General features: G+C 48.3%; 42 protein-coding genes, 1 tRNA gene and 1 CRISPR repeat array (2 of these 44 only partly in view). Of the genes, 27 read left to right on the top strand and 16 right to left on the bottom strand.

The features are described 5' to 3' along the window. On the bottom strand, nt 1-170 hold the 5' end (the start) of the coding sequence (locus DCC81_RS07995) for a methionine-R-sulfoxide reductase (RefSeq protein WP_108686020.1). It extends 196 nt beyond the left edge of the window; 170 of the gene's 366 nt are visible here — the first part of the coding sequence; its start codon is at nt 168-170; the stop codon falls past the left edge of the window. A gap of 367 nt (nt 171-537) precedes the next feature. On the opposite strand from DCC81_RS07995, the gene DCC81_RS07990 reads away from it, so the two are divergent. Together DCC81_RS07990 and DCC81_RS07985 are read left to right on the top strand one after the other, a co-directional pair. Further along, nucleotides 538-2,814 carry a tetratricopeptide repeat-containing sensor histidine kinase gene (locus DCC81_RS07990; protein ID WP_108686019.1) on the top strand — a complete coding sequence of 759 codons (2,277 nt, stop codon included), beginning with the start codon at nt 538-540 and terminating at the stop codon, nt 2,812-2,814. Between the two features lies 1 nt (nt 2,815). After that, nucleotides 2,816-4,192 carry a sigma-54-dependent transcriptional regulator gene (locus DCC81_RS07985; RefSeq protein WP_317047835.1) on the top strand — a complete coding sequence of 459 codons (1,377 nt, stop codon included), beginning with the start codon at nt 2,816-2,818 and terminating at the stop codon, nt 4,190-4,192. On the opposite strand, the gene DCC81_RS07980 is transcribed toward DCC81_RS07985, so the two are convergent. Then, a complete protein-coding gene (locus tag DCC81_RS07980) occupies nt 4,193-5,713 on the bottom strand; it encodes a sigma-54 interaction domain-containing protein (protein ID WP_240612929.1) in 1,521 nt (506 codons plus the stop codon). Between the two features lie 273 nt (nt 5,714-5,986). Between DCC81_RS07980 and DCC81_RS07975 the strand changes: the two genes are divergently transcribed. The 8 genes from DCC81_RS07975 (at nt 5,987) to DCC81_RS07940 (ending at nt 19,232) form a co-directional block, all read left to right on the top strand. Further along, nucleotides 5,987-6,301: a phosphoribosylpyrophosphate synthetase gene (locus DCC81_RS07975; protein WP_108686018.1), complete on the top strand. Its 315-nt coding sequence runs from the start codon at nt 5,987-5,989 to the stop codon at nt 6,299-6,301. A 62-nt stretch (nt 6,302-6,363) separates the two neighbouring features. Next, nucleotides 6,364-6,750, top strand: a complete 387-nt coding sequence (locus DCC81_RS07970; RefSeq protein ID WP_108686017.1) for an HPF/RaiA family ribosome-associated protein — start codon at nt 6,364-6,366, stop codon at nt 6,748-6,750. Nucleotides 6,751-7,242: 492 nt separating this feature from the next. Then, nucleotides 7,243-11,409, top strand: coding sequence for a type II CRISPR RNA-guided endonuclease Cas9 (gene cas9, locus DCC81_RS07965; protein ID WP_108686016.1), 4,167 nt, complete (start codon nt 7,243-7,245; stop codon nt 11,407-11,409). Nucleotides 11,410-11,412: 3 nt separating this feature from the next. Then, nucleotides 11,413-12,306 carry a type II CRISPR-associated endonuclease Cas1 gene (gene cas1 / locus DCC81_RS07960; RefSeq protein WP_108686015.1) on the top strand — a complete coding sequence of 298 codons (894 nt, stop codon included), beginning with the start codon at nt 11,413-11,415 and terminating at the stop codon, nt 12,304-12,306. A 15-nt stretch (nt 12,307-12,321) separates the two neighbouring features. After that, nucleotides 12,322-12,657, top strand: a complete 336-nt coding sequence (gene cas2, locus DCC81_RS07955; protein ID WP_240612928.1) for a CRISPR-associated endonuclease Cas2 — start codon at nt 12,322-12,324, stop codon at nt 12,655-12,657. An 87-nt stretch (nt 12,658-12,744) separates the two neighbouring features. After that, nucleotides 12,745-16,706: direct repeats of the CRISPR family, unit length 47 nt; unit sequence GTTGTCTATTAGCTAAGCTAAGGAATAAATTGAAAGCAAATCACAAC. A 134-nt stretch (nt 16,707-16,840) separates the two neighbouring features. After that, complete coding sequence (locus tag DCC81_RS07950) at nt 16,841-17,734, top strand: glutamate--tRNA ligase family protein (RefSeq protein ID WP_108686013.1); 894 nt, start codon at nt 16,841-16,843, stop codon at nt 17,732-17,734. Between the two features lie 10 nt (nt 17,735-17,744). Further along, a complete protein-coding gene (locus DCC81_RS07945) occupies nt 17,745-18,335 on the top strand; it encodes a Crp/Fnr family transcriptional regulator (RefSeq protein ID WP_165806481.1) in 591 nt (196 codons plus the stop codon). 69 nt (nt 18,336-18,404) lie between these two features. Further along, nucleotides 18,405-19,232, top strand: coding sequence for a sterol desaturase family protein (locus tag DCC81_RS07940; protein WP_108686011.1), 828 nt, complete (start codon nt 18,405-18,407; stop codon nt 19,230-19,232). A 6-nt stretch (nt 19,233-19,238) separates the two neighbouring features. Here the strand turns inward: DCC81_RS07940 and DCC81_RS07935 are convergent, their stop codons facing one another. The 4 genes from DCC81_RS07935 to DCC81_RS07920 all read right to left on the bottom strand — a co-directional run bounded on the left by DCC81_RS07935 (nt 19,239) and on the right by DCC81_RS07920 (nt 21,695). After that, nucleotides 19,239-19,418, bottom strand: coding sequence for a hypothetical protein (locus DCC81_RS07935; protein ID WP_108686010.1), 180 nt, complete (start codon nt 19,416-19,418; stop codon nt 19,239-19,241). Between the two features lie 72 nt (nt 19,419-19,490). Further along, a complete protein-coding gene (locus tag DCC81_RS07930; RefSeq protein WP_108686009.1) occupies nt 19,491-19,901 on the bottom strand; it encodes a DUF4267 domain-containing protein in 411 nt (136 codons plus the stop codon). A 64-nt stretch (nt 19,902-19,965) separates the two neighbouring features. After that, entirely contained in the window at nt 19,966-20,538 is a 573-nt protein-coding gene (locus DCC81_RS07925; protein WP_108686008.1) for a Crp/Fnr family transcriptional regulator, read from the bottom strand. An 89-nt stretch (nt 20,539-20,627) separates the two neighbouring features. Next, complete coding sequence (locus DCC81_RS07920) at nt 20,628-21,695, bottom strand: oxidoreductase (RefSeq protein WP_108686007.1); 1,068 nt, start codon at nt 21,693-21,695, stop codon at nt 20,628-20,630. Nucleotides 21,696-21,783: 88 nt separating this feature from the next. Between DCC81_RS07920 and DCC81_RS07915 the strand changes: the two genes are divergently transcribed. Continuing rightward, the gene (locus DCC81_RS07915) at nt 21,784-22,122 is read left to right on the top strand and encodes a winged helix-turn-helix transcriptional regulator (RefSeq protein ID WP_108686006.1); all 339 of its coding nucleotides are present in this window, start codon (nt 21,784-21,786) and stop codon (nt 22,120-22,122) included. Between the two features lie 88 nt (nt 22,123-22,210). Here the strand turns inward: DCC81_RS07915 and DCC81_RS07910 are convergent, their stop codons facing one another. Next, nucleotides 22,211-24,574, bottom strand: coding sequence for an ABC transporter permease (locus DCC81_RS07910; RefSeq protein ID WP_108686515.1), 2,364 nt, complete (start codon nt 24,572-24,574; stop codon nt 22,211-22,213). A 259-nt stretch (nt 24,575-24,833) separates the two neighbouring features. Here DCC81_RS07910 and DCC81_RS07905 point away from each other — a divergent pair, with 259 nt between their 5' ends. Further along, entirely contained in the window at nt 24,834-27,212 is a 2,379-nt protein-coding gene (locus tag DCC81_RS07905; protein ID WP_108686514.1) for an ABC transporter permease, read from the top strand. Between the two features lie 95 nt (nt 27,213-27,307). Here DCC81_RS07905 and DCC81_RS07900 read toward each other — a convergent pair whose 3' ends face one another. After that, nucleotides 27,308-31,162 carry a TIM-barrel domain-containing protein gene (locus DCC81_RS07900; protein WP_108686005.1) on the bottom strand — a complete coding sequence of 1,285 codons (3,855 nt, stop codon included), beginning with the start codon at nt 31,160-31,162 and terminating at the stop codon, nt 27,308-27,310. 290 nt (nt 31,163-31,452) lie between these two features. On the opposite strand from DCC81_RS07900, the gene DCC81_RS07895 reads away from it, so the two are divergent. After that, a complete protein-coding gene (locus DCC81_RS07895) occupies nt 31,453-32,256 on the top strand; it encodes a hypothetical protein (RefSeq protein ID WP_108686004.1) in 804 nt (267 codons plus the stop codon). A 37-nt stretch (nt 32,257-32,293) separates the two neighbouring features. Here DCC81_RS07895 and DCC81_RS07890 read toward each other — a convergent pair whose 3' ends face one another. Then, complete coding sequence (locus DCC81_RS07890; protein ID WP_133177601.1) at nt 32,294-33,190, bottom strand: hypothetical protein; 897 nt, start codon at nt 33,188-33,190, stop codon at nt 32,294-32,296. Between the two features lie 1,042 nt (nt 33,191-34,232). On the opposite strand from DCC81_RS07890, the gene DCC81_RS07885 reads away from it, so the two are divergent. The 6 genes from DCC81_RS07885 (at nt 34,233) to DCC81_RS07860 (ending at nt 38,689) form a co-directional block, all read left to right on the top strand. Then, a complete protein-coding gene (locus DCC81_RS07885) occupies nt 34,233-35,825 on the top strand; it encodes a tetratricopeptide repeat-containing sensor histidine kinase (RefSeq protein ID WP_108686002.1) in 1,593 nt (530 codons plus the stop codon). A 4-nt stretch (nt 35,826-35,829) separates the two neighbouring features. After that, nucleotides 35,830-36,483, top strand: coding sequence for a DNA-binding transcriptional response regulator (locus DCC81_RS07880; protein ID WP_108686001.1), 654 nt, complete (start codon nt 35,830-35,832; stop codon nt 36,481-36,483). A gap of 72 nt (nt 36,484-36,555) precedes the next feature. Further along, complete coding sequence (locus tag DCC81_RS07875; protein WP_108686000.1) at nt 36,556-36,765, top strand: hypothetical protein; 210 nt, start codon at nt 36,556-36,558, stop codon at nt 36,763-36,765. Between the two features lie 286 nt (nt 36,766-37,051). Next, nucleotides 37,052-37,804, top strand: a complete 753-nt coding sequence (locus tag DCC81_RS07870; protein WP_108685999.1) for a DUF4236 domain-containing protein — start codon at nt 37,052-37,054, stop codon at nt 37,802-37,804. Beyond that, nucleotides 37,734-38,426 carry a hypothetical protein gene (locus DCC81_RS07865; protein ID WP_165806376.1) on the top strand — a complete coding sequence of 231 codons (693 nt, stop codon included), beginning with the start codon at nt 37,734-37,736 and terminating at the stop codon, nt 38,424-38,426. The genes DCC81_RS07870 and DCC81_RS07865 overlap by 71 nt, the downstream gene beginning before the upstream one ends. A gap of 23 nt (nt 38,427-38,449) precedes the next feature. Beyond that, the gene (locus tag DCC81_RS07860; RefSeq protein ID WP_108685997.1) at nt 38,450-38,689 is read left to right on the top strand and encodes a hypothetical protein; all 240 of its coding nucleotides are present in this window, start codon (nt 38,450-38,452) and stop codon (nt 38,687-38,689) included. 62 nt (nt 38,690-38,751) lie between these two features. Here the strand turns inward: DCC81_RS07860 and DCC81_RS07855 are convergent, their stop codons facing one another. Further along, nucleotides 38,752-39,870 (bottom strand): fatty acid desaturase family protein, encoded by a 1,119-nt coding sequence (locus DCC81_RS07855; RefSeq protein ID WP_205686270.1) that lies wholly within the window; start codon nt 39,868-39,870, stop codon nt 38,752-38,754. A 225-nt stretch (nt 39,871-40,095) separates the two neighbouring features. Between DCC81_RS07855 and DCC81_RS25685 the strand changes: the two genes are divergently transcribed. The 3 genes from DCC81_RS25685 (at nt 40,096) to DCC81_RS07840 (ending at nt 43,981) form a co-directional block, all read left to right on the top strand. Then, entirely contained in the window at nt 40,096-41,349 is a 1,254-nt protein-coding gene (locus DCC81_RS25685) for a chemotaxis protein CheB (RefSeq protein ID WP_108685996.1), read from the top strand. Then, nucleotides 41,306-42,235 carry a sensor histidine kinase gene (locus DCC81_RS25680; RefSeq protein ID WP_317047837.1) on the top strand — a complete coding sequence of 310 codons (930 nt, stop codon included), beginning with the start codon at nt 41,306-41,308 and terminating at the stop codon, nt 42,233-42,235. The genes DCC81_RS25685 and DCC81_RS25680 overlap by 44 nt, the downstream gene beginning before the upstream one ends. Before the next feature lie 96 nt (nt 42,236-42,331). After that, the gene (locus DCC81_RS07840) at nt 42,332-43,981 is read left to right on the top strand and encodes a Na+/H+ antiporter (RefSeq protein WP_108686512.1); all 1,650 of its coding nucleotides are present in this window, start codon (nt 42,332-42,334) and stop codon (nt 43,979-43,981) included. Between the two features lie 124 nt (nt 43,982-44,105). On the opposite strand, the gene DCC81_RS07835 is transcribed toward DCC81_RS07840, so the two are convergent. From DCC81_RS07835 to DCC81_RS07810, 6 genes are all read right to left on the bottom strand, one after another. Then, a complete protein-coding gene (locus DCC81_RS07835) occupies nt 44,106-44,654 on the bottom strand; it encodes a carboxymuconolactone decarboxylase family protein (RefSeq protein WP_108685994.1) in 549 nt (182 codons plus the stop codon). A gap of 558 nt (nt 44,655-45,212) precedes the next feature. Further along, on the bottom strand, nt 45,213-46,079 hold the full coding sequence (locus DCC81_RS07830) for a helix-turn-helix domain-containing protein (protein ID WP_108685993.1): 867 nt from the start codon (nt 46,077-46,079) through the stop codon (nt 45,213-45,215). Nucleotides 46,080-46,385: 306 nt separating this feature from the next. Next, nucleotides 46,386-47,204 (bottom strand): hypothetical protein, encoded by an 819-nt coding sequence (locus tag DCC81_RS07825; RefSeq protein WP_108685992.1) that lies wholly within the window; start codon nt 47,202-47,204, stop codon nt 46,386-46,388. A 618-nt stretch (nt 47,205-47,822) separates the two neighbouring features. After that, entirely contained in the window at nt 47,823-48,332 is a 510-nt protein-coding gene (locus DCC81_RS07820) for a hypothetical protein (RefSeq protein WP_133177599.1), read from the bottom strand. A gap of 3 nt (nt 48,333-48,335) precedes the next feature. After that, on the bottom strand, nt 48,336-50,567 hold the full coding sequence (locus DCC81_RS07815; protein ID WP_108685990.1) for an RHS repeat domain-containing protein: 2,232 nt from the start codon (nt 50,565-50,567) through the stop codon (nt 48,336-48,338). 151 nt (nt 50,568-50,718) lie between these two features. Further along, nucleotides 50,719-50,792: transfer RNA gene (locus DCC81_RS07810), tRNA-Asp, on the bottom strand. A 166-nt stretch (nt 50,793-50,958) separates the two neighbouring features. On the opposite strand from DCC81_RS07810, the gene DCC81_RS07805 reads away from it, so the two are divergent. From DCC81_RS07805 to DCC81_RS07785, 5 genes are all read left to right on the top strand, one after another. Continuing rightward, on the top strand, nt 50,959-51,912 hold the full coding sequence (locus DCC81_RS07805) for an acetyl-CoA carboxylase carboxyltransferase subunit alpha (protein WP_205686268.1): 954 nt from the start codon (nt 50,959-50,961) through the stop codon (nt 51,910-51,912). Between the two features lie 102 nt (nt 51,913-52,014). Continuing rightward, nucleotides 52,015-52,899 (top strand): 4-hydroxy-tetrahydrodipicolinate synthase, encoded by an 885-nt coding sequence (dapA, locus tag DCC81_RS07800; protein WP_108685988.1) that lies wholly within the window; start codon nt 52,015-52,017, stop codon nt 52,897-52,899. Between the two features lie 213 nt (nt 52,900-53,112). After that, a complete protein-coding gene (locus DCC81_RS07795) occupies nt 53,113-54,753 on the top strand; it encodes a UxaA family hydrolase (protein WP_108685987.1) in 1,641 nt (546 codons plus the stop codon). 191 nt (nt 54,754-54,944) lie between these two features. Further along, the gene (mnmA, locus tag DCC81_RS07790; protein ID WP_108685986.1) at nt 54,945-56,048 is read left to right on the top strand and encodes a tRNA 2-thiouridine(34) synthase MnmA; all 1,104 of its coding nucleotides are present in this window, start codon (nt 54,945-54,947) and stop codon (nt 56,046-56,048) included. 89 nt (nt 56,049-56,137) lie between these two features. Then, on the top strand, nt 56,138-57,671 hold the 5' portion of the coding sequence (locus DCC81_RS07785; protein ID WP_165806480.1) for a S8 family serine peptidase. The gene runs 149 nt beyond the window's last position; 1,534 of the gene's 1,683 nt are visible here — the first part of the coding sequence; it begins with the start codon at nt 56,138-56,140; its stop codon lies beyond the right edge, outside the window.

The following is a 57,671-nucleotide window of genomic DNA, read 5'->3' as shown; positions in this document are numbered from 1 at the left end:
CCGCAATGGGATTCGAATTTGTCTTTGGAATGATAGAGGGGTGCATTGCACTGGCGGCACACGTACGTACCGCTGGCTTTATTGTCGGTATACTCGCCGGTAAAAGCGCGTTCCGTGCCTTTGTGCAGGATCACCCTGGCTTCTTCGTTGGTGAGTTTGTTGTATGACATAGTGAGATTTTTCCTTCCCTGAATATACATAAAAACCATACCACTAAAATGCCCGCCAGAAGGACAGCCACGGCGCCCGGAAACACGTTGTTCCCGTCAGTAAAATACATGCTCCACCGCCAGGATGACACGGCCCGTAAATGGCCCCAACCACCTTCTTTATCGCCGCCATTGCCCCCTGGTGCATTCCGCGAAGTGGCAGATCTTTGAAGCACAGAATTGAACAGCCACTAATTCCCGCCCTCCTCCGCTCCGGCCATTTCGTTATTTTACGGGATTTCGTAATTACCTTTGGCGCCTTAATTCAGTAACACATTGACAGACAGCCCGTTTCACACCTGGCACTGTTATAGGAAAGGAAAGGCACATGTCTACAACACACCACTACATCTTACGCTGGGGCAGTGCATTGCTCCTATGCCTGAGCCTTGTAACAGGCAGGGCCCAGGAGCGGTACGACCCGGTTGTACTACAGCAACAACTGGCACATGGCCAGGCAGACACGAACCGGGCCATGCAGTACATCCACCTGGGCGACTATTACCTCCGTAAAATGGGGGAATTGCCGCACGACCTGGACAGCGCAGCCCTGCTGCAGGGCCAGGGCCTGGCGCTGGCGCAATACCTGCACTTCCCTGAAGGGGTGGCGGAAGCCGTATTCCTCCAGGCGCGCATCCTGCGGGAACGTGGCCAGAATGATGCTGCCGCCGCGAAAATGGATGACGCGCTACGCCTGGCGCAACAGGGACATTTCCGCAAGCTGGAAGGATACATCTACATGGACCGGGGATTCTGGTACGGCAATGACGGGGAGAACTTTGATAAAAAACTGGCCTGCATGCAGAAGGCGGAGGCTATTTTCCACGAAACCGGCAGCATCGCCGATGAAGCGGGTATGCTGAAGACCATCGCAGAGATCTACCAGTTCAAAGCCCGCCACGATACCGCCGCCATATTGCTGGACCGCGCGCTTACCCTGGCCCGCTCCATCCATTCCAAGGATGTAGCGGGCATTTATATTTTGATAGAAGAAAACTACCGCGAAGCCGGCGATTATCCGATGGCCCTGCGTTATGCACAACTGGCCGTGAACAGTGTGGAAGACCAGCATGACGAAACCCAGCAGCTGGTGGAAGTATACAACCGCATGGCCATCCTGTACAGTGCCATGCGCGATTTTGACCAGTCTTTGGTGTACCTGAAAAAAGCAGCGCAGGGAGCCATCCGGCAACAGGATACCGCTTCTGCCGCCATCCTCAATTGTAACATTGCCAGCATCTACAACACGCTGGGCAATACTGCCGCGGCATCCGCCCTGATGAAAGCCACCGTGCGGGACCTGATGCCGAAAGGCGTATTCAGCGGCAAATTGAGCGTGGCCATGACCTGTGTGAATGTATTTGTCGCTAACCGGGAAGTGAAAGCAGCCCAGCCCTATTATGAAATGCTGGTAAAGTACTATCACGAAGTAGCTACCCAAAAAGATGAACAGGTAGGCATACTGCTGCCCATGGTCCGGTACATGCAGGCCACCGGCCACTACCCGGATACCTATCGCATGCTGGATGAGTACATCGGCTACTACAGCAAATTTGGCAACAGCCCGCAGGTATCGCTGGCGGAAGAGCTCTACTTCCGCGCCGATTCTGCTATGGGCCACCTGGCCAGCGCCATCAGGCATTACCAGCGCTATAAAGCAGGCTATGATGCCCGTACCAATACCGCGCAAAGCCGCCTGATAGCCACCATGCGCGCGCAGTTTGACCTGGAGCGGAAAGACAAGGACATACAATTGCTCTCTAAACAGAACCAGTTGCAAACCACCTCGCTGCGCCAGGAGCAGGTGATCCGAAACGTAGTGCTGGCGGGCATTTGCATGTTGCTGGCCTTACTGGCATTGATCTATAACCGCTACCGCACCAAGCAACGCAGTCACCTGCAATTGCAGCAAAAGCAAAATGAGATCAATGCACAGAACGAGCTGCTGAAAAAACTGCTCACAGATAAAGAGTGGCTGCTGCGCGAGATCCATCACCGTGTGAAGAACAACCTGCAGATCGTTATCAGCCTGCTCAATTCCCAATCTGCCTATCTCAATAATGAAGATGCACTGAGCGCCATCCGCAACAGCCAGCACCGCATGTATGCCATGTCCCTCATCCACCAGAAGCTGTACCAGTCGGACAACCTGGCTAGTATAGACATGCAATGGTACATCTGCGAGCTGGCAGGGTACATGCAGGCATCGTTTGATACCGGCCAGCAGATCCGGTTTGTCATAGACACTGCACCATTGCAACTGGATGTAGCGCAGGCCGTGCCCCTGGGCCTTATCCTGAATGAAGCCATCAGCAACGCGATCAAATATGCATTCCCGGACAAACGCAGGGGACTGATCAACATAAGCCTGCAACCCTTGCACGATGGGCGTTTCCAGCTAAGCATTACAGATAATGGAGTAGGCCTGCCGGCCAATTTTAATGTGTATGAAAGCCAGTCACTGGGTATGTCTCTCATGCGGGGACTGGCAGAGCAGGTGGATGGCGCCCTTACCATAGTGGCCAGGGACGGGCTTTCCATCCATATCACTTTTAGCAAACGCGAAGAGATACAAACAGTTGAGGATACACAAACACGCGCGTGACATGCCAGTAATACCAGAAAAAATACTGATTGTAGAAGATGAATTTATCGTGGCTAATGACCTGCGCATTATCCTGCAAAAAGCGGGTTACCGGGTGCTGGGCGTGGCTTCTTCCGTGGCGCAGGCCCGCACCCTGCTGGCACTGGAAAGACCAGACTGGGTGCTGCTGGATATTATCCTCAAAGGCCCGCTGGCCGGCACCGTGCTGGCGCAGGAGCTCAATGAAGCAGGCATTCCTTTTCTTTATATCTCTGCCAACACAGACGCCGTAACCCTGGAAGCCGTGAAGATAACCACCCCTTACGGCTTCCTGATAAAACCATTCCGGGAGCGCGACCTGCTGGTGATGCTGGACATAGCCCGTTACCGCGTGAAAGTGGAAGCCAGTAACCTGGCTCCGGCAGCAACCACGCCGGCACCCGTGGAAGACATACGATCCATGCTGGGCCTTATTGGTGAAAGCCCGGCGCTGGCCAGGGTAATGGAAAAAATAGCGCTGGTAGCGCCTACAGCAACCTCCGTGCTCATTACCGGCGAAAGCGGCACCGGCAAAGAGAAAGTGGCGCAGGCCATCCACCAGTTATCCGCCCACCATCAAAAGCCCATGGTTACGGTGAATTGCGCCGCGTTGCCCGCTGCGCTGATTGAAAGTGAGCTGTTCGGCTATGAGAAAGGCGCATTCACCGGCGCGCAGCAACGCCGTGTCGGCAAGTTTGAGCAGGCGGACAACGGCACTATTTTCCTGGACGAGATCGGCGAACTTTCATTGGAAGCGCAAGCCAAGATCCTGCGGGTGCTCCAGGAAAAAGAAATTGAAAGGCTGGGAAGCGAATCGCCCATACAGATCCAGGTACGCATTATAGCCGCCACTAACCGCGACCTGGAGAAAGAGGTGGCCAATGGCAAATTCAGGCTGGACCTGTATTACCGCCTGAATGTATTTCCCCTGCCGCTACCCCCTTTGCGGGAACGCCGGGAAGACATTGCAGCACTGGCTATGCATTTCCTGCGCCGGTACGCCCACCAGGCCCGCAAAAAAGTGAACACCATTACGGAGCCGGTACTACAACAGCTACGGCAATACAACTGGCCCGGCAATGTGCGGGAACTGGAGCATGTAATAGAAAGACAAGTACTGATGACGGAAGGCACTATGCTTACGCAGGTAGAACTGCCGGAGCTGCACACTGCCGGCACTCCCGCGGCAGGCCGCCTGCAAACGCTCGAAGAAGTAGAGCGCCAGCACATCCTGCACGCACTGAAAACCTGCCATGGCAAAGTGTTTGGGCCGGGCGGCGCCGCGGAGGCATTGCACATTCCGGCCACTACGCTGTATTCAAAAATGAAGAAACTGGGTATAAAACAAGGCTACGCCTGATCAGGCAGTGGTTACAAAATGTTCTTTACGAATACCGAGTTTTTGCATGCGGGAGATCAACGTAGTAGCCGGCAGGCGCAGTTTCACGGCGGCGCCTTTGGGGCCGGATATACGGCCGTTACACTGCTTCACCACTTGCAGAATGTATTCCTTTTCCATTACGTGCAGGGGCTTTACCACCAGTTCTTCTGTAACCACCACCGTACGCTGTGGGCCCCTGGGCAGGAACAGCTTTTTCACCGTATCGCCGGAAGCCAGCAGCACACTGCGTTCTATGGTATGTTCGAGCTCCCGCACATTGCCGGGCCAGTGATAGGCCTGCAACTCCTCCATCGCTTTGGGCGCCATGTGCAGAATGGGCTTGCCTGCACTGCGGGCCACGCGCCGCACAAAATGCATGGCCAGGTCGGGGATATCTTCCCGCCTGTCGCGCAGGGGTGGTAAGGTGATGGGGAAAATATTAAGGCGGTAATACAGGTCGCTGCGGAAACGCCCTGCTTCTACTTCGCGCAGCAGATTACGATTGGTGGCGGCAATGATGCGCACATTCACTTTCATGGTGCCTTTACCGCCAATGCGTTCAATCTCCTTCTCCTGCAATGCCCGTAGCAGCTTTACTTGCAGCTCCAGTGGCAGCTCCCCGATCTCATCGAGGAATAATGTGCTGTTATTGGCCATCTCAAACTTGCCAATGCGTTTTTCCAACGCACCGGTAAAGGCGCCCTTTTCATGACCAAACAATTCACTTTCTATCAGCGCCGCAGGCAGGGCAGCACAGTTCACCTTGATCATGAGCCGGTCGCCCCGGGGAGATGCCCGGTGGATAGCACGTGCGATCAACTCTTTGCCCGTACCGGTTTCGCCCAGGAGCAGCACGCCCGTATCTGTAGGCCCTACCTGCGATACCATGTGGAACACGCGCTGCATGGCCATGCTGTTGCCTACCAGCTCCGTGAACTGGTGGCCCAGGTTGCGTTCCTCCTGCAGGTACAGCGTTTCTTCCAGGACCTGTTGTTTATAACGGGCAATTTCCGCGATGGCCAGGATGTTGGTCACGGTGATGCTAAGCTGCGGCGCAATAGCCTGTAATAGTCGCTGCTCGGGCATTTCCAGGGGTTGAGCCCCTTTGCGCAGCAGGAAAAAAATACCCATACCCGGTAATGGTAAAGCGGCAATATTAGGGTAATGCAGGAAAGCAGCCGGCACCGGCATTTCCAATGAGGACGGTGTAACACGACTGACAGCAGCTTCTTTGTAAAGCTGTACATACCAGGGAGCAGCGGCAACAGACATTTCATTCTCCAGCAGGTTGTGGTACGTACCAGCGGCTTCGTTGTAAACGGTGAGCACCATGGCATCATGCGCCGGAAGCCGCTTCTGCAGGACAGTTACCAGCTCTTTGCGATGGCGCACCACTGCCAGGGCCCCGCAAAAGGCCAGTTGCAGGGACTGCTCTTTTTCCTTTTGTTCCCAATGCGCGCGCATGCTGTCGGTCGTTGATAGGGTGTCCTTGTTTTTCATGCCTTACAAATTTAGGAGGTGCTGCTGGTATGGACGGAATGCGGGCGCAAGTTTGGTATAGTTTTGACAAGGCGGCCCAATCCGGCATAAATTTACGGTATTTCGTAAGTTTTATAAATGAAATATTACGCTGGAAATATGGTTTTCAATTACTTGTTTTAAATGGCCCACTCGGCAATTCACCGGCCGCCTTACCACAAATAAACGGGTAAATACAAGTGTGCCCCGTGGCGGGCACTTACCTTTGTTTTTGACCAAACAGCTTTCTTTACAATGACAACACAACCTACTTTTGATACGATGTCTGAAGCAGTGGCCGGCCTGCGCCAGCTGGGCTATAGTTATGACCTGAACCTGGAAGACACTTGCCTCCGTTACGCGGAGGGGCAGCTGGTACTTTATCCAGCAGACTTCCAGATCGATTATGTGTTCCGGTTTGAAGGCGAAACAGATCCCGGCGATGAGAACGTAGTGTATGCCATTGCGTCGCCTCTGTATGCCATAAAGGGTATACTGGTAAGTGCCTATGGGGTATATGCAGATGCCATGTGTGAGCAGATGCTGCGAAAATTACAGTTTCATCAATAATACCGTGCTGGCGGCCATGCTGGCACGGTGTTAGCGGCACCTTGTAGCAAAAGCGTTTTCATATGGAAATAGTTATTCAATCATTGGGTTTCACCGCCAGCGCCGCGCTGGAAGCGTTTGTCCGCGAAAAATTACAGACCCTGAAAAATGACCGCGTGATCAGTGCGACGGTGACCCTGTACAAAGAAGCGGCAGAAGGTGACCCTGCGTTTAATTATTGCGAGATCAAACTGGAGATGCCGGGTAAGGATCCATTTGTAAAAAAACACAGCGCTTATTTTGAAACGTCGGTGAGTGAGTGTGTGGACGTATTGTTTTCTGACCTGCAGAAACTGAAGGAGAAAAGTGTAGACCGGAGAAAGGGCAACCGGGATCAGATCCAGGATGCGATCATACAGGCGGAGGAGGATGCGGATGGAGATGTGGAGCTGGAAGATGTGGTGAAGTAGGAAAGACTTGTACTTTGTATATTTTTTGAGAAGCCTGGCTGCGGGAGCGGCCGGGCTTTTGTATTTGGTGGAATGGGAAGAATTGTCTTGATTTGTAAGACTAGATCGCTGTGGCGCACCCCTCCTATGACTGCAACCCCAAGATCTATAGTAATGATTGTTTGAAATTGATCCTTGCAAATACGCTATGAGAGAAACTGTATTAGCACCCGACTTTGCTTTTCAACTTGAAAGTTTGAAGCATAAAAAAGCCCCCGTCGAAGTCGAGGGCAACTTAATGTTTTCACAACGGAATAATCCTTATTGTGATTTGCTTTCAAGGCAAATATAGGGTTATTATCTAAAAAAAAAAGAAATCATCCAATGGTGAATACAGATTTTGGACCGCTTCACCGGATCACCACCCTTATGCTTTCAAAATACGGGAACCCGTAACAATATCCTAAAAAGACTTACGACATTTCCGATTCATCACCCTCAAACAATTACAAGTTGAAAAAAATTCTCGGTCTGGACGTCGGCATTACATCAATAGGCTGGGCCTTTGTCTTAGAAGGTACGCCTGATCAATCCCGCATTGTAAGATTAGGTGTCCGTGTTAATCCACTAACCACGGACGAAGCCGATAATTTTGAAAAAGGGAAGCCCATTACAGAAACCGCCGGCAGAACCTTAAAGCGTAGCATGAGAAGGAATCTGCAACGCTATAAGCAACGCAGGGCCAACCTGATCAGTATACTAAAGCAACATCACTTCATCAGTGCAGATACACCACTTTGGGAAGAGGGAAAAGGCACTACACATAGTACCCATGCATTACGTGCCAAAGCCGCAGAAGCTCCCATTTCATTGCAGGACCTCGCGCGGGTGTTGTTGATGCTGAATAAGAAAAGAGGATACCGCAGCAGCAGGAAAGTAAAATCGACAGAAGAAGGGCAAGCTATTGACGGTATGGCTATTGCCAGGCAACTCTATGAACAAGGCCTGACACCCGGGCAACTTGCCTACCAGCTACTCCAAAGTGGCAAGCGCCATCTCCCTGATTTCTACCGGTCTGATTTACGAACGGAATTTGACAAGGTTTGGAACTTCCAACGGACCATTCATCCCGAAATCTTAACGCCCGATTTTAAAAAAGCGATTGACGGGAAAGGGCTGCGGGCAACCAACGCTATTTTCTGGACGCAATATGGCTTTAATACCGCGGACGTTAAAGGCAGTCGCTCAGAGAAAAAAAATAAAACGTACGCCTGGAGAGCGGCGGCGATCAATACGCCATTGAGCCGGGAAGAAATGGCACTGGTCATCGCGGAGATCAATGGTAATATCGCCAACTCCAGCGGCTACCTGGGAGAAATAAGTGATCGCAGCAAAGCCCTCATTTTTTCAAAGCAAACCGTTGGCCAATACCAATACGCCCAACTACAACAGCATCCCCATACCAGTCTTGTGAACCAGGTCTTCTACCGCCAGGACTACATGGATGAGTTCGAAAAAATATGGGAAACCCAGGCGCAATACCACAAAGAACTTACGCCCCAATTGAAGAGAGATATCAGGGACGTTATAATATTTTACCAGCGTAAGCTACGCTCACAAAAAGGATTAATTAGTGTCTGCCAGTTTGAAAACCGGACTATTGAGTCACCCGGCGGCCATGAAAAAAATGTAGGCTATAAGGTAGCCCCCCGCTCCTCCCCCCTGGTTCAGGAATTTAAGATCTGGCAAAATCTTGGCCACCTTGACATATGGGACAAATCTAGCAAGATAAAGGTAGAATTAAATGACGCTGCCAGACAGATGTTATTTGATGAGTTAAATATAAAAGGAAAACTGCCTAAAGAAAAAGTCCTGAAACTACTGGGACTGCCAGCAAAAACCTACGAGGCCAACTTTACAAATATAGAGGGTAACACCACTCAAAAAGCACTTTATAACGCTTACCTAAAGATATTGGAGCAGGCAAGGCATGAGCCTTACAAACTACTAGGGCTCGATCCCGAAAAGGACGAGCTCTCCGTTGAAGACGCCACCACTTCAGTAACAGTTATAAAAAAAGGCATTGCCGAGGCATTTACTTCCCTTGGGATTAACACAGCTATATTGGAGTTTAATGCAGAATTGCCAGGCAAAGCATTTGAACAGCAGTTGTCATACCAACTCTGGCACCTGCTTTATTCCTATGAATCTGACAATTCCGCTTCCGGCAACGACACCTTACAGGCGCTGTTGAAAACCAAATTCGGCTTTTCGCCGTCACAGGCGTCCATACTGGCAGATGTTCCGTTGCTTAGTGACTATGCTAATTTGAGCGCCAAGGCTATCCGGAAAATATTTCCATACATTAAAGTGTTAAACTACAGCGAAGCGTGTGCAAAAGCCGGGTATAATCATTCTGCGTCCTTAACTAAAGAGGAGAATGAACAACGAGCACTGAAATCGCATTTAAGGTCATTACCTAAAAATAGCCTTCGGAACCCCGTTGTCGAAAAGATCCTGAACCAACTGATCAACGTGGTTAATGCCATTATAGACAATCCCGAGCTGGGCAAACCTGATGAGATCAGGATAGAATTGGCACGGGAACTAAAGAAAAATGCAGCGGAACGCCAGTTGATGACAGCAGATATGGCTGCCGCCACCAATGAAAATGCAAGGATATCCAGGCTGATTACAGAAAAGTTCGGATTTCCAAATCCAACACGCAGTGATGTAATAAAATATAAGCTGTACGAGGAGTTAAAAATGAATGGATACAAAACACTCTATTCAAATACTTTTATACCTGAACATGAGCTTTTCAGTAATAAATTTGACATTGAACATATCGTCCCCAAAGCATTGCTTTTTGATGACAGCTTCTCCAATAAAACCATCTGCCTGCGGAAGGAAAATATTGATAAAGCCAACAGGTGCGCCATTGACTACATACAGGAAGCCTTTGGCACGGAAGAAGTGGATGCATATAAACAGCGCGTGGAAATGTTGTATCAATGCCACCAGAAAAACAAAACAGAAGGAATCAGCAGAAGTAAATACAAAAAACTGCTCCAACTGCCTGATGATTTGGGGAAAGGATTTATTGACCGTGATCTTCGCGACAGTCAATACATCGCCAGGCAGGCAAAGCAAATGTTGGAGAAAATATGCAGAACAGTTACCGCCACCACGGGGAGCATTACAAAGCAGCTGAGGGAGGACTGGGGGCTGGTAAATATTATGCAGGAAATCAATATAGATAAATACCGCGCCCTGGGCCTTACTGAATTAATTGAAAAGAAGGATGGCAGTACAAAAGAACGCATCACCGAGTGGAGTAAACGAAATGACCACCGTCACCACGCCATGGACGCCCTTACTGTTGCATTTACGAAACCCAAGCACATCAAATTTTTTAACACAGTAAATGCGCGAAATTCAAATGATGGGAAAGAGGTCTACAGCAGCCAAACCCAGAAATTCATTGTACCCATGATCAATTTCCGGCAGGAGGCTACCTATCATCTTGAGCACCTGCTGATCTCCCACAAAGCCAAAAATAAGGTCGTCACAAAAAATAAGAACAGGTTTAAAACGGCAGCCGGCGCTATGGAAAAGATTGAATTGACACCGAGGGGCCAATTGCACAAAGAAACTATATACGGGCAAATAAAGGTACCCGTATCCCGTGAGGAAAAGGTAGGCGGCAAATTCACTGCTGATTATATTACCAGGGTGGCAAGCAAACCTTACCGGGATGCATTGCTACAGCGGCTATCAGAAAATGGGAATGACAGTAAAAAAGCCTTCACCGGGAAGAACAGCCTTGAAAAAAATCCGCTTTTTGCTGCGGATGGAACGCCGGTTCCGCTATCTGTAAAAATAGTTGAATGGGAAACAGATTATACCATCAGAAAAGATGTAACGCCTGAGAATTTAAAAGATGAGAAAGTCATTGCCAAAATAATAGACCCGGTGGCCAGGAAGGTATTGATGGAAAGGTTTGAGGCCTATAACAGAAATCCAAAGGAAGCGTTTTCCAACCTGGAAAAAAATCCGATCTGGCTTAACCAACAAAAAGGGATCTGTATTAAACGGGTCACGATCAGCGGCATTACAAATGCCGAAGCCCTACACTTTAAAAGGGACCACAGAGGGAAGTTTATCTTGAATGCGCAAGGCAATCCTATTCCGGTAGACTTTATCAGCACCGGCAATAATCATCACCTTGCCGTGTACCGCGACAAAGATGGCAATCTGCAGGACAATGTTGTGTCTTTCTATGAGGTGGTAGCACGCGCGCACCAGGGATTACCGGCCATTGACAAAACTTTCAACAGGGAAGAGGGATGGGAATTTCTGTTTTCCATGAAGCAGAACGAATGTTTTGTTTTTCCTGGCGACGGATTTGACCCAAGGGAAATTGATTTATTAAATCCAGCGAACAATAAAATAATTGCGCCTAACCTTTACCGGGTGCAGAAGTTGTCTAAAACTCAAAAGGGGAATAGCTTTGCCAGGGACTACACTTTTCGGCATATCTACGAAACAGAAGTCAAAGACCGGCCTGAGTTGAAAAACATTGCATATAAACGGATTCTTAGCCTATCTGCTTTGGAGGCCATTGTGAAAGTGCGCATTAACCATATCGGGCAGATTATTAATATAGGAAAAATTTAATATATGATAAAGCGAACACTCTATTTTGGAAGCCCGGCTTATCTGAAAACAACCAATGAACAAATGGTTATAGAAATAAAAGGCGAAGATCTGAAATCAGCGCCCATTGAAGACCTTGGCCTTTTAATTCTTGACAATGCGCAAATAACCATCACTCAGGCGTTGATGTCAAAGTTGTTAGCAAACAATGTGGCGTTGATTACCTGCAATGAGACGCATCACCCGGTTGGACTTTTTCTTAACCTGGACGGCCATACATTGCAAAGCCAAAAATTTCAGGCGCAGGTGGAAGCCTCTATTCCATTAAAAAAGCAGCTTTGGCAACAAACAGTTATTTCGAAGATCAGCAACCAAGCCGCACTGCTGGCAAAAGAGCGTTCTGACAACAAGTTGCTGTTGCGCCTTGCCAGGGAAGTAAAAAGCGGAGACAGTGAAAATCATGAGGGCCAGGCGGCGGTCTATTACTGGAAACACTTATTCCCGGATTTCCTGGAATTTACGCGGGACCGGGACGGCGTACCACCAAACAACCTCCTGAACTATGGCTATGCCGTATTGCGGGCGGTTGTTGCCCGCAGTATTGTAGGTTCGGGACTGCTTCCAACACTGGGCATTTTCCATCGCAATCAATATAACGCCTACTGCCTGGCAGACGATATTATGGAACCGTACCGGCCATACGTGGATATGATCGTTTGTTCGATTGTAACCATGAACGGCCGTTATCTTGAAATGACCCCAGCTATGAAAAAACAATTATTATCCATCCCCGCTATGGATGTTCTTATTGATGATCAAAAAAGTCCCTTGATGAACGCCGTTCAGCGAACTACCGCCAGCTTGGCTAAATGTTTTGAAGGCAAAGCACGCAAGATCCTATATCCAACGCTTTGTTAAAAATTATTCAACATAATGCACTCACGTTTAAATGCTTATCGTGTTATGTGGGTACTTGTTTTCTTTGACCTTCCTACTGACACCAAAGGACAACGGAGAGAATATGGAAAATTCAGGAAAAAGATCCTATCTGACGGGTTTGTTATGTTTCAGTTCAGCATGTATATCCGCCATTGCAACAGCAAGGAAAATGCTGACGTGCATGTAAAACGGGTAAAGTCAATATTACCAGCGGAAGGGCATATTGGCATAATGTGCGTGACAGACAAGCAATTTGGGATGATGGAAATATTCCAGGGGAAGTTTACGGTAATGCCACCAAGTACCGTACAACAACTGGAATTGTTCTGATAGAAAAGGAAAAATGGGCTTGCGGCCCATTTTTTTGTTTACAAAAACAACATAACTTGCTAATAAATAATTATTTATAACGATTATGTTGTCTATTAGCTAAGCTAAGGAATAAATTGAAAGCAAATCACAACTGCTCTCGCTCAATTTGCCGGTGGCAAGTCTGTTGTCTATTAGCTAAGCTAAGGAATAAATTGAAAGCAAATCACAACTTGAGTGCGATCCTGGTAAACGCATCTTTGGTTGTCTATTAGCTAAGCTAAGGAATAAATTGAAAGCAAATCACAACTGATACTTTTTGTGAACAGCAAAAATATCGGTTGTCTATTAGCTAAGCTAAGGAATAAATTGAAAGCAAATCACAACAATTCAACGGGTATATTTTCGTCTACCCAGGTTGTCTATTAGCTAAGCTAAGGAATAAATTGAAAGCAAATCACAACACCTACAGGCGCTGACACCACGCCTGTAAGGTTGTCTATTAGCTAAGCTAAGGAATAAATTGAAAGCAAATCACAACCGTGACAGTGTAGGCTGTTCAATATGGAATGTTGTCTATTAGCTAAGCTAAGGAATAAATTGAAAGCAAATCACAACCTTCGGTATCATACAACCACCAATACTCCAGTTGTCTATTAGCTAAGCTAAGGAATAAATTGAAAGCAAATCACAACGCAGGGAAATGTGGGAAAAGATCGCCGCGAGTTGTCTATTAGCTAAGCTAAGGAATAAATTGAAAGCAAATCACAACAGTGCCTGTTCCATGTATGCTTTCATCCATGTTGTCTATTAGCTAAGCTAAGGAATAAATTGAAAGCAAATCACAACGCCCTGCTGACTACAGCCATGGTCATTACGTTGTCTATTAGCTAAGCTAAGGAATAAATTGAAAGCAAATCACAACATTCGTAGCATGTGAAGGTCACCAGCTTGCGTTGTCTATTAGCTAAGCTAAGGAATAAATTGAAAGCAAATCACAACGCTATCTCCCAGCGTAATAGTGTCGCCCCCGTTGTCTATTAGCTAAGCTAAGGAATAAATTGAAAGCAAATCACAACTGGGGACTTGATGATGTCAAACCATAATGCGTTGTCTATTAGCTAAGCTAAGGAATAAATTGAAAGCAAATCACAACCCGGACTTCGGATTGTTCGCGGCTACTAATGTTGTCTATTAGCTAAGCTAAGGAATAAATTGAAAGCAAATCACAACTACTCTTCTATCACTACAACAAAGGTACCGGTTGTCTATTAGCTAAGCTAAGGAATAAATTGAAAGCAAATCACAACACCGGTCATGGAGGTCTCTTGTGGCAAAAGGTTGTCTATTAGCTAAGCTAAGGAATAAATTGAAAGCAAATCACAACTCCTGTAAAACACGGCTGCTTCTCATTCCCGTTGTCTATTAGCTAAGCTAAGGAATAAATTGAAAGCAAATCACAACATCACCTCTAAAATATAAAACATGGAAACAGTTGTCTATTAGCTAAGCTAAGGAATAAATTGAAAGCAAATCACAACACGAAGCTCCTGCTGTCCGCAGTACGGACGGTTGTCTATTAGCTAAGCCAAGGAATAAATTGAAAGCAAATCACAACAGGATCGTGATGCTAAGGATGCTCAGATTGGTTGTCTATTAGCTAAGCTAAGGAATAAATTGAAAGCAAATCACAACCCCCCATTTCTGCGGCCCCAAAATGACAATGTTGTCTATTAGCTAAGCTAAGGAATAAATTGAAAGCAAATCACAACCCCAGCCGTGCGCCACCATCCAGGCATTTGTTGTCTATTAGCTAAGCTAAGGAATAAATTGAAAGCAAATCACAACTCTATCCGAATCGTCCTTTTGCCCGCCTCAAGTTGTCTATTAGCTAAGCTAAGGAATAAATTGAAAGCAAATCACAACAATGCTGGACAACTGGCATATAAAGGCTCTGTTGTCTATTAGCTAAGCTAAGGAATAAATTGAAAGCAAATCACAACATCAATGACTATTGTAGCACCTTTCGCTGTGTTGTCTATTAGCTAAGCTAAGGAATAAATTGAAAGCAAATCACAACGCAGGCTTTGATATGGTGCGGCCGCTGGTGTTGTCTATTAGCTAAGCTAAGGAATAAATTGAAAGCAAATCACAACCCCCTTGCGTTGTTTGCTTCGATGCGCACAGTTGTCTATTAGCTAAGCTAAGGAATAAATTGAAAGCAAATCACAACGCCGGAGGAAACAGAGATCACCAACTACCAGTTGTCTATTAGCTAAGCTAAGGAATAAATTGAAAGTAAATCACAACACCATCAAGTTCTTGCAGCAATTAGGGGAGTTGTCTATTAGCTAAGCTAAGGAATAAATTGAAAGCAAATCACAGCCGTACAATGTGAGGTACCGCGCGCACCGCATGTTGTCTATTAGCTAAGCTAAGGAATAAATTGAAAGCAAATCACAACGTACTTCGCAAATTGAACTTTCTTTTACAGTTGTCTATTAGCTAAGCTAAGGAATAAATTGAAAGCAAATCACAACTGCACAATTGATTGCGCCAAATTTGGTAAAGTTGTCTATTAGCTAAGCTAAGGAATAAATTGAAAGCAAATCACAACTCATTAACAACCAGTGCTACGTCAAACGATGTTGTCTATTAGCTAAGCTAAGGAATAAATTGAAAGCAAATCACAACAGTCAACAGGATGTGTATTGTTATCGAGGGGTTGTCTATTAGCTAAGCTAAGGAATAAATTGAAAGCAAATCACAACTTCCGGGTTTCTTCCGCCGGAAACTCCTAAAGTTGTCTATTAGCAATAAATTGAAAGCAAATCACAACGGTATTCACCCTGCCACTATACTGATCTCGGTTGTCTATTAGCTAAGCTAAGGAATAAATTGAAAGCAAATCACAACACCTGCGTGCGTGTGGGCTTTGTTGTTTGAGTTGTCTATTAGCTAAGCTAAGGAATAAATTGAAAGCAAATCACAACGAAAGAGCCGCGCATTCCTATGCATAAAAAGTTGTCTATTAGCTAAGCTAAGGAATAAATTGAAAGCAAATCACAACAAAATAAGGCAGTTAACAAAACTGCCGAATGTTGTCTATTAGCTAAGCTAAGGAATAAATTGAAAGCAAATCACAACTAGGTTGTGATACGTTGTTGCGCTTTGCGGTTGTCTATTAGCTAAGCTAAGGAATAAATTGAAAGCAAATCACAACCAGAAAGCATTTTCTTGCTTGGGCAAAGAAGTTGTCTATTAGCTAAGCTAAGGAATAAATTGAAAGCAAATCACAACCGAGAGGGAGCTGTTGAATGACGCAGCAACGTTGTCTATTAGCTAAGCTAAGGAATAAATTGAAAGCAAATCACAACACGTAGGCCATCACGAGATTGTAGCTACGGGTTGTCTATTAGCTAAGCTAAGGAATAAATTGAAAGCAAATCACAACCGGTTTGATGGCGTGGGGCCGGATTACATCGTTGTCTATTAGCTAAGCTAAGGAATAAATTGAAAGCAAATCACAACTAATCTACACAGATCCCTGGTACGGTTCGTGTTGTCTATTAGCTAAGCTAAGGAATAAATTGAAAGCAAATCACAACTAAGGATTCCAGTGAGCGCCTGGCAATCAAGTTGTCTATTAGCTAAGCTAAGGAATAAATTGAAAGCAAATCACAACCTATGGATTTGAGTTCACCCGTATCAACCTGTTGTCTATTAGCTAAGCTAAGGAATAAATTGAAAGCAAATCACAACAAGATTTTGAATGTGAATTCTCGGACTTTGGTTGTCTATTAGCTAAGCTAAGGAATAAATTGAAAGCAAATCACAACGCAGGTGTTCAACGAGCGCACGGACATGGTGTTGTCTATTAGCTAAGCTAAGGAATAAATTGAAAGCAAATCACAACCAAGCTGATGGTATAGTTGTGAGAAACTTTGTTGTCTATTAGCTAAGCTAAGGAATAAATTGAAAGCAAATCACAACTAATTGACGTTGTGTGACATGATTTGAAAAGTTGGCCATTAGCTAAGCTAAAGAATAAATTGAAAGCAAATCACAACCGCAGATGTAACGGCAATCATGTTAAGCATGCTGTCTATTAGCTAAGCTAAGGAATAAGCAAATCACAAACAAACCCAAATCACAAACAAACCCACTCCCCCACCACATTTTTTCTCCGTACCTTTCCCTCCTCATGCCGCCCATCCACCGCACCCGCCTGGCCCCCACGCCCAGCGGCTATCTCCATATCGGTAACGCGCTCTCCTTTGCGCTCACCGCCGCCCTTGCGCAGCAACACCGCGCACAAACCCTCCTGCGCATTGACGACATGGACCGCGATCGCATACAACCTGCCTACATCCAGGACATCTTCGACACGCTCTCCTTCCTAAACATCCCCTGGACAGAAGGCCCCAAAAACATCACCCAATACGAACAACAATACTCCCAGCACCATCGCTTATCCTTATACGAAAACGCGCTACAGCAACTGGCCCGTCAGGGCAAGGTTTACGCCTGCACCTGCTCCCGTGCACAGATCCTGCAGCACAACGCGGCTGGCATTTACCCCGGCACCTGCCGCCATAAACAATTGCCGCTGGATACCAAGGACGCCGCGTGGCGCATCATCACAGACGATACGCCCCTGCAGGTAAACACCCTGGCACAAGGCACCGTGCACGCACAACTACCTCCCGGCATGCAGGACTTCATCGTGCGCAAAAAAGATGGCTATCCCGCCTACCAACTCTCCTCTGTAGTAGATGACGTACACTTTGCCGTAGACCTCATCGTGCGGGGAAAGGACCTCTGGGACGCCACACTGGCACAGCATTTCCTGGCCATACAACTGCAATACGCCACCTTTACAAATGCTGTTTTTTATCACCACCCATTGCTGATGGAAACCACGGAACAAAAACTCTCCAAATCCGCCGGCGCTACATCCATTCACTACCTGCGCACGCACGGGCACAGTCCCGCCCAGGTATATGCAGACATTGCCGCCGCGCTGCCATTGGACGGGCATCCCTCTACCTGGCAGGAACTTGCAGCCCTGGTACTTCCCAACAATTTTTATCTTTAGGTCAAAAAAAATGCCCGCTACCAGCGAAGCTTTGTTCCAGCTCCTGCAAATGCTGACCGGCCTCTCGGAAGCCGATGCGGCCCCCTTTTCTGAAACCGCCAATACGCGCCTGCTCACCGCTGGTGAATTCTACATCCGGGAAGGTGATACCGCCCGCAAGGTGGCCTATGTGGAAAAAGGCCTGGTGCGCGGCTACCATACCCGCGAAAACGGGGAAGAAGCAACTCTCCTCCTCCGCTGGGAAGGCCAATTTGTGGCCGCCCTGGATACCATTGTCTACCATCGGCCCTCCCGCTTCCATTACCGCGCCCTGGAAGACACTACCCTGCTGGAAATTGATTACGACAAGCTGGGAGCCCTCCTGCGCCAGCACCAGCAGTTTGAGCCCATGCGTAATTTCTTTGTCATGAAAACGCTGGCAGATGCAATGGCGCGCGTGGAGTCTTTTGTGCTCCTTTCGCCGGAAGAACGGTACCTGGCCCTGGTGCGGGACAAGATCGATATTGTGAACCGGGTGCACGACAAACACCTCGCCTCTTTCCTGGGTATCACGCCGGTATCGCTAAGCCGCATCCGGCAGCGCATCCGCCAGCGCCGGTAATTATCCTTTGTTAATTTTCGCCCGCGGGCCCGGTTTTAATTTTGACGTGTAGTTAAAATACTCCTCCGTATGAAACAATTCACGGCCACCCTGGCTTACCTCTTCAGCATTACCACCTTGCGATACCTGGTGCTGGCCGGTATCCCCTTCCTGGCATTTTACATTTTCTTCCCGGGCAAGCTGGCCCACCTGAAAATCCAGGAACGGGCAGCCGCTAAAAAAGACTTTCTCCGCGAAATATGGCACTCCGTCCAAACCACGCTGGTATTTGCCATCATTGCCTCGCTTATTTTATATACCCCCTTCCGCCAGTACACCCAGGTCTATACTAACGTGAACGACTACCCGGTGTGGTACCTTTTTGTAAGCTTTGGCCTCAGCATGGTCATCCACGATACTTATTTCTACTGGATGCACCGCGGCCTGCATCATCCCAAACTGTTTAAGCTCACCCACCTGGTGCACCACCAGTCCGTAAATCCATCGCCCTGGGCTTCTTATTCTTTCCACATCCTGGAGGCCATTGCGGAAGCGGGCGTACTGCTCGTGATCGTCATGATAATGCCCATGCACGCGATCAGCATTGCCATGTTTACCGTGGGTGGATTTATTATTAATGTGTATGGGCACCTGGGGTATGAAATTGCGCCGCGCTGGCTGCGGAACACCTGGATCTTTGAAATCACCAATACCAGTGTGCATCACAACCTGCACCACCGTAAGTTCAGGGGCAATTATGGATTGTATTTCCGGGTATGGGACCGCGTATGTGGTACAGAGCACCCGGATTATGTTAAGGAATACGACCGGGTAATGGCGCAGCGCGACGCGGCTAACGCATTTCCCGCACGCCCTGCAAGGCGTGCAGCCAGGCAGCCTGTTAACAGTATTGAATAATGCACGCTACAGCCGGTCCCGGCGTATCTCGTCTTCTTGCCGCTTTATCTCCACGGCATCTTCCGTGGATTCGTCCGGTGGCATTACTTCCCTGCGGTCTTTCTTGTTGCGGAGGATGAGGAACACCAGCAACGCCAGCACCAGCACACCTACAATAATTACCGGGCCAAGGTTCATGGTTTGCATACTTTTGAGTTTGGATCCATCTTAATGCAGCAATTAGCATACCCGGAACTGTTTTCTCACATAATTTTTCTGTTAAGCTTGCCGGTGCCAGGAGCGCAGCATTAAGGCGCTGGTAACCAATCCGTAGGCCGCCGTGCCCCAGTGAATACAGAGGTGTTGCACGTCCTTAGGCCCGTTTGCCAGCCAGATCGTAAGTCCGTCTGTCATGGGAATGAGGCAGGCCAGGCTAAACACCACCAGCGTTACGCGCAGGTTGCGGGTCCATAGCAAATAAGTGAGCACCAGGCCACTGAACAGGTCGCGGATGCCTTTGATGAGGCCATACAGCAGCGGTGAGCCCGCGGGCAGGTCAATGCCGAAAGCGGGTGCGGCTACCTGTGGCATAAAAAGAAAACGGAGACCAATGAACGAAATGCCCAATGCGATGAGTGCGGCCATCCAGAATGAAGCGGAGCGTGGGCCCCAGGAATACGTGTGTTGCATGATCTTGTGTTTTTATACCACGAAGATCAGCCGGCGCGCAGGCAATTCCGTTCACCCAGGTTAATTACCGTTCTGCCATACGCTTGCGGATGCGCGACAGGGATTGCGGTTTCACCCCTACATAAGATGCGATATGGTATTGTGGCAGGCGCTGGGCCAGGTCTGGATAAGTGGAGAGAAAGCCCAGGTAACGTTGTTCCGGCGTATCCGTGTACATGGAGTTCATTTGTTCCATTACCCATACGAACACTCCTTCTATGGCCATGCGGCCAAAACGTTCTCCTTCTTTCAGGTCGCGGTAAAGCAGGTCCATGTTTTCCCGGCTGGCAGTGTACAGGATGGTGTCTTCCACGGCCTGGATGTTAGTACGGGCGGGCGTTTGCGGAAGATAGCTGGGGTAGCTGCAGGCAAAATCATTTTCCCTTCCGAAGTGCAACACCTGCTCCTCCCCGTTCGTGATCATATAATAACGCAGCAGGCCTTTTTCAATAAAGGCCACATCGCGGCACACATTGCCTTCCCGCAAAAAATAATCTCCTGCTTTCAACTGCCTTTGTACAAACAATTCCTGCACACGCAGCACCTCTTCCGGTGAGAGTTTTATAAAGTGGCGGATGGCCTGGATCAATGCTTCCATGCTTCTAAAATAATCATTTCCTTACAATGAGAAAAGGGCGTCTCAGAAGTTCTGAGACGCCCTTTACATGTACAAAGCACTATATATCTTTAATAATACTTCGCCATGCTGGCCGCTTCAAACGGCTTCATCTCATCATATTTTCCATCCCTGAATTTCTGTACCCAGTGCGGATCCTGGAGGATGGAGCGGCCTACGGCCACCAGGTCAAAGTCTCCCCGGGCAAAGCGGCGCTCCAGCTCGTGGAAGTCGGTGGAAGTGTCCGCTGTTTCCCCGCCAAAGCTTTTCATCACGTCATTGGCCAGGCCAATGGAACCCACGGTGATGGTAGGATGACCACTCACTTTCTTCACCCATCCGGCAAAGTTGAGATCAGACCCTTCAAACTCGGGCTCCCAAAAGCGGCGTTGTGATGCATGGAAAATATCCACGCCGGCATCTGCCAGCGGCAGGATCCATTCTTCCATTTCCGCCGGTGTCTTGGCAATCTTCGCGTTGTAGTCGGCAGACTTCCATTGCGAGATGCGGAGGATCAAGGTAAAGTCTTCCCCGACTTCAGCTCTTACGGCTTTGATCACGTCCACTGCAAAACGATTGCGTTCGCGGATGGTTTTACCACCGTATGCATCCGTGCGGGGATTGCTTTGGTCCCACATAAATGCATCGATAAGATAACCGTGTGCACCATGCAACTCGGCGGCATCAAAACCCAGTTCCTTAGCGGATTTTGCTGCTTTTGCAAAAGCGGCAATGGTAGCTTCAATGTCTGCCACTGACATGTTGCCGGGATGTTCCCTGGGCGCGGGCGGCGTCCAGCCAGTCATACCAGCGGCATCCCCCGTGTGCCAGATCTGCGGTGCAATGCTGCCTTTGTTGGCATGCACCTGTTCTACCACATTTTTCCAGCCGGCCAGTGCCGCATCACCATAAAAGTTGGGAATATCTTTTTCATTCTTGGATGCGGGCCGGTCTATCACGGTGCCTTCCGTTATGATCAGTCCTACATCTGCGGCCGCACGTCTTCCGTAATAATCAGCCACCTGCTGACCAGGCACACCATCCGGTGAAGACAATCTCGTCATCGGCGCCATTACAAACCTGTTCCTCAGGTGCAGGCGCTTGTGTTGAAACGGTTCAAAAAATGCTGTGTGATTCATTTGATAATTTTATTACACAAAGCAACAACCAATCCTTTAAATTTACATAGCATTAGCACGAAACCAGTAACCATAAGGTAACTACAAAATGAAACGAACGATACCCTTCAAGTATAGCGACTGCGGTGTAAGGCACGCCACCACCATAGCAGGCTCGCGCTGGAAACTCATCATTGTATACGCCCTGCGGGAGCGCACGATGCGCTTTGGGCAGCTGCATGCCATCGTGGGAAATATTTCCTCCAAAGTGCTCACCAACTGCCTGCGGGAGCTGGAAGCAGATGAAGTATTGGTGCGCAATGCAGTGTCACCTTCCCGTGTAGAGTACTCACTCACAGAAGTGGGCCGGGCGCTGGTCCCCATCCTGGTAGAACTGGTAAAGTGGGATAAAAAATTCTTCCCGCAGGCCGTGGAGCAGGTGGCATAGAACATAGCTGGTATCCTAAAGGAAAGGGGCTGCATCAAACATGATGCGGCCCCTTACTTTTCAGCTGAATCTTTTCTTAGATAATCTTCTATTCCGATTTAAGGCTTTTTACCGGGTTTACCAATGCAGCTTTGATAGACTGGTAACTGACGGTACCAATGGCAATCCCAATAGCAGCAGCACCAGCCGTCAGGAACACCGTCCACCGGATAGGAACGCTGTAGGCAAAACTGTTGAGCCATTGCTGCATGGCATACCATGACAACGGGATGGCGATCACCAACGCAATAAGCACCAGGCGTACAAACTGGCCAGCCAGCAGCGTTATAATGCCACCCACACTGGCGCCTAATACCTTCCGTACGCCTATCTCCTGGCGGCGCACCTGCGCGGTATAAGCGGTAAGCCCCAGCAGGCCAAGACAGGAAATGAAAATAGCAATGCCTGCAAACGTACTGAATAAGTTGCCCGTGCGCGATTCTTCGCGGTACAGGTTTTCAAAAGCCGCATCGAGGAAGGTATAGCTGAACGGGATGCCGGCGCTGTATTGTTTCCAGATCTTCTGTGCAGCAGCAATTGCTTTGGGTGCATCACGGGCGGTGGTGCGCACATAGATGTAGTTATTCAACACCGGTTTGGAGTATAGTACTGCCGGTTCTATTTTTTGTCTCAGGGTGGTAAGGTGAAAGTCCTTAACTACGCCAATGATGACACCTTCCTTGTCACGCAGTTGGAAACGCTTACCCACCGGGTCTTTGATGCCGGTGAGCTTCACCGCGGTTTCATTCAGGATGTAATAAGCAGAATCTGCCGGGGTGCCGAAAAAGTTATGCCCTTGCAACAAGTCCATTTTAAAGAAGGGCACAAAATCATGGTCAATGCTGATGGGGCGAACCATCAGTGATTGGTGGGGATCTTTTCCATCCCAGTCATTGTTACCGGAAAACTGGCCCACATTCACCAGGTTTTCGCCAGCCCTTGTTACCCCGGTCACACCCGGCGTATTGGCCAGTTGATTGCGGATGGAGGCGTAATGCGCTTCATTATTGCGCAGCGTAAAGGCAAACACGAAACTCCTGTCATAGCCCAGGTTCTTGGTATGAATGTAACGCAACTGTTGCGAAATGATGATGGTGCCGGTGATCAATACAATAGATACTACAAACTGGGTCACCACCAGTACCTTGCGGAACATCGCATTGTTCATCCCCGCTCCCAGCTTTCCTTTCAGCGCCTTCACAGGCTCAAAGGACGACAGCAGCAAGGCAGGATAGATACTGGCCACCAGCAGCGTGCCAATAGCCACTGCACCCGTCACCAGCCAGATGTGATGGTCCGAAAAGTCGATATGCAGCGTCTTGTCGGAAAGCTGGTTGAACAGCGGCAGGCAGAGGTGAATAGCTACCGCACTGATAGCCATGGCCACAGCAAAAAGGATGGCCGTTTCCATCACAAACTGCATGAACAGCTGAACGCGCAGGGCGCCCAGCACCTTGCGCATGCTTACTTCCCGCACGCGCAGCATGGAACGCGCGGTGGAAAGATTTACATAATTAATGCAGGCAATGGCAAGGATGAGCAAGGCAATGAGCGTGAAGATACGCACCGCGCCAATACCGTTATCGCTGCCATCCGCCTTGAACAAATGCAGCTTTGACAAAGCCAGGAGCAGGTATTCAATATCCGTATCATCCGCCTTGTGCGAAAGATGCACCTGGCGCAGTTTCACTGCCAGTGCTTTTACATCCACACCGGGACGCAACAAAAGATAGGTAGCAAAATTATATTCATGATAGTCATTGTTCATAGACTGGCCGGAATGCCTGCGTGCAAAATCCTGCTGGAAAGCCGTCATTGGAAAAAACATATCACCGGTCAGGCTACTGTTGTGTGGCAGGTCGCGGATAATACCGGTTACCGTGAAGCTGGCATGGTGGTCGCCCATGATCACCTTTCCAATAGGCTCCTGGTTGCCAAAATAGCGCCTGGCGGTGCTTTCCGTGAGCACCACGGATGCCGCATTGGGAAAGGGGCTCCGGGGATCACCCTTGATCAGCGGGAAGTCAAAAATGGTAAAAAGGCCAGGGTCTGTGAACATTGGATTGTCTTCCACAAACACCTTATCGCCATAGGAGTAATTGGTAAAGAAATAATTGAAGGTAATACGGGCCATGGCCATGATTTCTGGCAACTGCTCCATGGCGTTAGGGCCAATGCCGGCATTGGTCACCGTCCAGATCTGCTGGCTGCTGCCGGTGCCAGCCTGGTTTTCCAGGCGGTAGATCTGCTTTGCGTTTTTATGAAAACCATCATACCCGAGTTCATCCTGCACCCAGAGCAGGATGATGGTACCTACGGTAAGCCCTGCGGCCAGCCCTGCTATGTTGAGCAGCGAATAGAACTTGTTTTTGAGCAGGCTTCTCCAGGCGGTCTTGAAATAATTTTTGAACATAAGCAGGAATACGTTTATCGATGAAAGATGCTCCTGGCGGAAGGAGGGTAACATGCGTTGCCAAAAAAAGCGCCAGCAAGATAAAGATTTGATTTGCAAGCGTATGGAGGCGGAAGACTTTTATAAATGTCCAAAACCGGACGATCCCAGTGCCGAAAATGGACAGATGTGCGGGAATACTACCATTACTGCTTTGAAAATCATACCGCTGCGTACCTGGCACCTTCTTGGCGCAGGGTTGTGGACTCATTTAATGTTTATGCTCAGAAGCTTCTTCAAGATTGCATCCCGGAACCTGCTCCGTAACAAGGGTTTTTCACTGATCAACATTACCGGCCTGGCCATCGGCATGGCTGCCACGATACTGATCCTGCTCTGGATACAAAGTGAGATCAGCTACGACCAGTTCCATGCAAACAAGAACAGGATCTACGAAGTCTGGAACCGTGTGCCGTTCAATGGTAAACTCACCGCCTGGAACGCGGCATCCGCACCACTGGGCCCCGTGCTGGAAAAAGACCTGCCCGAGGTAGACCGCGTGGTAAGAGTGATGTATGACAATAGTCTTCAGCTAAGCGTTGGCGATAAAAAACTAATAAAGACCGGGAATGTGGTGGACACGGGTTTCCTGCAAATGTTCACCTTTCCCATGCTGGAAGGCAATCCTGCTACGGCCCTGAACGACGTGCATGCCATTGTGCTCACGCAATCCACCGCCAGGGCATTGTTTGGGGATACAGATGCGATGGGCAAAATGGTGTGGGTGGATAATAAGCACAGCATGACGGTGACCGGCATCCTCAAGGGCCCACCGGCCAACTCAAGATTCAACTTTGAATACCTGCTGCCCCGTTCCTCTTTTAAATATCGCGAGGGGGCAGACCTTGGCTGGAATGATAACAGCACCCCTACTTACGTGATGCTGAAGCCCAATGCCAGCTTTGACGCCGCGACGCGCAAAATAAGAACATTAAAGCAGCGCTACAGTGACGAAGCAAGGACACTGAACTGGGAACTTTTCCTTTACCCGCTGGAGCGCTGGCGGTTATACTCCACTTTCACAAACGGCGTGGAAGACAACAGCGGCCGTATCACGTTTGTAAAATTATTTGGCATCATCGCCGGGTTAATATTGCTCGTTGCCTGCATCAACTTCATGAACCTAAGCACTGCAAGGAGTGAAAAGCGGGCCAAAGAAGTAGGCATTCGCAAAGTGGTAGGCGCGCATAAAAATTCACTGGTCGGCCAGTTTATCGGCGAGTCCATCCTGCTGGCCTTCCTGGCGGGCATCCTGGCCATTATCATTGTACAGGTAAGCCTGCCGGCGTATAATCAACTTACATTTAAGCACCTCTTCCTCGATTTTACAGATGGCTATGCGCTGCTTGCCTTTGTGGGTTTCATCCTGTTCACCGGCCTGCTGGCAGGCAGCTACCCCGCCTTCTATCTCTCTTCGTTCCAGCCGGTAAAAGTGTTAAAGGGCACGTTCTACAAGGCAAACGCACTGCTGGCACCCAGGAAGGCATTGGTGGTGCTGCAATTCACCTTTGCCATCATCCTGATCATCTGTACGATTGTGGTAAAGCAGCAGATAGATTATGCCATCAGCCGTAACACCGGGTACAACAAAGACCGCCTTATTTACCAGGCCATGACGGGTGATATTCCCCGGAACTACGCGCTGATAAAGCAGGAATTGCTGTCGTCCGGTATCGCCGTTTCCGTTACCAGGACCAACGCTCCCCTCACGGAGCGGCGCAGCGATGGATGGGGACAAAACTGGGAAGGCAAAGACCCTAACGACAAAACTTCGTTCGACCGTTACATGGCAGACGAAGGGCTGGGCGCCACGGCTGGCCTGCATTTTATCCAGGGCCGCGATCTTGACCTGCAACACTATCCCACAGATTCCACGGGCCTTATCATCAATGAATCATCGCTCAAGGTGATGAAGTTCAAAGATCCCATTGGTAAAACCGTGGAAGACCTTGGCACTAGATGGCACATTGTAGGGGTGATCAAAGACTTTATCCTCACTAACCCTTACGAGCCTACGAGGCCGATCCTGATCTGCGGTGCCAAAAGCAGTTTTATGGCCTTTAACGTGATCCATATAAAGCTAAATGGCAATCACGGCACCATGGAAAACCTGGGCAGGATGGCGGCCATTTTCAACAAATACAATCCTGGCTATACGTTTGATCCTAAATTTGTGGACGCCGAATATGCAAAGAAGTTTGATGATGAAAAAACCCAGGGTAAGCTGGCGGCCCTGTTTGCCGGGCTTACCATTTTTATTTCCTGTCTGGGCTTATTTGGGCTGGCCACTTACATGGCAGAAAACAGGATCAAGGAAATTGGTGTGCGGAAGGTGCTGGGTGCATCTGTAGCCAATATTGCAACGCTGTTATCCAAAGATTTTGTAAAGCTGGTGCTTATTTCGCTGCTGCTGGCAGCGCCGGTGGCCTGGTGGGGTATGCATAAGTGGCTGGAGGGCTATACCTACCGGGTGGGCATTGCCTGGTGGGTATTTGCGCTGGCGGGGCTCTTGTCAGTAACTATTGCGCTGCTCACGGTGAGTTACCAGGCTATCAAAGCCGCAGTAGCAGACCCGGTGAAAAGCCTCCGGAATGAATGAATGAATGAATATTGAATATTGATAATACTGCCCTGGCATGTGCCTTTCAGGCGCCTTTATCTGACGCTTACGGACACAGGCCAGGGCAGTGTTGTTTAAAAATGAACCGTATTCAAATTCTTATCCACGAGCAGGCCTTCCGTTATCTTAAACGCTGGCTTTACTTTACGCTTAGCCTTCAGTTTCAGGATAAACAGGTCATGGGTGCCGGTCAGGGCTTGTTTGTTGCCGATATTGACAAACGTAGGATACAATGATTTGCTTCCATTAGCGTGCAGGCGGTCATACGTAAGGTTTTCCATCTGCTGCATGTCCAGTACCTGTACGCCTGTAAACTCGTAATCCTGCGCGTTGTAGGGCAATGCAAAGCTAAGGGCATTCACAGACTGGAGATCAGTTCCTTTTACTTTCAACTCCACAATATCACCTGCATTGTACTCTTTTGCGGAAGGCTCAATTGCAAGTGTACCACCTAGTTTCCCGCCCTCACTGTTATCCACACCATCTTCCAGCTGCGTGGCCACCACAGAGATGTCATATGCATCTATGAGGTTGTTCTTATTGATGTCGCCGTTGCTGATATACCCTTCAAAGTCTGCATCTCCTTTTCTTAAACCGGTATAGTTCATGTAAGAAGTGAGATCATTTTTATCAATGCGGTGATCATTATTAATATCACCAGGCAGCGCACTTTCCGTGCCCGGAACTTTAAATACATACAACTCCCTGCCGGAACCATAGTTACCCACCGCATCAGATACTGCTACACGGATATAACGGGCCGTGGGATGATTGGTAAAGTTGAAGACTTTCACCTCCCCATTCCCGGCCCATTCAAATGTACCGGCGTCCGTCCATTGTTCTTTATCGGTGCTGTACGCAACCTTTCCTTTCAGGATAACACCATTGCCACGGGAACGCGGCAGGTAGTGAAATTTATCCAGCTGGTTGAGGGTCTTAAGGTCGAGGGTTATCTCAAACGGAACAGCTTTCTGTCCCCATTTGGTGTGCCACAGATCGGTTTCATCAAAATCAACCAGTTTGTCTGTTTCCGCGTCTTCCTGGCTCTCCGCAGAACATTGCGCGGTGATACCATGGATCGCAAATTGCAGGGGGTTGGCCTTTGTAGTAGCGTTAATGGTGGTCCAGCCAGAATAACCGTCCTTATTGACGGCACGCAACCTGAATGAATAGGGCGTCTCCGCCAGCAGGTCATCAAACAACAGAGCGGTATCCCGGATAGCAGTGTATCGCATGCCATTGAAATCTATTTCATAGCAGTCTGCGTTATCCACCTGCTGCCACGTAGGCTTCAGCGTGAAGGCTTCCGTGTTCCTGTCAGTCACCTGTGCATTCGCAGGTGCGGCCAGCTTCCCGTGCGCTGCATGCTGCTTATCCACCGGGGCAAATTTAAAGCCCGTCACTGTGACGGTGATTGTATTGGCCGTAATATCCGTAGCGGCCAGTTTGATAAGCAGCTGCGGGTTTTTGATGATCTTCACTTGTTCAAATTCACTTCCCTTGGTCGCAAATTTGTTCAGGTTTGGTGCGGCATCGTAAAAATACGCATTGTCTTTCTGCAGGTAGTCCGCCATAGAGCTGGCCGGTGCGAGGGTCACGTTGCGCTGGCCGATCTTCGCGGTCACCATCTTTGGCTTTTCGGTTACATTGACGATAAGGGCAGTGGACTTACTTTTCACAAACCCGTTAAAATCCCCTTTTGTGGGATGCACCGTTACCACCACATCACTTCCTTTTAACTCCGTCTCGATGCAGGTAGTGGCTGCTCTCCCGGCTTTATATTCCTCGGTGGTACCATCATCGTCATACTCCGTAAAAGTGCTTTTACCAAATGGATACAGCTCATATTTGCGGACATGCTTATTGATCGCTGAAACGTTATTATTCGCATCTGTCACCGGGATGATGGCGCCATCCTTAACAAACACGGGCAGTTTCCAGACCGGCACCGCAAAGGAATTGAGCACTACCCCGCCGTTGTACTGCTGGCCGGTGAAATAATCTATCCAAACACCCGGTGGCAGGTAAATGCCATTGCGGACATCATTACCCTTCTCATCCAGCCTGGTGGCCTGGTACACCGGTGCTACCAGAAAGCTGGGGCCATACATGAACTGGTAGCGCGTGGCAGTACCTAAAGTATAGGCATTCGGATACTCCAGGAACATAGCACGCATAATAGGCAACCCGGTCACCGCCTCGTGGGCAACGCTGTAAGTGTACGGCAACAGCGAGGACTTCAGTTTTAAATAGTTCCGGTTAATGGAGGCTGCAGGTTCACCCAATGCGTGCGGGTATTTTTCATTTGCGCCCCAGCCATCCATGTTGAGCTGCATGGGGGTAAATGTTTTCCACTGAAAATCGCGCGTATTGATAACGGGGTTTTTACCCCCAAAGATGCCATCCATATCAGAAGTGATATTAGGCTGGCCAGACAATCCCGACCCCAGGTAGGTGGGAATATGAAAACGGATATATTCCCAGTCTCCCCCGGTCTGATCGCCAGACCAAACGGCGGCATAGCGTTGTGTACCAGCCCAGCCGTCCAGCGAAATAATGAAAGGCCTTGCATTCCCGTAGTAAGACATGATCTGCGCTACATCGGACACTCCATTCAAACCAAAAGAATAACCGGCACCTACCCAGGCAACGTCTGTTTTCAACACGCGCACGCCTGCATCCCTCGTTTCTTTAATGATATCCCTTTGTAACAGGGCGCTCACTTCCGGCTTTGGATGTAAGTCCGACTGCGTCCACAATCCGATCTCCACGCCATTTTTACGGGCATAGTCGCCCAGGTTTTTCAGGTTCTGGATATTGCTGTCCAATGTCCCGGTCTGGCCATAGCCGGCACCATAGCCATCATTGGGCAGTATCCAGCCCAGGGGCATGTCATGGCTTTTATAACGGTCTATCACCGCGCGGGCAGAGAATTGATAGTTATTCTTTTCCCCGTTCAGCGACTCTTTAATACCACCGTTGTCCTTCTGGCTTTCTTTATAGCGTTTGCCATCTTCAAACAAAATGCCCACGGAATCCTGCTTCCAGTAGTCGCGGTTGTAGGCATTCAGGTGGCCTTCGTAAAAGCCAAACCTGGGCAGCAGCACAGGATTGCCGGTGAGCTGGTAAAAGTCATTGAGCAATGCCACTGCGCCATCATCGATCATAAAGAAAGCATCGAGATAATTCGTATCGTGTGTAAGTTTTACGATACCTTTTTCCTTGGCGCCAAAATCATAGTTGCCTTTTGCGAAAGTATGCCACATAACGGCATAGCCATTTGTAGACCAATAGAAGGGGTTGGGCGAAGCCACGCCGCCATCCGTCCAGCTGTTCTGGTTTTCTATTGCGATGGATTTGCCTTTATGGGAGAAACGGCCGTTCTGTACACCGCCACCGTAGAAATATTCCTGAGGGTGTTCCTTCAACGTGAGTACAACTTTGTTCTTTTCAACGCTGGCCGGTGCAAGCATTTCCAGTACCGTGTCATTCGTTGCACGATTCACTACTTTCAGCAAGGAAGCTTGTTTATCGACCAATATAGAGATCCTGGCAGTAGTGATAGCCACCCACCCGTTTTGTGTAGTGAGATTCACCGCTGCAACAGGCTTCCTGGGATTATCCACCAGTATTTTTGCCGGGGGATCAGCTTTAGGACTGCGCAGGAAGTTCTGGGCGCTGTCCTGGAAAAGACGGAAGATATTCTCTCCATAGCAGTCAATGGTCATCCGTTGATTATCTGATAGCAACAGTTCAACGGTGGTAGCATTGATCTTCTGCGCACTGATCACCTGCGATGCCTGCTGTTCCTGTTTTGGTGTTACTTTCTGTTGTGCCGCAAGATGGGGGGCGTAGCAAAGCAGGAGAGAGAATGCACCTGTTAAGATGCCTGATTTCCGGAGCAATGGCTGCCCTGTCCAATTTTTCATGATTGTTTTTGTTTATTTCCAGGCTTCCGGCACGTGGTGTAAGCCGGTCAGACGATTTAGTATTGGTCCTGGTAAAATAAGCAATATTTATGGGGGTGTACACTGCGCGGCGGCCTTGAAAACTACGCAAACGATTGTGTAACACCAATCAATCGTTTGTGCTGGTTTTGGGGTGAATACTGGTCAGGACCAAAAAGTAATCCTCCCGCTTTCCGGGGCCAGCCTATGACCTCATCAAACACAAACAATACTATATGGTATTTGTTAATTAATTTAGAAAAAAAGCACCGATGGGAAACCGAAGTTATTTATATCTCGGGAAAGGCGGGCCAAACCTTTTCGAGGCCAATAATTCTTTACCATTTTTCTGGATCAGCCTTTTGGACAAGTCTATCCTGGATAACCACAAACCCGCGTGGGAAAAATACGATCAGCTGGAAGCAACAGAAAATGAGACTGCGATAGATGAACTGCTTGGCAATATCCCTTCCCCACTTGATTTTGCTATCTGCCGCGCTGCCTTTGACCGTAATACCGCACGGACAACCATGTTTCTTGAAAAACATTTTCCTCACCTGCTGCCCCTGTACAACGATTTCGTGCATTACGTAGCATCCAAATTCCAGGAAGGAGATCACGTTATCCTCAGTGCGCTGGAGATAGCTGGTTTCCATGCTTCCAGCGTAGCGTTCCTGCAAACCTTATATGCGGAAACGGGTGCCATCGCACATGACACACCAACAGCGGTCCATTACCTGTTTGATGATGACCTGATCGCATCCGGCATTGGCTTTAGCTCATCGGACGACTTTGCCGGTAATTCCCCTGCGTACAGGGAAGCATTGAAAGCGCGGAATGTTGTAGCCGCACCTGCTAAAGGCAAGCAGGCAACACCTCAAAAGAGATCCGCATTTGTTACCGCATTCATACTGATATTGTGCCCTGTGTTTACTTATATTGTTTATCGTGGCTATTCCAAAGAAGGCGTTTCCGTTACAGTGGTCATGCTGGGGTTATGCAATATCGGCTTCTATTGGCTCGGCATATCGCAGTTGATGGCGGTCATAAAGGGTTATAAAGGAGGAAGGAGATAGTGCATTAATTCCTGGAACCGCGTTCTTTTTATGTAGACTAATTCGTTACCCCGTTACCACCGGAGATAAGGGTACTGTCTGCTGCAGGATGCAAGTAGGTCCGTATAATATATTCAGTTATGGGATGGAGCTTCCGGTGGATTTCCACCGGATGATATCCGTCTGCGGTAAAATACTCCAGGTTACCATTCAACTTTATATACCACACCCGCCCTACTGCTTTATACGTAATGGTATCCGGTGTGGTGATCTTCCTGAAATGCGCCAGGTGTTCCGCATCATATGCTATGATCAAGGTATTGGCTTTCTTTTCATTACAGGAAATCCGTTCATAGTGATCCCCGGCCCAGTACATACATCCTTCTGGCGGCATCCCCCATTTAAATTTAAATGCAAGATAAACCCCGGCGCCTGCCAGCATTGTCGCCAGGCATAATATAAACATAATAAGTTGCCTCCTTTTCAACCAGGGCATACGCTGTGCCTTTCCTCCAGAAAGCAGGAACAGCCGGGGTGCAGCGGCTGATTCCGACGGCTGTGCTTCCGTTCCACCCGGCGCCTGCCTGCCCACATCGCCACTTTTTGTTTCCTGCGCGTCCACAACTGCCTGCGCCGTCTTATTCTCGGGTCCTGCTTCTTTCTTCCCTTCCCGCTCCGCCCCATCCCCTGGTCCTGCGTCCTTCTTCCCTTCCCGCTCCGTCTCGTCCTCCATTTCTGCTTCTTCCCCCGCTTCCTGCCCGGTTGCCTTCTCCACTACTGCTTCATTCCTCCCCAGCTGCTCCGTCTCCCCCTTCACTGCTGCTTTCTCCCCTTCCTCCACATCAGCATTGGCTGCGTCGAGTTCCCCATATTGCTTTCCAAACTCGAAGGGTCGCTGATCAAAGTCGATCAGCCAGGCCACCAGCTCCACGTTTTTCTCGTCGCTTCCTGGCACCCTACCTTTTAAAAAATTAACCGGCGGCCGGAATTTATCTGTGTCGAGCCGTTTTATAGCCCGGAGATACCCTTCCTTTCCATCCTGCTTTCCAAAAAAACCGCTCAACGCGCGCTCGTCTTTGCGCAGGTAGCGTGTTGAACATACCTCCAAACATTCGTCTTTAAGATTTGCCGGCGAGGCATGCAACAGGCGGTGTGAGAGGGCATTTTCCGCCTTTTTCCTCGCATAAAAAGCAAGGACCTGGGATCGATAATCTGCAAACATCTTAGAAAGTATAAGGTAATCCTATTCGAATTTATGGAATCAGTGCGGCATTTCCGGAACCCCAACGGAATTGCCGGAATTACCGGAATTATCGGAATCACTTACTAATCAACGGCTTAACCCAGCTTAGTTTTGCTTTGAAGTTGATGAATCACCGTACTAGCTAGCGGTATTCTGTACAGCATCAGCTTCACCTGAGCAAAGAAACACGGCAACTGCTAACCGGCCGGGAAGCGTTTACCGGCTTCCGCAATCGATGCTCTCCTCCCACTTCCCAAAAACGTAAGAAGCGCTTCTTATCCCACTCGTCATGCGGCAGCCCGAGCTGGCAGCCGTGAATTATTACACATTAAAAAATTGCGAAATGTTTTCAATTTTTATAGCTTTTTTCTGGGGCCTTGTATCTCCCCACCATACGCAGACTAAGTGTAGTCATCCCACATCGCAGGTATCTACAATGGACGACACCGGGGGCGAAACGGGACACATCCCCCCTCATCCGCCCACTTCTCCTACTGGCGGCAATTGATCACCAAAAAATAAGGCAAGCTTGTTCTTGCCTTATTTTTTATATCCCCGGGCAGGCGGATTGTTTAACATGAAAAATTTACGCTAAATTTCATTGCAACTATTTAAAATTGTGCCTGGCAGCGTGCAACTCCATTGGCAGGCACCCCAATTGTTAAACTAAACATTCACCTTGAAAACGCCCCTTTCCCTATTGGTACTGGCCATCGTCCTATCTAGCTGCGCAAAGACACATACAAGTACCACCATGACAACGGACGCCGATTACCGGAAAGCAGAATCGCTGTTGTATAAGCGGAATGATTCAGCCTTTTATTATTATAACAAGGTTGTCTCCGGTGCAAAGGACAGTTTACTGATCGCCATGGCCTACAGCGATATGGCGGCCATGCAATCCGATGCCGGCGATTACTTTGGCAGCCAGGAAAACCTGTTGACTGCGCTGCACTACCTCCATGAGGGCCGGGAAAAAGACCGGTATTGCCTCACAGCTGCCTACAATGAACTGGGTAATACGAACCTGAACCTGAAGCGCTATGCTGAATCCATTGACTATTACGACCAGGCATTGCGGCTCATCCAGGATGACGTATTTAAGCTGATCGCTGCAAATAACAAGGCAGTTGCCTATCAAAAGGAAAAGGACTACGCCCACGCCATTGGTATCTATGACTCCATCCTGAACAAAAGCAAGAAATATAAAAAGGAATATGCCAGGATCCTGTCTAACAGGGCCAGGACAAAGTGGCTCCAGGATTCCAGCTACAATGCGGCACCGGAACTATTGACCGCCTTGCAGATCAGGACGGCGGAGCAAGATCTATGGGGCCAAAACGCCAGCTATGCCCACTTATCCGATTACTATGCACCTACACGGCAGGATTCCGCATTGCGCTATGCTCATAAAATGTATGCAACCGCCAGCACACTTCAGAGCCCTGATGATGAAATGGAAGCGTTGCAAAAACTGATCATGCTGGATGATCCCCGGAACGTAAAGCCATACTTTGCCCGCTACCAATTTCTGAACGACAGCCTACAAACCGCGCGGAGCAACGCCAAGAACCAATTTGCCCTCATCCGTTACAATGCAGAAAAGAACAAAGCAGAAAACCTGAAGCTGCAAAAGGAAAACGCAGACAAAAAACTCCAGATCCTGAGGCAGCGCCTGTTTATCTATGGGACCATCACTGCCACCCTTATCGCGATCGCATGCACGGTATTCTGGTACCGGAAGCGGCGCGAAAAAATAGCCTTGGAAACGCAAAACCTCATCCGGGAAGGCCATTTAAAAACTTCCCAGAAGGTCCACGACGTGGTTGCAAATGGTTTATACCGGATCATGACTGAAGTGGAGCATAACCCCGTCATTGAAAAAGAAGACCTGCTGGACAAGATCGAGGTCCTTTATGAGCGGTCGCGCAACATCTCCTATGAACCGTTACCCCCGACCATTTTAAATTTCGAGGACCAGCTGGCTTCCCTTTTAGGCTCCTTTGCCTCAGACACCACCAAAGTAGCCACCAGTGGCAATAAAGGTGAACTATGGGCGGGCATAAATACCAGCACACAACAAGAAGTTGCCTACATCCTGCAGGAACTGATGGTGAATATGAAAAAACACAGCCAGGCCAGGAATGTATTTATCGCATTCCGGCGTAGCAACAACCAGATCACCATCCAGTACACAGATGACGGCATCGGGCTAAAGCCACAAGATAAACAGGGAAATGGGCTCATAAGTACGGGAAACCGTATCGCTGGTATGCGGGGCGAAATTACTTTTGACACCAACACCAAAACGGGGCTTAAAATCCTGATCTCTTTCCCAATAGCATAACACCATGATTAAACGCATACTGATAGCAGAAGACCATGAAAGTGCCAATGTCTCCGTGCAGAAAACCGTAGAAGCACTGCAGATCTCCCAGGCAGATCATGCTTTCTATTGTGACGACGCATTGGCGAAAATAAAACTGGCCCTGCAAAAGAATGATCCCTACGACCTGTTGATCACAGACCTGTGGTTTGAAAAAGATGAGAAGATCCAGAAAATTGCGGACGGCATGCAACTGATAGCCGCCGCAAGGGAGATCCAGCCAGCCTTAAAAATCATTGTTTTCTCTGCTGACAACCTTGCTGCAACAATCGAAACACTCCATAATAAGCTGGAGGTAGATGGCTATGTCCGTAAAGCCCGGAATGATGCGAAGGAGCTTATCCTGGCAATTGAATCTGTTTCCAAAAACCAGCGGCATTTCCCAAAACAGGCGCACCAAAGGAAAACCCATGATTTCACGGAATACGATATCACAGTTATTACCCTGCTTGCCAAAGGCATACACCAAAAAGACATTCCCACTTATCTCCGGGAAAACGACATCCCGCCCTTTAGCCTCAGCAGCCTGGAAAAACGGCTGAACCATATCAAAGACTTGTTCGATTTTTCCAAAAATGAACAGCTTGTGGCCTTTTGCAAAGACATGGGCATTATATAAGGTTCCCGTACGGGTTCCCGTAAAAAACAAAGTTGCCCCAGTACTACATTTGATTTAAATAATTATTCAGTTATGCAATCAATGTATTACGTTTCCACCATTCCCCAGGGCAATGGTGACCATGAGGTACACATTTCCTCCTGCCCCTTCTTCCCCAAACCAGCACACCGCACGTATATCGGAGCATTTAATACCTGCCACGAAGCCGTGAAAGCTGCCAGGTCCATTTATCCCCGTGCCGATGGTTGCAAGAGTTGCCTGCCCGCCTGCCATACCCGCTAGACCGTTCATTGGGCGCGGTTATACACTGTACCGATCATGATCACCCCATCCATGAGAGCACTGCTTTTTGTATGCTGCATTTTCAACGCGGTACGGTGTTCAAGCGCCAGGACTGTTTATATCTGCGATAGTAAAAGCGCCAGCCGGTATCATCTACGGGCAGATTGCAGGGGGTTGAGCAGTTGTCAGCACAACGTGATCGAAGTAACGCTGGCGGAGGCGATCAGCAGGGACAGAACGCTTTGTAAGTTAGAGCGATGACAGCTGAATTCTAAAATCATCCTGTATGAGTTGGTCTTATCGAAAATCATTTGGATCGTTTCCTGTGAAAATTAACCTCTCCAAGAGGGGCGTCAGTTATTCGGTTGGTATAAAGGGAGCCCACATTAATATAAGTTCCAGGGGAACTTACGTGAACCTGAGCGCCAACGGCATCAGCTATCGTCAAAAAATCACCGGACCGCCGGCTCCACCTCCATCTCTCCCGCCTCGCCCATTGGATCATCCTCAACCGGTACATAATATCGGGTCTGCCAGTGTTGAGCAACTTACCGATACAGATTCAACGGCGTTTATTACGGAGCTAAATCAAAAATCCAGGCTATCGCCGCTTGCTCCCTGGGGCTGGGTCCTCTTATTCGCAGGCCTGGCAATATTAATGCTAACCTCTTTTGCCCAAAAAACGGTGATCCTCCAACCGCCCAGTGATACGCCTATTGTAAGGGTAACTGCGCAAAGCGGGGCGAACATCCGAAAGGAGCCCCATAAAAAAGCACCTATCCTGCAAACAGTACCCTATGACCAATCACTCCTGCTTCTTGATACTATTGACCACCAGTGGTTCCTGGTATCCATCAACGACGCTACCGGGTATATTAACCAGGGGCTGGCGATGATCGACCATGTACACCACGATGCAATCACCGAAGATGCATGGCAACGCACGAAACAGGTATTTACCCTACGAAGTGCTTGTCATTATCGGGCTATTTATCCCCCTCATCCGCTGGTTGAAAAAAATCGACAAACAACGTCTTGAAATAGTGCTTCATTATGATATGGACGACCGGTACCAGAAGGTATACGAGCAATTCCGCGCTCACTTTTCCGTTTTCTCCCGTTCATCGGGTATATGGCAGTACCTGAACGCCCAGTCCACCTATGACCAAAAGCGCAATGCAGGAGCCGGGAAATTAATAGACAGGGTGCGGGTGCGCGGCGTTTTCGACAACAGCATCCCGGCACCCTACTTTGTTACCAATGTTGCCATACCGTGTATCTTATTAAGTAACCTAGAAATGTATTTCCTGCCCGAGCGCCTACTCATCAGGCGCGGCAACACTTTTGCCGCGGTATTTTATAAAAATCTACAGATCTCCGGTAGCACGATACGATTCATCGAATCAGATCCGCTTCCCAGTGACGCGGTGGTGGTTGATTACACGTGGCAATATGTAAATAAGAATGGTGGGCCGGACAGGCGTTTTAACAACAACCGGAAGCTCCCGGTATGCAACTACTCGGAGTACAAGTTTACATCGGGTACTGGAATTTTTGAGATCATCACTACTTCAAAAGTGGCTGTCATGGACCCTTTTGCAAATTTCCTTGCTGCAATCGGTGGTTTACAGGCCAGGATGGAGGGAGGGCTTATTGCTTAACTTATTTTACAAACTAATTAATTATGATACAAACGCTTACAGAAGAACAGGCAAGGGAGAAAGCCCTGCAGGATGTTAAATTATATATGGCTGCCGGCTGGGATGTTAAAGAAGAGACACCACAGTGCTTCTTGTTGCAACGTAATAAAGCCAGCAGGATGGGTCATTTCCTAATTTTCCTGTTCTTTGGCTGGTGGTTGTTGCTTATTCCGAATATTCTTTATCATTATCTGTCCAGGGAGAAGAAGAAGATCTTAAAATAGTAAAGAAACGGGGCTACCAGATTCCATGTTCATGCCACAACTTGCCGGTTCCGCCTGGGCTTTCAGGCCAGCTGATTCTTCCCCAATAATTTCAGCATCCTTGCATGGTCCACCAAGGCTCCCCAAAAAGTACGCTTTTCGTGATACGGTAGTCCGAAGTCCGCTGCGGTTTTCTTAACAATGGGCGATAATTTCCGATAGTGGATATGACATATGTTGGTGAACAAGTGGTGCTCGATCTGGAAATTCAGGCCCCCGATGCACCAGGTCAACCACCGGCTGCGGGGTGCAAAATTCGTTGAAGTGGCCAGCTCATGAATCGCCCAGCTTTCTTTGATGTGTCGTTTACCTCCTTCCTGTGCCGGCTCGGGGAATGAAGCATGCGGCATGATATGGGAGGGTTGGAAAATACAGGCCAACGTTAGGCCGGCGGTAAAATGCATGATCACAAAACCGGCCAACACGAAATACCATGGCTGGCCCGAAAACAGCAATGGCAATACCAGCACATAGCCGTAATAGAACATTTTATACCAGGTGATACGTAAAATGGCCTTACTTAAAGACACTTTCTGCTTCACCAGCAGGTTGCGCCGCCCGAAGCGGATCACCTGCAAATAGTCTTTTGCCGTCATCCAGAACAAAGTCATGCACATGTAGAAAAACCAGGCATAAAGATGCTGGTAGCGATGAAACCAATACCACTGTTGCCTTGGGGAAAGCCTTAAAAGCACGATGCTGTCGATGTCTTCATCTAGGCCGTCTATATTGGTATAGGTATGATGAAGCAAGTTGTGCTGGATTTTCCAATTAACGCTATAGCCGCCAATTAACTCCAGAATATATCCCAGAAATACATTAACCTTCCTGTTAGCCGAATAGGCCCCGTGATTGGCATCGTGCATGATGCAGGTCCCGATTCCGACAATACCACATCCCATCACAACCCAGCACAGCCAAAACAATGGCAGGTGACCCGCCCCAATATTACTCACTATCATAGCCCATGGAAGAAAATAGACGATCACCATCAAGATTGTTTTCATCCACATTCCGCGGTTGGCAAACGGGGAGGTGCCCGTAATTCGAAAATAGTCCTTTACCCGCGCCGTGACCGTATCGATGAAGCTTTCGTTTCCTTTTGAGGCGAACCGGACTATATCTAATTTTGTGACCTTCATGAGAAAATAATAATTAAGTTTGAACAGGCTTCGCGCCGCAAATTTGAATCCGGGGCTAACCCTATAAAGATCGGCTATTTCAGCGGCATTGGCGTTAATTTATTTAACGAGAACAACCCTAGTTTCTCCCAACCTGCATTATGGAACTACTTTTGAATTATTGATCTATCTTGGGTTTTCCGCTATCTGAAATTTCTTCCGGTTACAAGTAAAATGCCTTTCCCAATGATTAACTCCGGACCCCATCACATCATCGCCATCGGCGCTTCTGCAGGAGGCATGGATGAGATCAATACATTCTTTGACAATACACCTTTGGATGGCGTGGCATATGTAATCGTGCAGCACCTGTCGCCGAATTTTAAAAGCAGGATGGTGGAACTACTGGCCAGGCATAGCAGGCTGTTGGTGCAGGAGGCAGAAAACGGGGCCGAGATCCAACCCAACCATATTTACCTGATACCGAATGACAAGTTCATGACCATTCGGAATAGCCGGCTGTTCTTGACGGCCAAAGGTCAAGAAAAAGCGCCCCACCTGACGATCAATACATTTTTCAACTCATTGGCCGCCAGCCACGGCAAGAAAGCCATAGCCGTCATATTATCAGGCCTGGGCGCCGATGGCGCGGAAGGGGTGATGGCCGTTAAGAAAGCGGGGGGCCTGGTGATTGCCCGGGACCCGGTCACGACAAAATTTCCCGGCATGCCTTCAAATACCATTGCGACGGGAACGGTGGATTACATTCTCGAACCATCCGCCATGCCTAAAGCGATCGAGAATTACGTACTGCGCCAACGGGAGGAGGAAGCGGGCATCCAGGACAATGAAAATATGATCATTTCTATCGTCGATTACATAAAGGAACAGTTGCCCCTTGATTTTTCCGATTATAAACTTACGACACTGCTCCGGCGCACCAAACGCAGGGCGGCATCCGCCAATTTCGATACGCTTGGAGATTATTACAATTTCCTCCGCACCAACCCTGCAGAGGTGGCAGCGCTGGCCAAAGATTTCCTGATCAGCGTAACCGGCTTTTTCAGAGACAGGGAAGCCTTCGAGATAATAGGAAAGGACATCCTGCCAGACCTGCTTTCACAACTGGAGCCCGGTGAAGAACTTAAACTGTGGATTGCAGGCTGCGCTACAGGTGAAGAAGTGTATTCCATCGCCATCCTGATCAAAGAACAATTGACCGGGCCATACAAAAATGTGCCCGTAAAAATCTTCGCTACAGATCTGGACAGTGCGGCCTTATTAATTGCCGGCAAAGGGCTGTATCACTGGAGCAGTGTAAAGGATATCCCGGCAGAAAGGCGGCAACAGTATTTCATAAAGGAAAATGACAGCTACAGGATAGCCCCTGTCATACGGCAAATGGTGATATTCGCCCTGCACGACCTGGCAAGGAACCCTCCTTACTGCAACATGCATTTCATCAGTTGCCGGAATCAGCCATATTTCCACCAATATTAAAACGGATGGGCTTTTAAATGACCTGAAAACCGTACAGAACAACGGTTCGGAAGTTACCCGTGAAATTGAGACTCTTGAAGGCCGTTGGTACCAAATGGTGGTCATGCCCTATTTACAACAGGTAGAAAACAGGCAAAAAGGTGTAGTCATTTCTTTCAATGATATTACAGAACTCAAGAAAGCAAAGATTGAACTGGATGAAAAGAATGAGAGCCTGCTCCGGATCAATGCGGACCTGGAGCATTTTATCCATATGGCATCCCATGATTTGATCGACCCGCTGTGCAGTATAGAGTCAAGTATAACATTGATGAACCTGGTGGAGCACAGCAATGCAGAATTGTCGCAATTCTTAAATATCATCAATTCTTCCGTCAGAAAATTCCGGATGCTGATCAATAACCTCGCCACCATCGCTAAGCTGGAAAACAATATGGCGGAGATGGGAGCCGTGGACTTTGAGGAAACTATCAGCAACGTTGAATGGAGCCTGGAGAAAAGAATAAAAGCTTCGAATGCCGTGATTACTACCCAACTGGAAGTGAAAGATATCTTCTTCTCCCCTAAAAACCTCCGGAGCATATTGTATAACCTGGTTTCTAATGCGTTGAAATTCTCCGGCCGGGAACCGCCGAAAGTACATATTCATACCCGTCAGGAAGGAAAGTATGTCATCCTGAGTGTTGAAGATAACGGGATCGGCATTCCACAGGATGGAATGAAGAAATTATTCACCATTTATGGACGGCTGGATATGAATGTTGAAGGGCATGGTGTCGGGTTATACCTCGCCAATAAAATCATACACGCAGCGGGAGGAGATCTTAAAGTAGAAAGTACGCCTGGGAAGGGCAGCAAATTCAGCTTCTACTTTAAAATCAATTAAAAATTGTCATGTATATTAACGAGCGGTATATGCCGGCTCATGTGAGGAATTATTACATTCGTTGCATGTCGCATGAATAGACTACCTTATCTAGAGATGCAACAATTTGATGCGGTTATTCTTTCACTCGTTGTGCTGGTTGCTTTGTCGACTTTGGAGGGGAAGGTAAAATTCCCATTCCCTATCTTATTGGTGATTACTGGAGTATTCCTGGGCTTTATCCCCCAATTCCCCATCCTCATGCTGGACCCGGACGTGGTTTTCCTGATTTTCCTTCCCCCATTGCTATTCGACGCGGCGTCACGGACCTCCTGGCACGACTTCAGGAAGGACATCCTGCCCATCTCTACTTTGGCCATTGCACTGGTATTTTTCACAACGGTTATCTTAGCATTGACGGCCCATTATTTCATACCGGAGTTCACCTGGCCTTTGGCCTTTTTACTGGGCGCGATCGTATCACCTCCTGATGCTGTAGCTGCAACGGGGATAACCAAAGGATTGGGGCTTAATAAAAGGGTCGTGACCATCATTGAGGGAGAGAGTCTCGTCAATGATGCCAGTGCCCTCATCGGCTACCGGTTCGCCTTGATAGCCGTGAACACCGGTTCATTTGTGCTCTGGCAGGCCGGCCTGCAATTCATCCTGCTTGTTGCAGGGGGAATTTTGTGCGGGATCGCGACAGGGTATATTTTAGTGTGGATGCATAAGAAGATCACTCACAACTCCATTACCAGTACCAGCCTTACTTTACTAACGCCTTTCGTTTCTTACATCCTGGCGGAACGGTTGCATGTTTCAGGCGTATTAGCTGTAGTGTGCACGGGTCTGTTTATCGCCTGGCGCTCGCCAAAGATATTTTCGTACCAGACCAGGATACGGTCGAAGTCCGTTTGGGACACATTGATATATATCCTGAACGGATTCATCTTCTTACTGATCGGCCAACAGTTACCCGATACGCTAAAAGAACTGGAAGCATATTCGTTGCTGGTGTTGCTGGCTTATGGCCTCTTGATCAGCGTAATGGTGATCGTTGTTCGTATTATGTGGGTTTTTGCCACGGCATTTTCGTACAAATTAATTTGGGAAGATGTCAAAACTGGCGCTTCAATGGAGACGCAGGATGAATCAGCGACTACCTGGAAGAATGTACTAATAGTGGCCTGGACCGGAACCAGGGGTATCGTTTCCATGGCTACCGCACTGGCATTGCCGATAACATTGATGGGAGGTGCCCATTTGCCGCACCGTTCTTTGATTTTGTTCCTGACATCCGTCGTTATTTTTGTAACGCTCGTGATTCAGGGAATGTCTCTTCCCCTCATGATAAGGATTTTAGGTATAAAGCCCAATTTGCAGTCCGATAATGAGGAAAAGGAATTACAAAAATTCGTTCTGCAAAGCATGCTGTATTTTATCGAGCATGAATTTCCTATACCCTTGGAAGAAAGTATAAAGCGCCAGATCAAAGCTGCGTATGAAGAAACCCTCAGTCAGCTGCAGCGAAAAACAAGAGAAGGCAAAATCACACAGTCCACAAACCTGGATGAAGAGCCCTGGTTAACGGTTCCCGTAGCTCCCGTATTATTGGCTCAATTGGAGATTAGTAAATTCCGGCGGAAACTATTGCTCAAGCTTCATAAAGACAGCAGTTACAATTACCAATCCATCAGAAAACTGGAGCAACAATTGGACCGCGACGATCTCAACCTTAACGATGATTTGAAGAGAGACGATGAATAGCCGGCAGGAAATAATGGTATTCGTCAAAGTTCACTATTCCAGCCTTGGCATTCCATGATTGCTGGAAGCCTGCCAGTTCATTGGCAAGTGCTAATGTATCTGTAAGATTGCTCATGGTTTCCTGTTAAGCAGTAGCAGTTTCTAATTCCGGAGCTAAAGGCCAGTCGACAGGAATGTTGGTTAAGGCGTGCAAATAATTGGTGATGATTTTATCACCGATGATGATAACTACGTCTATCAGGTTTGCTTCTGTATAACCGGCAGCGTAGAAATTTTCCAAAGCTTCTGCACTTGCATGGCCGCGATGCTCGGTAGTGCTTTTTACCAATTTGGCCAGCGCATCCAGTTTAGCATCAAAATTTATACTGGCTCTGCGGATATCCAAAATCTGCCCGTCTGTAAAGCCGTTCATTTTGGCAAGTTGCGTATGTGCGCTCAGGCAATAAGAACAATTGTTTACTTGGCTAACCACCAGGTTAATTACTTCACGCTCTTTAGCACGAATAGAAGATTTTCTGTTTTGAAGGACCAGGTAATCGCTCAACGCGGTATCTGAGTGACCAAAGATGGCATACAGGTTCGGCACGAAGCCTACCATACCCTTCAGGTTGTCAAAAATAGCTTGGTTAGCTGGAGATACTTGTTCTTTGGTTGGAATGGTGAAACTTTTCATGATGTTCAGTTATTAAGATTTTCATTTTGTCTTTTGACATTACAAAGGTGCAGCTAAGTGCCAGGCTAATGAATAGAGAGACTTCCCGATGGCATGTAAGATTTGCTCAAAAAATATTTTCGCCAAATAGGTGGCCCTTTAAATACCCGCTTACCTGCCACTGGCGGAGCGATTTAAGGCACAGGCAGAAAAATATCAAGCCCATTAAAAAAGGCCTCCCTGGATTAAGGAGACCTTCTTATACTCATTTTTTTGTAGATCATAATGTTCTCAAACCACCGTCAGGCAATAGTTCATCGCTGGCCATAAACTTTGAAACACCAGAAGCGAGCAACTTTCGATCATCAGAGGCGCGGTAAAGAAAGCCTTCAGCCATCCTTTCTGTAGTGCCCATTCGTTAATAGGGGTAGCCTGCGCCATAACAGAAACTTTGTGCCGTTGAGCGGACGGCTGCTTTGGCAACGGCGTACGCTGCAGTGGCTGGCAACTTTTTTGTTCTATGCTGTTTAAGCAATACAAAGGTGCATACGCTAAAATACACTTCCTGCCGGCATGGAATTATTGCTCAGTAGAATGCAAAGAGCCTTTAGCGTTCCGGAAATCGGACGGTGCAAAACCCGTTTGCTTTTTGAAAAAGTTGCTGAAATAAGCGGCATCGTCATACCCCAGGTCATAAGCGATTTCCTTGGCCGATTTATCAGTGTACATCAGCAGCCGCTTAGCTTCCATTATAATCCTGTCTTGTATCACGGTAAGCGGAGATTTGTGATTGTATAAAGCGAAGTAGTTAGCCAGTGTTTTGGGGGATTTATTAAGCTGATCGGCATAAAACTGTACAGTGTGCTGCTTGCGGTAATTATTTTCAACCATCAGGTTAAATTTACGCAAAACGTCCAGTTTGTCTTCGGTTAAGGCCTGTTCCTTTAAATACTGCTGCTTAGCTAAACGGGTGATAATGATGATCAACCGCTTGAGCATCACTTGCAGCATATCCCGCTGTATGGCATCCTTGTCTTCAAACTCATCCATGAAAACCTGGAGAAGCAGGTGCAACTTTTTTTGTTGCTGTTCATCCAAAACTATGAACATGGTTTCAGATGAGCCATAAAATAAAAAACCCACACAGCTGACTTCCTTATCGTGGTCCACAATGCAATAAAAATTGCGGTTGTATTGCCAGGCAATAATTTGCCCGGGATTTTCAAACGTAAATGTCTGATTCACCATCAGCGGCAGGATCGTTTGAGCGGGAAATTGATATTTGATGCCATCTATAGTAACCGCCTGGGCAGGTCCGTCATTCCAGGCAATGGTTAAAAACTTGTCTTTACGATCCCGCTGGAAAAATAACCTGTCAAAGTTTACTTCATGTAAGGTAAGATGTAACTCACCTGCAGAAATGGGATCGATATAGTGGAGCTCCATGTGATTTTATTGTGAAAGTAAATGCAAATATAGTTATTGCGTAATACACCTGCATCTAATCCATGGGGCAAAATAGCAGCAGTGCTTATCCCGAATCGCGTAAATGGGGGCAATGAGCCATATAGTAAATAATTAATGAGCCAAACAAACAGGCAGATCAAACAAAAAGGGATAACCATTTCATGATACAGGGAATATTACATACAGCTTAGTTAATCTAAAAAGGAAAAACTCTGCGTCTCGAACTCGATTTAAACTTTCCTTCAATCCCGGCAAGCATCATGCAGCTTATTTTAACGCTAACAATTACCGGATCTGATTAAGGCTCATGACTATGATCGATCCATCTAAATTTCGGTAGACTAATTTAACAAATCCGTACGCCTCACTGAAATAAGCGATGAGTGAACTGTTGCCTTTCGCCGTAACGGCAACGCTCTTGACCTTTATTACCTCTACCTTACCGAATGGTAATTCCAAAGTCTCTTTGCCTTGTTCCACGTAAGTACAATTTAGCTTCAGGTTGCCCTTCCAGTTGAACGCTTTAAACTCGGGCCATTTTTTCCCCAGGTCGAGGCTCCAATAAAAAGTCTGGCCTTGCTTAAACGGCAGTTTCACATACGGAAAGGGTGAGAGCTGCAAGATCTCCAGGGCATGGAAACGAAACGGGTGTAACCAAACATTGGCTTGGTTCTCGACAACCCCTGTCAATTCGGTATCCAGGGGTTTCAGATTAGGATTATAATGGTAGAGAAATATCTCCGTCTGGTCATAATCCGGCTTGTCCATCATAATAGGGCCGATCTTGCCCAGCGTTTTGATACCCAGGTAGGCCACCGTATTACTATCCTTTTGCATTTTCGCGACATACTTCCAGTTCTTTTCGCCACCAGCTTGCGGCGAAATCGCATATTTCAACGTATCGGGGCCTTTAATAATAAAGTAGTTATAGACGTAAGTTTTACCCGCAACAAATATTTTGTTGTCATAATTGTACGGATTGAGGCCTTCATCGTTGGGCATTTTCTTTTCGATAAACAGACCCTGCTTTTGGGCCAGCGCGGCACTGCCGGCAAATAGCATCAAACAACTCAGCAAGCAAAAACCAAATAAGCTGATCTTCATATCATTTCTAAAAAAATTAACCGATTTAGTTACTCCTTCAAACTTTCCAGCTCCTTTTTGCCATTCTCGTTAGCCGGGTTTAAGGCGACGGATCGCTCATACATTTTCCTGGCCTCCCCTTTCTGACCATTTAGCAACAATTTAACCTTACTTTATTTACCTCGATTTTTAAACTTACATACTTCCTGAAATAGTCCTAAACCGGGACCTTGTTCACATTTGGTTTTTATAACGGCAAGGAAACATTGCGTCTTGTGACTTCTCGTGATTATCGTGATCAGTCAGCGAAAGACGCAATTAATAACAAAATCTCTAAACTAAGGCTCAAATTCCCGGTAGTAGATATTAACTATATTATTTTAAACTGTCAAGTTGAAAACTAAGTATTCAACCTTATCAGTTTGCCCAATGTGCGATTATTAAAAGGGAATAAGGGATTTCAAGTTCTTTTTTCAGGTTATGAACTGTAAATTTGAATTGAGATTCTAATTTCTCTTTTAACTGTTCAGAGGTCATACATTTTTTTATCAATATACCGATTTAATCTGAAGCTTATTTTACATCGCATTCTCTATTGTGAATAGATCACGAAATTTCCTATGTTAGTTCAGTATATAATTATTTTATCTTAATAAAAGATTCAATTCTTTTAAACCCTTTGCTATTATTTATATACCATATGCCCTCTTGATATTTAATCTCGCATATAGGATAGCATATATCTAACGGAATTTTAACATAATGATGCGCATTAGATAGAAAAATTGCAATTTCTCCAGTTCGCCTTTCTAACTTGACATCAAACTCTATTCCAGTATATTCCATATCATTGTATGGGTAATTATTATTATATATTGGAATTCGCCTATCATCGTTTCGGTCTGAAACTATTATAACAGTGTCTTCATAATTGCCCCACAAAAACACTTTAACCTTTCTGCACTTCTGAACTGATAGATCGAGCGCATTAGAGGTATCATAACTCACAATAGGAGTATCCAATTGATATCCTTCCCTTGCCCACTTAATAAATTTGCCAGAAGTGCAATTCATAAATACCACCGGAATAACAAACACTGTTAAGAGTAAAAGCTTTAATCCTCTTTTAGAAAATTTCGTTGGTTTCATATCTTACTCTTTATTTGTAGCAGTAGTAGCATTTGTTTTAGGTGCGCTTAGCTCCTCAGGCGTCCATAAAGATTTCTTCTTTATTTGTTCGTTAATATATTCCAATTGCTTCATCAGAAGTTTACTCCCATTGTTATTACGAAGATACCCATTCGGATTTTCACCAGAATTCAAGAGATTTTCATGTATAGCTTTTTTATCCTTAAAAAGATACCCTTTCTGGTTTATACTGGGAAATGCCTCAATTTCTTCCTGATTGAGTGACCATGGATGATTCAGTCCTAGAGAATGACCTGCTTCATGTCTAAATGTTAGACTTAGATCTTCTTTTGACACTTCTTTTCCATCGACAGTTATCCCAACTTTCATAACAAACCCATTCACTACTCCACTTGTTTCTCCTGCGTCCAGAGATGTTTGAGTCAAAATCGTATTCCCTATTTGTTTTGTAGTAGTGCTGGTCTTTCTATCATCAAAATGCAAATAGGCGATATTGCCATCATTGTCGCTTGGAGAGTTATAATCAAGAAAAACCGAGGTAGTTGTAACTTCACTCGGCATTAACATTGGCGGATGAAAATTTGTATATGTTGCTTCAACTGATGCTGCAAAAAGTTCTGCCTTAGTTTTAATTGCATCCGGGTTTGTGATGATTTTTGAATCATTAATAACTTTAATCCTTAATACATTGTTTGTCAAAAGAGTAAACCCTTGACCCACCACATAGTCCAATACATTACTTTGGCCCCACTCCTTGCCATCTATATCGATTCCATCTATAGGTCGGTTACTCGAAAATTGATACGGCGTTAAGCCTGGATATTGTGCAGATAAAGGGTCAAGGCTCAAAAACCGGCCTACCCTTGGATCATATATCCTCATTCCATAATCCTGCTGATTCCCTTCACCCTTTATCTCATTATCATTCTCCTTCCCGTTAAAGCCATAGCGATATTTATTAGCTGAACTAAACGACCTCTCTGGCATTAATAATCCAAATGGATAATAATCGCTGGCGTCAACAACATCCGCGGCATAGTAGGATATCGTTTCATTACCATTATCCATGACCGTCCTTTTATCACTCACGGTAACCATTACATTCCCACGATGATCTACCAGTTCATATAACTTTTCATCCCGTTTGTAATTCACAGTATAAGCAAAACCTATACCTCCAGATAAGTAAGTAATTGCTGTAGGTGCATCCGGATAAGCAATTTGAAGCATATGTGCAACCATATCCTTATCAGGTAACATCAAACCACTTATTTTACGCTCAATATCCTGTTGTTGACGCTTTAATTGCGCCTCAGCCAATGATAATTGTCTTTTATTCTCCACCCGGTAAGTTTGAACATACAAACCAGTATCCTGCCGATGAAACAGGGCGGTTGTTTGGAGTAACGCTTCCTGCACTTGCTGACTTTGCAGTTCCAGCCACCCTCTATAAAGCAGGAATACGTCATCTTTCGATTTTAACAAAGAGGTATATTTCCCCGGTTTCAAGGGCATACTGTCTACAACATGATCCTGCCCGCCATAGACAAACATTTTTAAAGAATCCTGCCGGCACAACACAATCTTAGCAATAAAACCCAGCGGAGAGGTACTATAATAAATAGTCGTATCTGGCTTATTCACCATCTTTCCAGCAAGGGACTTACGAAGTAGAAATTCTTCATTCCTGGATAATAATGAGGGAGATAAGCTGTTAAACAAACATAATTTTAGATACTGCTTTTTAAAAATGCCTTCAATGGCCATTAACTGTTGCAATGTGCTATGTGCAGATTGAACAGCAACAGAATTATAGATGATCCGGCGATTATAACTTGTATCTTTTAAAGCCAATTTACCTAACTTTCTGTATTCCGCCACTGCATCGTCCAGATACACCTCATTTTCAAGGCATAGCTCCCTGTAAAAACTAAAAGGATCAATAGCATTTGAGGAAATCTGCACAAATTCTGTCTCCTGTAATTGCACAGAATCATAAGCAGTGCCATAACAAGTAAACCAGTAAAGCCGCCTACTCGTCTTATCCAGCACCGCCATGTTCACATACATGTTGGACGCCGGCTTCCTTCCAAATATCACCAGATCCGGCTGCCCATTAGCGGCCTGTCTTAAAAGTGGGGCAATACGCGGGTCAGTTCTAACATCTATTTGTGCCTGTACATTTCGACAAACAAACAGGCATAACAAAGCAATCAAAAGGGATAACCATTTCATGATACAGGAGATACTACGGGATTTATACGTGGGTTAAATTCGCAAGCATTTCATTTGCTTACTCTTCAAATATATAGTATAATCCTATATTTTTCCAAACACAAAAAAGCCTCCAAATCTCTCGACTTGAAGGCTTATTCTTTAAAGCTTGCGGACCGGACGGGACTCGAACCCGCGACCTCCGCCGTGACAGGGCGGCATTCTAACCGACTGAACTACCGATCCAAACTTCTTCACAACGACTGCTAGTCCATTGACCATCAGTATCTTACCGTTGTCCCGTTTTGGGATTGCAAAGATAGCAACAAAACTTTCATTTCAGCAAATCTTTTTTAAAAAAATTTCTATCCCCTATCTTTACATCCGTCTTTAACCTTTAGTACCTGGAATTATGCAATTTCTAGATTTCGAAAAACCTATCGCAGAACTTTACGAACAGCTTGAAAAGCTCAAGGAAAACGGCGATAAGTCCGGCGTTGACGTCTCCGCCACCGTACGCGAATACGAACAAAAGATCGCGGCCACCCGGCAAGACCTCTACGCCAACCTCACCTCCTGGCAGCGCGTACAACTCAGCCGCCACCCCGAAAGACCTTACACACTCGCTTATATCGAAAGAATGACCACCAACTTCGTGGAGATCCACGGAGACCGCAACGTGAAAGACGACAAAGCCATGGTGGGCGGCTTCGCCGAACTGGATGGGGAAACCATCATGTTCATCGGCCAGCAAAAAGGTGTCAATACCAAAATGCGCCAGATCCGCAACTTTGGGATGGCCAACCCCGAAGGCTACCGCAAAGCCCTCCGCCTCATGAAACTGGCAGAGAAATTCAATAAGCCCATCGTTACCCTCATCGATACCCCGGGCGCCTACCCGGGCCTCGAAGCCGAGGAAAGAGGCCAGGGCGAAGCCATTGCCCGCAACCTCTTTGAAATGATCAAACTGAAGGTACCTGTGATCTGCATCATCATCGGTGAAGGCGCTTCCGGCGGTGCCCTCGGCATCGGCATGGGCGACCGCATCTTCATGCTGGAAAACAGCTGGTACACCGTGATCTCCCCGGAAAACTGCTCCACCATCCTCTGGCGCAGCTGGAACTTCAAGGAAAAAGCAGCGGAAGAACTGAAGCTCACCTCCGACTACATGAGCCAGTTTGGCCTGGTAGACGGCGTGATCGCAGAACCACTGGGTGGCGCCCACACTAACGTGGACGAAGCCGCCGCCATCGTGAAGGCCAAGATCAAGGAAACACTCGCAGAACTGAAAAAGATCGATGCCGAAACCCGCATCACGCAACGCATCGACAAGTTCTCCGGCATGGGCTTTTACGACGAACGCTAAAATTTATTTAGAGAAACAATACCAATTTCCAATCTTTGCACTTCCCGCTATCGGGATATCAAACATTGGCCCCGCCAGCCCTTGGCGGAACTACACTTTTTTATGACACTACAGGAACAACTGAGAGGTACCGGCGTAGCGCTCGTCACCCCGTTCAAGGCGAACGGCGCTATCGACTGGAATGCATTGGAGAAAACGATCCAGCATGTAATTAGCGGCGGTGTGGAATACGTGGTGACCCTCGGCACCACCGGTGAAACTCCCACCCTTTCCAGCGACGAAAAGCTGGACATCATGAAGTTCACTTTCGAAAAGGTAAGCAAGCGGGTTCCTGTGGTAGTCGGCATCGGCGATTACAACACCGCAGACGTGATCAAACGCCTGGAAACCTGCCCCCTGGACGAGGCTGCGGCCATCCTCAGTGTGGCCCCTTACTACAGCAAACCCACGCAGGAAGGTATTTTCCAGCACTATAAGGCTATCGCCAAAGCATCTCCCAAACCCATCATCCTGTACAATGTTCCGGGCCGCACCGGCCGTAACATGACCGCCGCCACTACCCTCCGCATTGCGAAGGAAGTAGAGAACGTGGTAGCCATGAAGGAAGCCAGCGGCGATGTGGTGCAGTGCATGCACATCCTCAAGGACCGCCCCAGGGACTTCCTCGTGATCAGCGGTGACGATGCCGTGGCCATGCCGCAGGTAGCCACCGGCATGGACGGCCTCATTTCCGTAGCTGCCAACTGGTACGCGAAAGAGGTATCCGACATGATCCGCGCCACCCTGGCAGGCGACCTGGCCACCGCCCGCAGCCTGCAATACAAGCTGCTGGATGGTTTTGAACTGATGTTTGCCGAAAACAATCCTGCCGGTATCAAGGCCTTCATGGCCATTGGCGGCCTGCTCGAAAACGCTTTCCGCCTGCCGGTGGTCCCCGTTTCCGACAGCCTTTATCAAAATATTGAAGCCTACATGAAGCAATTCTAAATATTGCTGCAAGATCTGGTTAAAAAGACCCGTTGTGCCACGCGCATAACGGGTCTTCCTTTTAAAGACACATCCCCGCAAATGCCCGTCCCTGCTCAAAAAGCGCTAACTTTATCCCTGGAACCATGTAAACCCGCAGGCACGTTAAAATGTTATCAGAGAATACTTATTTCGTATTAACTACCTACAGGCGTAAATCTTACTTTTATCCATATGAACACGTTTTTACAAATACATCCGCTGGATAATGTATTGGTAGCGTTGCAAGACCTGGAGCAAGGAACGCAGATCAGCTTTGAAGGGGCCACCATCTCCCTGTTACAAAAAGTGCCCGCCAAGCATAAATTCCTCGTACAGCCCCTGCAACCCGGTGATGCCATCCGCATGTACGGCGTTACCGTAGGCAAAACCCTCCGCGCACTCAGCACCGGTGAATTGATCACCACCGAAAATATTCAACACGACGCAAACGCCTTCCACGAAAAAGACAGTAACACCCAGTGGCAGGCGCCGGATATCAGCAAGTGGCAAACCCGCACCTTCCAGGGCTATACCCGCCCCGACGGACAAGCCGGAACCCGCAACTACTGGCTGGTAATTCCCCTGGTATTTTGCGAGAACCGCAACGTGCAGGTGATCAAAACAGCCTTTGAAAAAGGCCTGGGCTTTGCCCCCGAAGAGATCTACAACGAGCAGGTGAATGACCTGGTAAATTTTTATAAAAACAACAACCTGGAGGCCATCCGCAATTACGCGCCGGTGCCACCAGCCGCCCGGCCCAAACGGCATCCGCTTTTTGCCAACATTGATGGCATCAAGTTCCTCAGCCACGAAGGCGGCTGCGGCGGCACCCGCCAGGACGCGGAGGCCCTCTGCGCCCTGCTGGCCGGCTACATTCACCACCCTAACGTGGCCGGGGCCACCATCCTCAGCCTGGGCTGCCAGCACGCGCAGGTATCCCTGCTGCAGGCTGCCCTTGACAAGCTGCACGCCCAAAAGCCCCTGCTCATTTTTGAACAGCAAAGGAGCCAGTCGGAATTTCACATGCTCTCCCAGGCCATCCGGGACACTTTCCTGGCCCTGGTGGAGGCCAATAAACTGGAGCGCACGCCGCAGCCCCTCTCCAAACTGACGGTGGGCCTGGAATGCGGGGGCTCCGATGGCTTTTCCGGCATTTCTGCCAATCCCGCAGTGGGCCATGCCTCTGACCTGCTGGTAGCCCTGGGAGGCAAGTCCATCCTCTCTGAATTTCCCGAACTGTGCGGTGTGGAGCAGGAACTGATCAACCGTTGCGTGAACAGTGAAGTGGCGGGCAAGTTCATCCGCCTCATGCGCACCTACGAAGCCGCCGCCAAACAGGTGGGCTCTGGCTTTGATATGAACCCCTCACCCGGTAACATCCGCGATGGCCTTATCACTGACGCCATCAAAAGTGCAGGCGCTGCCAAAAAAGGCGGCACCTCGCCCATCACCGCAGTGCTGGATTACACGGAATACGCCACCCAGCCCGGCCTCAACCTGCTTTGCACCCCCGGCAATGACGTGGAAAGCACCTCTGCAGAAGTAGGCTCCGGTGCCAATGTGGTACTCTTCACCACCGGCCTGGGCACCCCCACGGGCAATCCCATTGCCCCGGTGATAAAACTGGCCACCAATACCCGCCTGGCCACCCGCATGCCGGACATCATTGACATTGATACCGGCAGCATCATCAGCGGCCAGCGCACCATCCCGCAGGTAGGCGAAGACATCCTGGAATGGATCATCCGCACGGCCAGTGGCGAGGTACAGACCAAAGCGGAGCAGCTCCACCAGGACGATTTCATTCCCTGGAAGCGCGGGGTGAGTTTGTAGCCAATGCATTTTTTTACATAAGCATTACCTATCACGGCATCTAAAGAAGCAATACCTCCTATTTAATTAATCCGTAATCTATTCATAATGAATTGATTACGGATTAATTTTTCTGGCAGCTTTTCCTGCCGGTGCCCATCCCCCGCTAACTGTTACATTTTAAGTTACCTTTGCATCCTTAATTCACAACAATGAGTAAACACGGTAAAGTGCTGGTAGCCATGAGTGGCGGTATTGATAGTACCGTTACCGCGCTGATGCTGCATGAACAGGGCTATGAAGTGGTGGGCATCACCATGAAAACCTGGGACTACGCATCTGCAGGCAGTAGCAAAAAAGAAACCGGCTGTTGTAATCTCGATTCCTTTAACGATGCCCGCGCCGCCGCTGTGCATCACGGTTTCCCGCACTTTGTGCTGGATATCCGCGATGAATTTGGCGACTTTGTGATCAATAATTTCGTAGACGAATACCTGGCCGGCCGTACGCCCAATCCTTGCGTACTTTGTAACACCCACATCAAATGGCGCGCCCTCCTGAAACGGGCAGACGCCATGGATTGTGCATTCATCGCTACGGGCCACTATGGCCAGATCCGCGAGGAAGACGGCCGCTATATACTGAGCAAAGGCCTGGACGAAACCAAGGATCAAAGCTATGTGCTCTGGGGCCTGCAGCAGGATGTACTGAAACGCACCCTGCTTCCCCTGGGTAAATACCGCAAAACAGGGATCCGCCAGATGGCCCACGATTTCGGTTACCCGGAACTGGCCAAGAAAGCAGAAAGCTACGAGATCTGTTTTGTACCGGACAATGACTACCGCGGCTTCCTGAAACGCAAGGTAGACGGGCTGGAAGAGCAGGTGGACGGTGGTAATTTTGTACTGCGCAATGGCACCATCGTAGGCAAGCATAAAGGCTATCCTTTCTACACCATTGGCCAGCGCAAGGGCCTGGACATTGCCCTGGGCAAACCGGTATTTGTAACCGAGATCATCCCGGAAACCAACACCGTGGTGCTGGGCGATGAGGCGGACCTGGGCAGGTCTGAAGCCCTGGTGGCCGGTATGAACTGGATCAAGTACGACGGCGTTACCGATGGCATGGAAGCAGTGACCAAGATCCGCTACAAAAGCCCCGGCGCCCTGAGTAACCTGTATAATGAAGACGGCAGGATCAAAGTGCGCTTCTATGAAGAAGTGAAAAGCATAGCCCCCGGCCAGTCTGCCGTGTTCTATGATGGAGATGATGTAATAGGCGGCGGCATTATACAGCGCATGCCCAAACTGGACTAACAAGTTAGTGGCTGCTAATACACCACATGTATATATACAACGCGCCTGCTGCTCTTTGCGGCAGGCGTTTTTGTTTGTACTTTAGGCATATGCAACTGCCTATGATGCCTTACCGGCTACTGGTACTCCTCCTCTTTTTCCCATTGGCCACACGGGCCCAGGCCCCACGTTACGTCATCAGTTTCACGGACAAGGGTCATTCCCCCTACAGCATTTCCAATCCCTCCCCCTACCTGTCTGCCCGCGCCCTGGAACGCCGCCAGCGCATGCATCTGGACATAGACAGTACAGACCTCCCGGTTACTGCTGCCTATACAGACAGCCTGCTGGCCGCCGGCAATGTAAAGCTGCTCTATACCTCCCGCTGGTTTAACCAGGCCATCATCCAGACCAGCGATGCCGCCGCCCTGCAAAAGATCCTGCAAATGCCCTTTGTAAAAAGCAGCAGCGCCGCCATGCAGCGTACTAACGCTAATGTATATACGTCAAAATTCAACAGCCAGCGCACTGCCGCCATCACTGAAACCGCCCCTTCCGACTACGGTAACGGCTATACGCAGATACACCTGCATAACGGGGGATACCTGCACAACAAGGGCTACACCGGCCAGGGCATGCTCATTGCCGTGCTGGACGAGGGTTTCCCGGGGGTGGATACCAATGCCGGTTTTGCGGCGCTGCGCAATGCAAATGGGATTGTACAGACCTTTGGCTTCAGCACTGCCGATGCCAATGTGTACGCCAGCGGCATCCACGGTGCAGAATGCCTGTCCATCATGGCGGCCCACCTGCCGGGACAACTCATTGGCACCGCCCCGGATGCCCGGTACGCCCTCTATCAAACCGAGGAAGCCGCCACGGAACAGCCCATCGAAGAAAACAACTGGGCCGCCGCCGCTGAGCGGGCCGATAGCCTGGGCGCCGATATTATTTCTTCCTCCCTGGGCTACAGCACTTTTGATAACCCTGCCTATGATTACACCTACGCAGACATGAATGGCCGTACCAGCCTGGTGTCCAAGGCCGCTACCATGGCGGCCCGCAAAGGCATGATCGTGGTAAATGCCAACGGCAACGAAGGCAGCACCGCCTGGCATTACCTCACCACGCCAGCGGATGCCGACAGCATCCTGGCCGTAGGTGCCGTAACCAGCACCCGCATGCCGGCAGCATTTTCCGGCTACGGACCGGCGGCAGACGGGCGCATAAAGCCGGATGTAGCAGCCATGGGCCAGGCCACCGCCCTGCTCAATACCAATGGCAGCGTAGTGACCGGCAACGGCACCTCCTTTGCAACGCCCGTGATGGCAGGCTTGGTGGCTTGCCTCTGGCAGGCATATCCCCAGGTGAGCAACATCCGCCTCCTCCAGGTGATCCGCGCCTGTAGTGACCATTACACAGCACCGGATAGCCGCGTGGGTTACGGCATTCCCGATTTTAAACTGGCCTTTGATACCCTGGCTAAGGTCACCGCGGCAGACAGTGCCCTCATTGCCCAGCGGCTGGACAATGGCACTTTGCGCGCCCTGCCCAATCCCTTCACTACTACCCTGCACATCTACTACGCCGCCCATGGCAATGACCCGGTGCAACTGGCCCTCTACAATGCCCTGGGCCAGCTGG

Origin of the sequence: Chitinophaga parva (genome assembly GCF_003071345.1) — a bacterium.
Lineage (GTDB): Bacteria > Bacteroidota > Bacteroidia > Chitinophagales > Chitinophagaceae > Chitinophaga > Chitinophaga parva.
The sequence above is the reverse complement of the archived record's forward strand: the minus strand, read 5'-3'. Positions and strand labels throughout refer to the sequence as shown.

What these genes read in the sequence shown, in the direction of transcription:
- DCC81_RS07805 (WP_205686268.1), top strand. Translation starts at nt 50,959, where the DNA reads ATGCAATTTCTAGATTTCGAAAAACCTATCGCAGAACTTTACGAACAG.
- DCC81_RS07935 (WP_108686010.1), bottom strand. Translation starts at nt 19,418, where the DNA reads ATGCAAACCATGAACCTTGGCCCGGTAATTATTGTAGGTGTGCTGGTG.
- DCC81_RS07980 (WP_240612929.1), bottom strand. Translation starts at nt 5,713, where the DNA reads ATGAAAAACAAGGACACCCTATCAACGACCGACAGCATGCGCGCGCAT.
- DCC81_RS07945 (WP_165806481.1), top strand. Translation starts at nt 17,745, where the DNA reads ATGCCCGCTACCAGCGAAGCTTTGTTCCAGCTCCTGCAAATGCTGACC.
- DCC81_RS07870 (WP_108685999.1), top strand. Translation starts at nt 37,052, where the DNA reads ATGAGTTGGTCTTATCGAAAATCATTTGGATCGTTTCCTGTGAAAATT.
- DCC81_RS07885 (WP_108686002.1), top strand. Translation starts at nt 34,233, where the DNA reads ATGACAACGGACGCCGATTACCGGAAAGCAGAATCGCTGTTGTATAAG.
- DCC81_RS07895 (WP_108686004.1), top strand. Translation starts at nt 31,453, where the DNA reads ATGGGAAACCGAAGTTATTTATATCTCGGGAAAGGCGGGCCAAACCTT.
- DCC81_RS25685 (WP_108685996.1), top strand. Translation starts at nt 40,096, where the DNA reads ATGATTAACTCCGGACCCCATCACATCATCGCCATCGGCGCTTCTGCA.
- dapA (WP_108685988.1), top strand. Translation starts at nt 52,015, where the DNA reads ATGACACTACAGGAACAACTGAGAGGTACCGGCGTAGCGCTCGTCACC.
- cas2 (WP_240612928.1), top strand. Translation starts at nt 12,322, where the DNA reads ATGCACTCACGTTTAAATGCTTATCGTGTTATGTGGGTACTTGTTTTC.
- DCC81_RS07875 (WP_108686000.1), top strand. Translation starts at nt 36,556, where the DNA reads ATGCAATCAATGTATTACGTTTCCACCATTCCCCAGGGCAATGGTGAC.
- DCC81_RS07970 (WP_108686017.1), top strand. Translation starts at nt 6,364, where the DNA reads ATGGAAATAGTTATTCAATCATTGGGTTTCACCGCCAGCGCCGCGCTG.
- DCC81_RS07985 (WP_317047835.1), top strand. Translation starts at nt 2,816, where the DNA reads ATGCCAGTAATACCAGAAAAAATACTGATTGTAGAAGATGAATTTATC.
- DCC81_RS07910 (WP_108686515.1), bottom strand. Translation starts at nt 24,574, where the DNA reads ATGTTCAAAAATTATTTCAAGACCGCCTGGAGAAGCCTGCTCAAAAAC.
- DCC81_RS07925 (WP_108686008.1), bottom strand. Translation starts at nt 20,538, where the DNA reads ATGGAAGCATTGATCCAGGCCATCCGCCACTTTATAAAACTCTCACCG.
- DCC81_RS07930 (WP_108686009.1), bottom strand. Translation starts at nt 19,901, where the DNA reads ATGCAACACACGTATTCCTGGGGCCCACGCTCCGCTTCATTCTGGATG.
- DCC81_RS07830 (WP_108685993.1), bottom strand. Translation starts at nt 46,079, where the DNA reads ATGGAGCTCCACTATATCGATCCCATTTCTGCAGGTGAGTTACATCTT.
- DCC81_RS07990 (WP_108686019.1), top strand. Translation starts at nt 538, where the DNA reads ATGTCTACAACACACCACTACATCTTACGCTGGGGCAGTGCATTGCTC.
- DCC81_RS07855 (WP_205686270.1), bottom strand. Translation starts at nt 39,870, where the DNA reads ATGAAGGTCACAAAATTAGATATAGTCCGGTTCGCCTCAAAAGGAAAC.
- DCC81_RS07815 (WP_108685990.1), bottom strand. Translation starts at nt 50,567, where the DNA reads ATGAAATGGTTATCCCTTTTGATTGCTTTGTTATGCCTGTTTGTTTGT.
- DCC81_RS07975 (WP_108686018.1), top strand. Translation starts at nt 5,987, where the DNA reads ATGACAACACAACCTACTTTTGATACGATGTCTGAAGCAGTGGCCGGC.
- DCC81_RS07950 (WP_108686013.1), top strand. Translation starts at nt 16,841, where the DNA reads ATGCCGCCCATCCACCGCACCCGCCTGGCCCCCACGCCCAGCGGCTAT.
- DCC81_RS07905 (WP_108686514.1), top strand. Translation starts at nt 24,834, where the DNA reads ATGCTCAGAAGCTTCTTCAAGATTGCATCCCGGAACCTGCTCCGTAAC.
- DCC81_RS07880 (WP_108686001.1), top strand. Translation starts at nt 35,830, where the DNA reads ATGATTAAACGCATACTGATAGCAGAAGACCATGAAAGTGCCAATGTC.
- DCC81_RS07795 (WP_108685987.1), top strand. Translation starts at nt 53,113, where the DNA reads ATGAACACGTTTTTACAAATACATCCGCTGGATAATGTATTGGTAGCG.
- DCC81_RS07915 (WP_108686006.1), top strand. Translation starts at nt 21,784, where the DNA reads ATGAAACGAACGATACCCTTCAAGTATAGCGACTGCGGTGTAAGGCAC.
- DCC81_RS07920 (WP_108686007.1), bottom strand. Translation starts at nt 21,695, where the DNA reads ATGAATCACACAGCATTTTTTGAACCGTTTCAACACAAGCGCCTGCAC.
- mnmA (WP_108685986.1), top strand. Translation starts at nt 54,945, where the DNA reads ATGAGTAAACACGGTAAAGTGCTGGTAGCCATGAGTGGCGGTATTGAT.
- DCC81_RS07820 (WP_133177599.1), bottom strand. Translation starts at nt 48,332, where the DNA reads ATGAAACCAACGAAATTTTCTAAAAGAGGATTAAAGCTTTTACTCTTA.
- DCC81_RS07940 (WP_108686011.1), top strand. Translation starts at nt 18,405, where the DNA reads ATGAAACAATTCACGGCCACCCTGGCTTACCTCTTCAGCATTACCACC.
- cas1 (WP_108686015.1), top strand. Translation starts at nt 11,413, where the DNA reads ATGATAAAGCGAACACTCTATTTTGGAAGCCCGGCTTATCTGAAAACA.
- DCC81_RS07825 (WP_108685992.1), bottom strand. Translation starts at nt 47,204, where the DNA reads ATGAAGATCAGCTTATTTGGTTTTTGCTTGCTGAGTTGTTTGATGCTA.
- DCC81_RS07835 (WP_108685994.1), bottom strand. Translation starts at nt 44,654, where the DNA reads ATGAAAAGTTTCACCATTCCAACCAAAGAACAAGTATCTCCAGCTAAC.
- DCC81_RS07860 (WP_108685997.1), top strand. Translation starts at nt 38,450, where the DNA reads ATGATACAAACGCTTACAGAAGAACAGGCAAGGGAGAAAGCCCTGCAG.
- DCC81_RS07840 (WP_108686512.1), top strand. Translation starts at nt 42,332, where the DNA reads ATGCAACAATTTGATGCGGTTATTCTTTCACTCGTTGTGCTGGTTGCT.
- DCC81_RS07900 (WP_108686005.1), bottom strand. Translation starts at nt 31,162, where the DNA reads ATGAAAAATTGGACAGGGCAGCCATTGCTCCGGAAATCAGGCATCTTA.